We start from the raw sequence: 55,235 nt of genomic DNA on the forward strand, positions 1-55,235 counted from the left end.
AGTGGTACAGGTTGGCAATAATGCGGATTGCTTCTTCATCGGCTTCCACTTCGGCAAGAGGTAAAGGTTGTTGTTTTGGTTTATTCCAATAATCAAACAACGCTTGATAACATTCTCTTTTGTAGGTGATCAATGTTTCTCGGATTTCAGGTTTCACCCGTTTTACATCAATGCCAAATAGCCAGCCGTTGAGGTATTGGATTGGGAGGCAGAGCATTTCACGCTTTTTGCCGTCTTCAGCAACTATGGTTATGATAACCATAGTTGAATTTAGTATTTCATCTCTTTTCAATCTTTGAGCCTGAGCAGTCCAATCTAAACCTATGTTCTCACAGATCGGTTTCATTGCTGTATAGTGTGTGCCATTTTGTTCAAAAGTAACTAAAGATTGATTATGGAATTGAATTGTTTGAAGTTGAGTGTTCATATAAGAACTCCTTTGAAAGTTTTTCGAAGTTTAAGATTAACCCTGTTATAGGGTTGCCAAGAGGTTCGAAAACCGCCAAAGGAACGGTCGGGATTATTCCCCTTTCGGGTGTTTTATTCTCCGCCCTCTCGGCATAGAGTGATATGTGCGTTCAATTCGTTATGAGAAAAAAGGAGAAACACAAATTTTACGCATAAAAAAAAACCGCTATGCTATCGGGTGCGGATTACCGCCTTTGGTTGCAGGTTTCGACGCCTATGTGGATAATATAAAATAAAGCCCTATTTATTGCAATAGGGCCTATACTTTTTTCTATTTTTTCCTAGAAAAATTATTGTCATCTTGACAATATTCCAAACAATCTTTGATTAAACCGCTAATTCTTAATATATTCTCAGGTCTATCAATGATAATGTTAGATCCACTAATTTCTAATCCTGCTCGCTGAATCTCAGCTTTATGGATCTCGGCGAGCTCCAAAGGAACCGTAATACTTGGTCGTTGTTTATTATCGAAGTAACGTAAGATCCATCTGTTTGTTTTTCCCTTATACAATACCGTAAAATATGATTCAGTATCTTTGGCATCAATTTCTGCATCTTCGCCTAAAATTAAAACAACATAATCAAACAGCAAACGTTCTGTATATGTTGTTACAATTTTACTGTTCTCCGGATCAATTAGTGGTGCTTTTTCATCAATTTCTTGTTCCGGCTCTACGGCTTCTTCCAAAGGCTGGTTTCGTCTTGATAAACCTGATACGACCATCGCACTTACTGATTTTTCTACTGCCTGCTTAACAATTGACGTAATAGAATCAAGAAATCTCTGATTCAGTTGTCTGCCAATATTTGAACGGCTGGCAACATAACGAACAAATTCACTATCAACATCTTTTAAGCTTTCTGTAATTGTTTTCGTAAAAGCCGAAAGATAAACACTTTCTTCTGCTAGTGTTCTCAAGGCTTCTGGCTGAAATCTATCGTGACAGAACTGGCTTAATTGAGTTATTTTGGAATCATCCACATTCTCAAAATTGATCCGTAAAAACGGCGTATCGTCCATTATGTTTTTTTCTTTTAGATCAGTAAAGAAACGCCATTCTCTCCCATTTGTAACGGCTGCTACAGTAACCTCAGGCGTTGCATTAAAATATCTTGATAACTGTGGAACGTGATTCGTCAAATTCTCATTGTACGATTTTGCCTCAATAAACATCACCGGGACATCGTGGCAGAATAATGCGTAGTCCACTCTTTCACCATTTTTTGCCCCAACAAAATCAGCAGTGTATTCAGCTCTAACTCTAGTTGGATCATATGGGCTAAATCCTAATATATCTAATAAAGGTAATATTAATGCCTGCTTTGTTGTTTCTTCTGTTGTGCAATGTATTCCAACATTAATGACGTGTTGTATATGTGATAAAACGCGATCTTTAAATAAATTCTGGCTCATATTAACTCCTAAGCTAAAAAATAGGTGTTAATCATAGCAAAATCAAAGCCGTTTTAAAGTGATAGAGATCACATAGAGGTAGCATAATCTACCTCTGTGCCAAAAACATCTCGCTACCATCATCAAAATCTTGGCTATTTTCCACCGCACTTTGTTCCGCAAAAAACGGCATAAACTCGGTGAGTTTTGGGCTGTCTTTTTTGGGGTCGCTATTAATCGCTGCTAGCAAGTAGGCAATTTGTGCGGTGCGATAATCTTCACGCCATAACCCGAAAGGTTGTTCTTGGTAGAATTGTTCATATTCTTGCAAGTGGCGCTCTGGCATTGCTTCGATTTCTGATAGCGTTTTACCCAACGCAAGGGATAAGGTTAATTGGAACTTGCGTCGGGCGGTGAGTTTTTTGGGGTATCGGCATTTTCGGCTTGATTAAAGGCGGTGAGTACGCTGTCATCAAGGGTTAAAATGGCTTCTAAATCTTCGATATTGTCAGGATCAAACAAGTTATTACCTTTTTCATCGCATAATTTGATAGCAAGATTGCGTGCAAGACGGTATTTATCGGCAATCGGCTCAAGTTGCTTAGCTAGTGCGTCTTCATCATTCAAATTAAGCTCTATACCTTGCGCGGTGGCTTGGGCTTTCAGCCAATTTTGATATTCAAACACTTCACGGTTTACATCACCTACAGTAAAAGAACGGATATAGTAGGTATTGCCGTTGAGTTCAAAGGGTTTTAGTGTTGGTTTAATCGCAAGTAAGGTTGCTTTAGTGCCTTTGTTCATTGTTGATTTCCTTAAAATGTTTATAAAAAACACCGCACTTTTTATCGTGCGGTGAGTTGATTATGCGACTGGTAATAAATAATCCCGTTTGGATTGTTTAATGGTTACACCTGATTCAAACTTGCCTTTGACTTCACCGCTAATGTTGGTGCTGGTTTGAATAAAGCCTGTGCCATATAACGAGCCTTGATTGTTTTTGAACACAATCAAATAGGGGAACGTTTCTTTGCCGTAGAACTTCTTGCGTAAATCCGCTTGCATTGCGGTAGCGGGTGCCCAGAAGAAAGTCAGTTTTACGTTACCAAACTCAATATCGCCCGGTTCGGTTTCAGTGCCTTCGCTGCACATTGTGGTCACATCTTCTTCTGTCAGGGTGTCGCCGTCTTTTTCAATGTTTTTGATGGCGCAGAAGTTGGAAGACCAACGCACTTTTTCCAATTGTGCTTGCGCAAAATTGGTCGGTTTATCCTGTGTTGACCAATCAACCTCATCCGCTAAGGTGATCACATCAGTTTGTACCGACTTCACCGGATAATAACCGTCTAATGCGCCTAATCCGCTGATTTTGATACAATCTCCGGCTTTCACACCGTGTCCGGTAGCGGTAATGGTGGCATTGGGGCTAATACTACAAGCAGTAATCGCCTTTTTCGTTTCTAAGCCAATGCCGATATAAAATTTTGTGCCTTGGAAAGGCGTGGTTTGTGTGGCCATAGTTATTCTCCATAAGCTATTTGATACATCACTACACGGCGGTGTAGTTTTGTATCGGGTTCATAATCACTAAAATCCGAAATGCGTTCGGCAAAATCAAATTCATCTTCTATCGCTTCAAACAATGCTTCGCGCAAGTTAAAGATGTCATCAACTTGATTGCTGTAAATGTCGATTTGCACTTGGTAATCATCTAAATCCCCATCTTCTAGGGCTGAATTTGGGGTGATGGTGGGGAATTGATACACAATGACGGGATAGGTCGTATTGGTATCAGGGAGCACTTCATAAAAACAACGCCCTGCAACCAAAGGCGACAGGGCGTTAAATAAGTCGTGTTGGATCATTTGTTTCCTTCCCTTAAGATTTCCTCTCGTAAGGTAGTAATAATGGCATTAGCAGCTTGGTCTTTCGTTTGTTCAAACGCTGTTCGCAAGAAAGGGCGTGCCGGCATTTTTGATGTGCCGAACTCAACAAATCGCCAATAATACGGATCGTTAGGGTTATACGCCCCGCCTTTCTGTGCTTTGGACTTAAACTTTTCGATTTGTTTACCCGAAAGCTTTTTTACACCAATATAGGTGTTAGTTTTGCCATTTCGACCGACTTTGGTCTTGGATTGAATGGCTTTTTTTAATGTACCTGCACGTCGGTGCGGAACTTTCTCTTTCAAGGTTGGGGCGTTATTGCGTGCTTTATCGCGTACAATCGCCCCACCTTTGCGCATTGCTTTAACGGCAATACGGTTGGCTGCTTTTCGTCCGAGTTCTTTCATTGCTGCCGACAACGCCCTTAATCCTTCCACTTTGACCGTGCTAGCCATTGACTTTTTCCTTACATAACAGTTGCAATGCGGCGTTTCGTCCTTGGTAATTCAGCACTTCAACAATCTCAAAATGCCGTTCGCCAAAAACCACCCGCATTGTAGGCGTAATGCCTGCCCGATAACGTAACCAAATTTGCACGGTAACTTCCGACTGCACCTGTTGCGCGGAAAAATATTCTTTCCCCGTTAAAGGTTTGACTTCCGCCCAACAGCTGACAACGTCTTGCCATTCGGTAACCAATGCGCCGTAGTCGTTTTGGGTGTTGATTTGCTGCTGTATCTTGATTCGATGACGCAGTTTGCCAATTTGCATTTACACCCCCATTAATCGGTAAGGTTGGATTAGCCGCCAAACACCTTGCTCAATTTCTTTAGAAGTTATACCTACTACAACGCTTTCTCTGTGTTCATACCAGTGGGCAATGGTCATTAGCATTGCCTGTTTAATTGCCGCATTTGCCACAAGCCCCATTGATTCCTCTTCTGGCACACTATCTAGATAGAGCTTGCGCCCAAGTTGGCTTTCAAGGTAGGTTTGCGCAGCGGTTTCATACTGAGTTAAGAGCGTGTCTTCTTCATTATGATCAATACGGCAATGTTGTTTGATAAGCTCAAGCGAGATAAGCATTGGTAAAAATCTCCAAGAAAAAGCACCGCACTTGAGTTGTGCGGTGTTAAGGGTTATTTCGTTTTAGGCGCAAGTGTACCTTTAATAAAGGCCTCTGGACGATATACCGCGAGGGCTAAGCGTTCTTCTGCCAAGATGGTCACTAAGTTGCGCACAAAGTCATCTTCATTTTCCGTTGCAATAGCGATGGCTGAAGCCTGACGGTCAAACACCTGCGCGCCAAGACTAAATGCCCCAGTCAAGAAAGTGCCTGCGTTCATTGCTTGGGTTTGCACCACTGGTAAGCCCCATAAGGTTGGCTGTGCAGTGCCTTGCGGATTGCCGATAATGTTACGTCCCATACCGTCTTTTTCCAACTCAATTTTTGTCCAATCGATAGGGTTAAGCACATAGCCTGTGGCTGGATATTCTGCAATTAAGGCTTGCAATTGCGCTAATCGCAGTTGATCAATGATGGTGTAGGTCGCCAATTTTGCAGGATCTGCAAAGGCGGTGGCTTGCGGTAAAATCCCGTGTAAGGCACCACTTGATCCATCTCCGTTTAAGAGCTGACGATCTTCAAACAGTTTCAAACCGTAAATTAAGCGTCCGTTGATGTAGCTTTGTAACATTGGCGCATCATCTAAAATTTGGCGAGAGGCTTTCATATAATGCGCGATGGTTTTTACACCAAGCGTTACTTCGTCAAATTTAATATCGGATTGGGCTTTTTTATCTCCCTCATTCACTTGATACGCCGCGCTGTTTGTAAATCCTGTTTCACGAATGTATGTGATGGAATTACTTTGTGTGGTGCCTTTGGCGAGCAAGTCGCGAATGGTGAGTGCCTGATCTGGCGGCGTTAAAATTCCCGGTAATTTATGCTCAGGAATTAATGCACCTGCCGCCCCCGCTGTATTAGTCGTGGCACTGGTAATGGTGGCTTTTACGGATAAATGGGCGGAGTTGCCTTTGCGTGGATCTTGCGTAAATTTTTGGAAGCTCTCTGATTCCATTAGCTGTTCCACTAAGGATTTTTCAGCGGGTTCATTAGCTCCACCACGACGCGCGGCTTTTTGCTCTAACTCATCTAAACGGCTTTTCGCTTCATTCATTGAGATTAAGGCTTCGTCCACTTGCGCTTTTAAGCCCTCTAAGCCTTTTTCGTTGTTCGCCATTTTACCTTGTAGTTCTTCCCCCAACCCTTTTACTTGGTCGGTGGCTTTTTTAAACTCGCTGGCGAGCTGTTCAAGATTTTTTTCTGTTTCTGACATAATTAGTGTTCTCCTGTAATGGATTTGATTATATTTAATGCGTTGCTAAGTGATTTTTCTTCAGGCTCGCCCTGAATGAGTTTTTTCAAGCCGTAGCTAGCAACGGTTACAGCTTGTTTTTGTGAAAACCCCAAATCCCTTAGGGCTTTCTCAAATTCAGCAAGAGTAGGCAATCTGCCTTTTTCTAACACAGATTTCACTTTTTCCACGCGACTTGCTTCATTAGCGGGAAAAGTAACTACCGAGATTTCTCTTAATTCAATGGCAAGTAATTCTGTGGAGTCCTCTTTTTCATCATAGGTCCACTTATTTACTCGATAGCCAATAGAGAGCCCATCAATAGCACCCGCCATCATTAAAGCGTGGACTTCCTTGGCTTTTGCCACGTCGTTAATCAGTAATCGCCCTTCGCCGTATAAGCCCTTCTCATCTTCCTTAAGCTGTGTCCATACGCCGATAGGCTGATTGCGGTCGTGGTTCCATAATACCGGCGGCATTTTGCCTTGCTCTTTCCACATCTTGATGGAGTCTAAAAATGCCCCTTTGCGTACGATCTCATCGTAGGCATCTTTCACATCAAACACGTTACAATAGCCCGAAAAAAAACCATCTTCTTTGATGGCTTCGGCTTTAAATAAGAGATCTTTAGTTCGGCTTGTCATTGGCTATGTCCTTTCCGATTTTATCAATCGCGGTCAAATTAAGTTGTACAGTCAGTTGATCTGCACCGTCCACAGCAGGGAGATTTTCTAATGCCCGCACTTCATTTCGAGTCATTACGCCATTTTGCAAAAGTGCGGTGTAAAAACTCGCTCTTCCTGCGCTATCTGCACGCAATAGCCCTTCCACACTAAAAATAGGGTAAATTTTTGACCGCTCTTCAGGTTTTAGCAATTTGCGTGTAATGGTTTGTTCAATCCGTTTTAACATTGGATTGAGTGAGTAGGTCAGGAAATTTTGCGTAATTTGTTCCGCACTTGATGCCCAAGAGGACGATTTATCCGTGCTATAAATTAATTGAGGCGGTACGCCAAAGGCTCGGCAAATTTCTTCAATTCCAAAATAGCGACTTTCTAATAATTGGGCGTCTTGTGGGTTGATCCAACTGCCTGACATATTGGCTGGTTCCATTCCTGCTTCAAGCACCATCCACTTGCCAGCGTTTTCAGGCTTGCCAAATTCGCTTAATCCCTCTCGCACGCGCCTGCGTTGCTCATCGGATAAAATCCGCTCACCGGTTTTCAAAAAACCGCCCGCCTTTAAATTATTATTAAAGGCTTTGGCCGCAGCATTATTCGCAGCAGTTTGCAAGCCCATTACTTGTGCTTGGTAGCGAATGGGGGATAATCCAATTAAACCATCAAGGGTAAAGCCCCTAAAATGCAAAATATCCCATTCGGCGTAATTACCGCCGTCCACGTTATTTTTGGTGTAAAGGTAGCGGATTTCGCCGTTATCACTGCGTTGCACCTGCATATACTGTGGATCAAGAATATCCAATGCAACCACACGCCCACCAATCCGATTTATGCGGCAATAGACGTTGCCCCATAAATCAAGGTTAGCAATCACCGCTTCCCAAAACTCACTGGCACACATATCTGCATTTGGCGTGTCGTGAATGATTTTGTAAAGGGGGTGATCGCGAGCGATTTGCCGTTGTTCATTTTTGAGGTGGAAAGGCAGTGAAGCAATGGTTTGACTGCGTAACCGCACACAAGCCCAAACCGCACTTAATTTTAAGGCGGTTTCTCCGTTTACCGTTTCCCCTGAACCACTTGCCTCACTCACAAAGGGTTCTACAACACTGCCTTTATCAAGGCGTTTTCCGCCTGAAAACCAGCGTTGGTAAAAACGGCTCCACCAGTTTTTATCATTTAGTGTACTCATCCGATAATCATATCCTGTAAAAATGCATCAATATTTAATGGCGTTTCCGCACTTTCTGCTATGCCAAGTGCCATCGCAAGTGCGACCATTCCATCAATTCGTCCTGTTGCTTTATGTTTTTCAAATTTTCGGTTGCCGGCGGGGTCTTTGGTGATGACTGCGTTTGCCGCACACATCGTTAAAACGGGGTGCATACCGTGGCGCAGTTGTCCATTAAGCAATTGGCTTTCTAAGGTGTCAATTGCCGGCGACATATCTTTAAATCCTTGACCAAAAGGCACTAATGGCAACGTAATGCCCTGTGCGTCCATTTCTTTTTTGAAAATGTCCATTCGCCATCGGTCAAACGCAATTGAGGCAATATCAAAATCACTTAAGATTTCAGCAATATCCCGCACAACGTGAGCATAGTCCACGGTGGCACCAGGTGTGGTGCGAATAAAACCTTGTTTAGCCCAAGCATCATAAGGGCTTCGGTCGCGCTTTGCGCGGTCAATCAAACCCTGTTCCGGCGTCCAGAAATAACTATAAACATTGGTTTTGCCATTTGGCTCTTTGGCAACCAGTACCAGCGACGTTAAGTCTGTTCGTGCAGATAAATCTAAACCGCCATACACACTTAATCCCATAGGGGGCTGTGCGACTTCGCCATTAGCTTTCCAGACATCTTGCGTAACAAACGTGGATACCGTGCTGACCCGCTGATTGAGGTTTAAATTGCGGAACGTATTTTCAAAGCTTGGCATTCGATTCGCTTTATCTGCCAATTTTTTGATGTCTTCCTCACTGCGGAACACACCTAACGCAGGATTGGCTTGTTTCCACGCTTTCGGATCAGTAATTTTTAAGTCTTTATCCGCGCTGTAAACGTGGCAAACCGTATGTGGATCGCCGCTGTTGATTGCGTCATCAATCCAAATGGAAAGCAAATCTGCGTCATTTGCGGCTTGCGTGCTGATGGTGAGCAATAATGGGCTTTTATGTGCGCCTTGTGCGGTAGTAATCGCATCAACAAAAGCCGATTGGCTCCCTTGCACTTGTCCAACTTCATCTAAAATCGCCAGCACTGGCGATAAACCTTGTGCGGTTTTACCGTCTGCGGCTAAGGCTTTGTATTCAACATTCATTGGTCGCCCAATCAGCCGTTTACCACTTGGCTTAATATCAACAAGGGTAGTCAGTTTAGGGTTAAGCTGGATCATTTTTACCGCAAGGTTAAACACGAGAGCAGCTTGTTCACGACTCAGTGCACCACTGACAATCTGGCTATTTAAGATGGCAACAGGGCCCACTAAATGCGCCAATAATAAACACGCGATAAGTGCCGTTTTTCCATTTTTACGCCCAATCGACAAAATACCGTGTGTGGTCCCCTGTGGATTGTCATAAACGTCAAAAATAAAGCGTTTTTGGAAATCCTCTAATTTAATCGGGCTTCCTACTAACGCCCCCTCAGGTACAAAACAATATTTTTCAATAAAAGCGATGACTTTTTCTGCCGTCGTCATTAGTTAAACACCCTTGCAATTAAGCCGTCATCGTCATCAAGAGCTTTTTTCGCTTCCTGATAAAGCTGATTGATCTTCACTTGATCACGACTTTCTCCATTTGTCGCACGACTGTGAATTTGCAAACTTCGGCACATTTGGATTTCACGCTTGTACAGGTCTTCGATCACATAGTGCAGCGGGTGCATTTTCATTGTGCCGGTGTCTGTTTTTACCCAGCGGCGCGCTTGTGTTGCCAATTCGTGTTCGTAGTCATCAATTTCTGCATAGAGTTTTGCGAGTTTTACCGCCCGTTCTTGGTCGATCGGCGTCCAACTGTCTAAGGCACGGCTATTGATAATACTGTTCCAATAGCGCGTTTCTAATTTGGTTAATTTTTTTGGTGGTGATAGCTTGGTTTGTGCCGCTTTGGTGGCTAACACTTTTGCAGTGGCGCTATCACTACGCAATTTGCGTCCACTCATAAAAGGCCTCCTAAAGTGCTAAAAAAAGGGTAGAAAAACTGTAATAGCGATCACGCAGAGTTCCCCCAGCGGTAGCCCAAGGCGTTTGCCTGAACTTTTTACCCGCCCTCTCCCTTATTGAATGGGTGGTCTGGGTCGATAGGAAATCCACTTGTATCGCAGCCGATATGATTAAGTTTTTTAATTTCAGCTTTTTGTTTTGCGCTGTCGTGATGTAACTTACAAAGCGATTGCAAATTATCAGGGTCGAAGAATAAATCTAAGTTGCCCTTATGAGGTGTTATATGGTCAACCACCGTAGCGGGAGTAAGTTTACCCGCTTGAGAACAGAAAACGCATAAGGGTTGTTTTGCTAATTGGTCTAAACGTAGTTGTTTCCACGCCTTACGATGATAAAGATGATGCCATCTGGCTCTACTCATTTATGTAACTCCACTTGCCATTCTCTAATCTTATCAATACGATTAAGGCACATATCACGCTCGCGTTTGAGTATCACTGCATACTGTGCGACATCACCATAGCTTTGCCCTTTGAAATGCGTTTTATCAAGATAAGTTAAATACGCAGGCGGAACAGGCGAACAAGCACATTGAACAGGCTCACTGCTGCAAGAACTCAATAACAGACTGAGGAGCGTTGTGCCGATAACAATCACTGTTTTTTTCGACTGTCGATATATTTTTAATAATCTCATCTGATTGACTCCTTGCCTCTGACTCTTGCTTACTCAATTCCAATGCTAATTGTTGATTGATTAGTGCATCCGTTTTTAACCGCTCAATCGTGCTGCTTTGCATTGCGATCGTGTTTGATTGCTTAGCCATCTCCACTTTTAATGATTTGATATGCTGATGCTGATAGATCACACTAACAAGTAACAACGCCATAATCGCTATCACATATAGCCCTTTATTTGTTGTGAACATCTCTCACCTGTCCGGATATGCCTGACGACTTAACTGAAAGTGAGGTCCATCATAAAATGAACGCCAATCACCGCCCCACTCAACCTCAATATGCAAACGTTTACCGATTGCTTTCACCAATTCCGCCAGCACTTTAAATTTTGCTTTATTATTCCAGTCAATAACCGTTTTACCGTTCTCGACTGTAACCGGTGCTAAATCAACGGCGTGGCCAGTTAAATGACGACTATTCATCGTCTTACTTGCACCGCTTTTCACCAACGCAGCTTGTCGTGCTTTACTGCGCTTACCTTCCACCACCATAAAATCAAACGTTGATTCCGCAATAGCAGTCCGCACCACCTTAACCAAATCAGGATGCACACCAACCAAACGCATTTCACTAGTAGTAGAAAATTTAAATCTGCTCATCTTTATTCACTCGCTTTTTAATTGCTTGCATCAAATACTCACGGATTTTCTCCGCACCAATAAAACCAAACATTCCCCCGACAAAAGAGGCTAAACTCTCCGGAAAACCAAAATGATCAAGCAATGACATACAAGACAACGTCAATGCACCACAAATCGCACCATCCAACATCCGCTGCCGATAACTGGTCTTTTGCCGTAAAAATGCCGCGCGTAACAACGACATAAAAAAAGCCATCACAGCTCCTGCGATGGCATTGTAGTTTTGCTGAATGTATGCCCAAACAATGAGCCATACATTCGGATCTTTTTCAGGCATTTTCATTCCCCCACCTCCATTTCAGAGGTAATAAAAAACCCCAGACATTGCTGCCTAGGGTGATGAATTTCTTACTTGGTGAACATCACTTACACAACGCCCACCGTTACACAAAATAATAGGACAATGACCCAAACTTGTCAATAACAAACTTTGATATTTTTACAACTTTTAGCCACATTTTTTAGAATAATAAAACCTTTTAACAACAATTCGTGAATAATCGCTGTTGCCAAATCTAACCTACGCTTCACATAACGCTTCACCGTTTTTAAACTCGGCTTTCTCACAGAAGACTTATGTGCATACGCTCTCATCAAACGAGGCTCGATTTCATCAAACAATAACACCGACAAACGATTAACAGATAACCGATCGACATAATAGCCATAAATAATGAAATGCAATTCTTTATCCTGCGTAGTAAAAAACTCATCAATCATTTGGCTAATCATCAAACCCTCTTCATCAGTACAAATCGGCTCTGACGGATCTGCAGGAGTTACGCTATCCATTAATCTACCAATGATATTAACTTGTCTTTTATCTAATCTTCCTGAGCGAATCCAAGCCCCCCATTTACAGAGCCACTCTTTTACCCATTTTTCTTGCTCATTAGTTAGCTGTAAATCACTCAAATACTTCATTACCTTAATTCCTTTAATTTAACCACTACCATACCGCCTTTTACTACACCGACGCTCTTTACTCGATAATCTTTTATGACTCTATTACTATCCCCCTCAATAATTCCTGATGCTGTAAGTGCGTCAAATAAGGCTTTTTGCAAATTATCTGGATCACGTTCTCGATTGTCTGGGTAATACACATCTATTTGCATTTGTACTGTGCCTTGCAATGGATCAAACTGATTACAGATATTCAAAACTTTTTCTCTAAATTCTTTCCCCGTTTTCGATATATAGTGCCGCCCTTGTCTTGTATGGCGCCAATAGTGGTTTACGCTTGGTGGGTATGGCAAGCAGAGTTCTACCCAGTCACTCATAGCTTACCCTCCGATTTCAAAATAGCCTGCGTCCTAATCACCCCTTCGGCGTGAGCTAAACGCACAAACTCATAATCCATTTTTCTTGTTCTGCGATCGATTTCATCGTGGCAACTACTGCAAGCCCACGCTCCAAACATATCATCAGGCTTCATTCCAACACCGTTAATACCCACCATTCTAAAGTGGGCTAACACAACTGTTTCAGGATTATGATTACAGATTCCAGGTAATCTCACCTGACATTCACGTCCTTTTGCTTCTTTCCTTAAATTTGCCATTATCATTCCTCAAAATATAATCACACCAACACACACCCAAAACATTAAGCAACCCAACATTGATAAGATAAATCCCCAGTTCATTATTTATTACCCCAAAAATCCGATAAGTTGATTAATCTTGTTATCTAGTTGGATCTCACTTTCATACACATTGCATAAGGTTTCATTCCAAATAACGCCATAAACCCCTTTGTACACTTCATTAAATTTCTCTTGTGGCATATTCTCAAATGCAATCGACCAACGTTCTTTTATAGTGCCACCATCTTGCGTTGGCTTAATGTCATAAAAGCCAGCTTCTTTCATAACATGATTTAAGTAGGCTTCTAACGTTTTCATACCCTCGTAATCTAGTCTTGATTCTCGATTTATCCTGATTCTTTCTAAAATGCCATCCGCAATAGGTTTAGTTACGTTTAAATATAAATTTTCATCATTAGCTGCTAGAGCTATCTCGTGAGCGACTTTCTTTGCTATCCACACTTCTGCTTGAGTAAGTACGTTAAACTTAGGCTGCCAGTACTCAAACCCAGCATCTAATAACGCAAAAAACTTCTTGTGGTGCTGGTAATTGCGGTTATTCGCAATTGGTGTAATTTTTACTGCACTACCGATTGGCAAGCCTTTTAGTAAATTGCGGTCATAATCTGTTTCGGCTACAACCGCGCCATTAGCGTATTTAACAGCGTAAATTACTGTCTTTTTTCTTTGCTTGCTTGCCATTCAAGCCCCTCAAACTCATTAATATGTATATGGCGAATAACTTGCCCCATTGCCTTATGTCTAGGATCGAATATAGCCAAATGATTCCCTCGACAAACATCAGTCCACTTATCTGTTTCTGGATTTAAAAACTTAATTCGGCCACCAACGATAAATCGAATCTCAGTTGCTTTTTCTGCAACCAGTGAAAACCATTTAGTACTAATATCAACAGGCAAAAGCATCACTACTAAGCAATCGTGATTTTCGTATAACTCAACCGCACGTTTTACAAAACTAAGTGGATCACTGAATGGAGGGTTGATCCAAATGCGTTCGTTTATTAATGGATATGTCAGAAAATCCATCTCTGGTGTAATGTAACGCCCACATTTTGCGTTGTGAGTCAATGCTGCCCCGTCAATCGTAAAATTAAATTCTGCATTTATTTGGTTAAATACAGATAATGGTGTTGGGTATGTGTCTTTATCAAAACTCATTTATTACTCCTCTTCAGGCTCAACACCCAAATCTTTCAAACCAAAGTAGCCGCATGATTTTGTTCGGTTAACCCGGGCATACGCCCCCCATTTTTCAGACTCTTCCCATTTCCCTTCACAGCGAAATCTATCGTCAGACCATTCACCAATAAATGCACTCACCGGCTCACCATCCCATAAATCCGTTAATTCCCCACCGCAGTTTGGGCAAACTAATTTGATGTTATTTTTATCAACACTCATTACTAACCTCTCGCTACTAACGCTTTCAAATTGGCCCAGCCTTGTTTAACTTTTTCAGGATCCAGATATTCGACTTTCTCAGGTAACGAGCGAGTTGGCTTTGGTAACACCTCCCCTTTTTCTAAGCGTTTTGCCATCTTGTCTAACGCCTCTTTCATCGCTTTAAGCTCTTCCGCCTCACTGTAAGATTTTTGGATTGACTTGTTCGCAATCTCAGTAATCAGCCAATATTCCGCATCTGATATAAACTCAAAGCGATCAATTTCCGCAAACCCGCCAAACGCTCGGAATTTATTTAAGCGATATTGCAACTCCTCCACGGTCGGCAGCCCCAATGCGGCATAATCGTCCGTTTTACACCACGCAATAAATTGCCCTGCGCTAGGAAAAAACGGACTTCCCGACCGTTCCGCCTGCGCAATACCGCACTTAAATTGAGCAGCGGTCGTCACGCCGTTGTTGACCAACGCCTCAAGCCAAAGCCGTTTTGCTTCCTGATAGCCTTCCTCACCATCAAATGCCGCCTGCCACGCCGGGAATATCGCTTTTAATCGGGCAAATAAGCGATCGACAAATTTTGCCACCTGCGGCGGAATTTCTTGCTTGCCTGGCGTTGCTTGATAAGTCGGCTCCTTGCCGACCAAATCCGCCAATTGTGTATTTGCAAAATGACGCATTAAACCCCCCTAACCTCAATCGTTTTGCCACGCCACCAGCTATCGTCATTGTCATCAAATTTTGATTTTTTAGACCGGTTTTGTGGCGTTTCTTGCCAATCCCAATTGGCTTTAAAGCCACGCCAGCCACGCTCAATCATAACTTCCGCCACCTCCGCAAGCGGTAAGCAAGCCAAGTCTGCTTGTTTTTGTAGGCGTTCTAGTGCGGTTTTAGTAATTGGTGCATTTTTCGATTTACGGTGAGTAATAAAATCTTCTGCTAGTTGCCCGGTAATCCCAAATTCAGCTAAAAGCTCAAGTACAGGCGACTTTTTTTGCGTAGTTTTTTTAATATCTTGTGTAGTATTCTTTTGTGTATTCTTTTGGTTATTGCTCTGCTCATTTTGAACAGACACATCTGTCCATTTTGAACAGTCAGACTGCTCATTTTGAACAGATGGATTGTTATTTTTAACAGTCGATATATCCAAATTGGCAAGACGGTCATAATCAATGGTGTACCACTTTGTTTTATCCATTTTCATCTTGTTGAACTTGTCAGTTGCAATCAATAATCCTCGTGTTTTAACACTCTCTATCGTGCGTCTAATCGTTGATATTGACCAATAACAAAAAATCTCTTGCCATTGTTCATAGGTATTAAATATCCAAGACTTTCCTTCAATATGGTTTTTGCTGTAATTCAACAAATAATGTAGTTGTTGTAAGAAAATCGCTTCATTTAAACCAATTGTTTTTGCTAAAGCAGGTAAGACTTGATGAGGTTGATCATCAATCAATAATTTTCCAATACTCATAACATCAACTCCGTTGCATATTGTTCGGCAATAAAACGCATACCCTCAGCGGTAACTCGAGTTTGCGTATAGTTATGTCCGTGTTCAGCCGTTCCCGTTTTCACCGTAAACAACGGCTTCGCTTTCTCACTGGCAAACGGCAACAACTTGCCTGATTGACGAAACAACAACCGATCTTCGATCAAACGTTCGATCATCGCTTTCTCCGGCATCTTTAAAATTTTCGCGGTTTCACGCAGCGATTTACTGGTGCCAACGTCAACATAATGATCGACAAATGCGGCTTTTGGTTTCAGTTCTTTATTTTCTAAAGCTAATGTTTGATTTTGCTCCGCTAAATCTGCGGCTAAGCGCAAGGCTTCGGGTAATGTTTGGGGGATTTGTGTTTTGATAGGTTGAAATTCACCTTTAAGTACTTTATCGAAAATCTCATAAACTTTTACTTCAAATTCAGGATTAATCCACGCCGCATATTTGTACACTAATTTTTCACATGCATAACAGCCTTGATTTATTCCACCATTGTTTATTTCTAAAGCAGAATGCAAATCTGCATTGTGCTTATCTAATATAGCGACAAACTCTTTTGTCCCTTTTAAGCGCAAAAATTGGCTTGGTGCGTGGATAGGATTTCCACCACTCGCACGATGTAAATCATTTAGACAATATCGTCCTTGACCGTCTTGTCTAATTTCTGTATTATCAATTTTAATTAATTGGTTCATTTAACCTCCTAAACCACCGTTGCCGCGGTGGTTTTTTATTACATACAAAACACTAATCCCATAAATCTGGTCGCATTTCAGATTTAGATACTTCCCCATTTGTAGCTACCTCGATTTTTTTTGCTAAATACGGTGGTATCTTTGTTCTCCCCATCTCGCAGTTTCTTAAAAAACACATAGATACTCCCACCTGTTTTGCAAAATTTGCTTTAAAACCACGTTGTCTATTTGATAAATATCCTGTCAGTTTCATAAACTTTAGTTTAGTTAAAAATAAAATTAAGTTTATTTATAGATAAACAATAAGTCAATCATTAATTTTTTGCTTATTTACTAAATACTAAATAAAATGGTGAAAAATTAACTAAGGAGGAATCTATGAAAAAAATAGATCTAACTAGTATTCGTAGGGAAAATTTGAAAAGATTCTACTCAGATAAGAAGTACCCTGATAAAGATAAAAGTCTAATATCTCAGCAAATAAATGGTTCAGCTAAATCTTTTGGGGAAAGATTGGCTAGAAGATTAGAAAAAGATTATGGCATGGGTGAATTTTACTTAGATACTCCCGTTAGCGTAGATAGTAACAATAATATCGTTTCCAATATCAAAGAAATTGGGGCATTTGAATTATGGGATAGACATACTCCTCTCTCAAATGATGAGATAGAAGTTCCTTTTTTCAAAGAAATTAGACTCTCTGCTGGGAATGGATTTGCTGATGACATAATGGACTATAACAATTTTAAACTTAGATTTTCTAAAGCCACTTTAAAAAGACAAGGCGTATCATATGAAAATGCTGTTTGCGTTACAGCGGATGGTAACTCTATGGAGCCAGTTATTCCAGACGGAACAACAGTTGGGATCGATCTCGGTAATAAAACTATCAGAGATGGAAAGATATATGCGATAAATCACGGTGGATTATTAAGAATAAAAATTCTCTACAATATGCCAAATAATCAGGTGAAAATAAGAAGCTATAACTCTGAAGAGCACCCAGATGAAGTCGCAAACTTAGAAGATCTTACAGTTTTAGGCAAAGTTTTCTGGTACTCGGTTTTGTTGTAACAACCCAGAAGATGGGTTTTATTGAGTGAATTTAATATGGTAATTTGAAATAAGATAATATCACTTATTTCATGAAGAAACTTTCACGCGTTGTATCTCATGTAAGTAAGTGGCAGAATACAGAGGAAATTATGTTAAAACTCAAAATATTGCGATCTATCGTTATTAAGAGAACGCTACGTAATCTGATTTCCAAACAGAAAAGACGCCGAATGAATGGTGGAAAAATAAAATATAAATCTATCAAAAAAAAGAAATTATTTCGGCGTCTATGTGCGGAGGTTTATGCTCCTAGTAAAATTGTACTAGCAAGAGAAATTTCTCACATTTTTGTTTCTTTTAAAAAAGAAATTGAAAAAAAAGCAAAATTAGCTTCACAAAACCACCAAATATTAAAATTAAACTTTAGAGAAACTTCTGTTATTGATGCTCCAGCTTGTGCTGTCTTAATTGCCACTCTAGATACTATTAGGAATCAATATCCTGAGTTAAAATTTAGTGTTATTCGTCCAAAACCTAAACCAGCAGATAGAAGAAAACGTGGTCCATATGATGTAGATGGTGTATTTTGTCATATTGGTTTATATAAAATGCTTGGCTTTAACTATACATCAAGTTCTTCTCAAAAAAATGTAAAGTGCTGGCATTTTATTCAAAGTGATAATACTGATGGCTCAATCACGGCGCCCTTACTCAATGAGCTTAAAGCAATGGGAGTAAATACCAAAGGAATGTATAGCAGTTATATTGAAGCCATTGCAAACGCTGTCGAGCATGCATATGCAGAAAATATTCAAACTCATAGATATTTCCCAATTAAGCGATGGTGGATGTTACTTGCCATATTAGACAATGAACTTTCTCTTTTTGTTTGTGATTTAGGGCATGGCATACCGAATACATTAGAAAAAACTCAAAAAGCTAGTACGCTAAAAAAAATTTGGGAAAGATTAAAACAACAGCTAGGCAAACCTACGACAGATGCCATATATATTAAAGCTTCAACATTGATTAAAGAAACTCGAACAGGGCTGGGATATCGTGGTAAAGGTGGTGGAGATATTAGGTCAATTATTGATAAGACACCAAATAGCAGTTTAATTATTCGTTCAAATCGTGGAATGTATGTGTATAATGGTCGAAATAAAGCAGATTTAGTCAAAGAGTCTCCTTACTCTATTGATGGAACGATTGTTCAATGGAACCTGCCACTTGATACAAATTAAAGGTAAATAAAATGCAACATATTTATGTGAAAGACTTTAGCCTTTTTCCAGGTCCCCGTCATATTAAAGATGGAAAAGCTAGTGGAGAAGAATTTAGAAATACTATACTTATCCCTGCAACTAAAAAAGATCCAGAGATAACATTGCACCTAGATGGTGTTGTAGGGTATGGTTCATCTTTTCTAGAGGAAGCATTTGGTGGGGCAATTCGTTTAGGAGTATCTCCTAATATTATTAGTAATATTATTTTTATTTCTGAAGAGGATCCTGACCTAATTGAAGAAATTAGAGAATATATAAACGCAGCCATTTCGGAGTTACAATAATGCAAAGTTCAGAGGTTATTTCAATAGTCGCTCTACTAGTTTCAATTATAGCAATTCCAATTGGTTATTTTCTAGGAGCAAGAAATGCAAGGCATAATGCACATAACGAAGCTATTGATTCTTTACAAGAACTATGCAATAAAATTTTTGAAGATGCTCTACGTGTTCATAAACAAGCAGCTTCATTAAATGAGGGTGATTTTCATTTAATGATAGCATACCATAAAAGGCTACAAGGTAAATGTACTGAAATTATGGAATTAGCTCAAAATGATTTTTATCCAAACATAGAAATTAGAGAGGTTAAAAAAGTTACAACAAACCAACTCTTCTCAGATGATCTAACAGTAAGAAATATCGCTATTCGCAGCTTAATTTATAAGTTACATGCTGTACATTCTAAATATCACAAAAAATTTATCTAACTACTACATTATAACAATACTTTTATCTCTCATAACTTTATATTTCATCTAGATAACTTAAAATTTCATTTCACTAAATTTGTTCACTAAACAAGCTCTTTTATCCTTTTCTACCTCTCAATAATATTAATTTGATCAAAAATTAATCAATTAAACATCTTTCCTAAAATTTTTTTCTTTATTTATTAATATTTTAATAAACACACCACAAAAAAGTTTATTAAAAAATAAATAAACGTATTGATCTAAAGTTTATTTTTTAATAAACTAAACCCATCAAAACGAGATACACAATATCTCAAGCTCTTTAACAGAATGGTGTGGCAATGGCGGTAAGTGATCAACTGCGTTAAGTTGAGTAACCCCCGAGCAGAAAACTGTGTTTCTCGTCCTAAGAGAGGTGGACGGAAAATCAAGGGCAGCACTGCTTACTAGCTTGAGTGCGAAATGCACGGTCGAAAGATTGCTACAACGGTTGGGGAAACAGGCGAACAAGCCCGCGAACCGTTTATTTAATGCCTACTTAGCTATTTTTATTTTAATGATGATTAGTGATTTTTGTGTAATTTAGGCGGCTAAGTAGGCATTAAGGTATTCATTTGCGAAAGTGAATACCATTTGATTATAGGTTGAACCGTCCTAAAGGTGCTGTTTCAGGCAACAGCGTAGCAAAAGCTTGATTAATCTTAATTTAGTCAGATTAAGAGGATTTTTAGGTAGAAAGGGTAGCTTGCTACAAAGTCCTTTCGTGAATTAGTGTTTGGATGAGGCGAATGACAAGCCGCCTATGCTTGTAGCTGTTGCAAGGTTAAATAAAAACGGCAATCTAATGCCTGTTTAGCCAATGATTATGTTGGATTTTGAGAAAATTTTTAGTGATAGGCGGCTAAGCAGACATTAGGAAACGCATTTAAGGCAACCATCCTCAATGTGTTTGCCCAACCTCGCCTTGAGTGCGTTTCTTATCCATATAACGACATTACCTTTGCCCTCCACCCACGAGGGCTTTTTTTAAAGCTAATTCTATGAGTGAGCTTTAAAAAGAAAAGAGAAAGGAGAAACACATGGGCCACGACACATTTGAAGAAGAGTTACCGATCAATCGAGAAGATCAAGAGTATGAACCTGACAACGGCTTCGATCCACGTGAATGTGATCGAGCTGCTGAAATCTGGGAAAGACAGTTTTTAGATAATTTTTATTACAAAGCCTAGATTGTTCTAGGCTTTTATTTTAGGAGCGAAAAGATGATTTCTTCAAATATAATTTACGCAAACAAAGTAAACTGTGAAGGTATTAAACGGCAACATATTGCCCGTTTTGATACGCCACATCAGGCAACATCTCAGCGACAACCATTTTCACAAGATGTTCATCACGAATATTCATCAAAACATGGGCAAGCTCTTCCAACGCACAAGCTTTTTGAAGCGGAGAAGGCAACGACAACATCACATTCAAATCAAGAAAAACAAAGTTCTCAATCGCTACATGTAGAACAGGTTCAAATATCTGTACCGATAAGGTTGCATTTTGTAGTTGAAGTTCAAACGGTCGTGAAGAAATAATCACATTCACCGTTTTATTCAGATGAACAAATTGAGAAATCGTCTGAATAGACTGTGCAATGTTATCCAGCAGATGTGTATATTTTTTCTGAATTTCTGCCATTTCGATTTTAAAGAATGGAGAAATTTCAGCGGGTATTTGTTGATAAATATAAGCAGAATCTAACATTTTTTAATCTCCTATGTTGGCTGTGTGGCAACGCCAATATACCACGTTGGCGAGCGTGGAGAAATAAATCGCCAAACACAAAAGGAAACAAAAAATGAAATTCACACTAGAGCCGATTTACCTTATTACCGCATTAATCATCGCCGTTGTCTTAGGCATTAGTTGCCAACCGCAACCCGTCAAAGCACTGGAAAAAGACACGGATTATTACGACCACACGCTCAACATTGAAACTGCCTTAAGCGAGGAACAGCAACAATGGCAACAATGGGCAAAAGAAGAATGGGAAAAGGAACACGGCAATTTACAAACACCGCTCACACCGGCACACGAAGCGGAGATTAGAGCGCAATTAGCGGAGGGGGTGAGATGATGGATATTTTTGAACAGCTTAATCAACAAGCGAAACAGCTTAACCGCCAACGGCTTGAAATATTATTCCATCAACTCACGTTAGCTTTGCATCAGTATAAAACGGTTCCACAGTGGAATAACTACTTTACTGAGCTTTTAGCTTATTACGAATATAACGACATTGTCAACGCAATACACCACTTACCGCTTGATGAACAAGAGCGAGAGGGATTGTTACATCTACTAGAGATTAATCAATTCCACCTCGTGCAAGAAAACGAAATCGCAGACCACAGAACATTAAACCAATTCAAATAAGAGGATAATAATATGGCACTTAAAATCATTTCATCAAAACAATCTATCGAAGTAAAAAACATCACTATCTGTATCTATGCTCCCCCAGCTTATGGAAAAACATCAACCGCATTTACAGCAAAAAATCCACTGCTGCTAGACTTCGATAATGGAGCATATCGTTCTCAATTCCGTAAAGATACGGTACAGATTGAATCTTGGCAAGATATTACAGGCTTAACAGAAGAGGATTTAAAGCCTTACGATACCATTATTATTGATACCGTAGGTCGTGCGTTAGATATGATTACGGTTGATATTCTAAGAAGTAATCAAAAAGGAACAACTAGAAATGGTGGAACTGAATTAAGTCAACAAGGCTATGGCACACTTAAAAATAGGTTTATTTCGTGGTTAAAACTTCTCCGCTCTTTCGGTAAAGATGTCGTTTTACTTTCACATATGACTGAGGAAAGAAAAAATGATGAGTTTGTAGAACGTTTGGATATTCAAGGCGGAGCGAAAAACGAAGTTTATAAAGTGGCAGATTTAATGGGAAGATTAGTCTTAAATGGCAATCAAAAAGTTCTCGATTTTAACCCTAGCTCAACAGGCTTTGGTAAGAACCCAATAGGCTTACCTGTGATTGCTGTACCTAACTTTAAAGTTGAGCCTTTGTTCTTAGCGAATATTATCGAGCAAGTGAAAGCAGAATTAAATAAACAATCTGATGAAGCTATCAAGGAACAACAAGAACTTGATGAGGTGCACGCTAAATTCAGCGTTTTGTTAAATCCTGAAGAGTTTAACGAAATGATAGATCCAGATATGCCAACTTTACATAAGCAGCTATTAATGGATTATGCGAAAAAACAAGGAATTACTTTCAATAAAGAAAGCAAACAATTTGAAAAGGTCGCCGCATGATAAGAATCTCCGCAACAACATTAGAAGCCTACCGAAGATGGCTTGATAACGAAGATGCAACCATAGAAGATATGGTTGCTTATCTTGATAGAAAAATAGAACCTACTAAAGCAATGATGGCTGGCACTGCTTTTCATAAACTGCTTGAAACAAAACAAGGCGATCTCACAGTAGAAACAGTTGATGGTTTTACTTTTGATTTTAGTGAAATTGATAGTGATGTTTATATTCCAAAAATCAAAGAGTTTAAATTCACGGTTATGAGAAGAATTCTTGATGAAGATGTGACATTTGTTGGTGTTGTTGATGCGATGGATAGCAACACTGTTTTCGATCACAAGCTAACCTCATCAATAGATGTCGAAAAGAATTATGAGCCATCAATGCAATGGCGAGCGTATCTATCTTGGCTTAATTTAGATCATTTTACTTACAATCTTTTTAGACAGTATAACCCTGCTGCTACTCCTGATACCTTTTTAATTAAAGAAGCTGTTACCGTATCATTTCACAGGTATGAGGGTATGGATGAAGATATTGATAATATGGCAAAAAGTTTAATAATTTTTATTAAGGAGTACGCTCCACACCTAATTAATAGGGGGTAAATAATGGCAGGCATAAACAAAGCCATCATCATCGGCAATTTAGGGCAAGCTCCCGAAATCCGCACAATGCAAAACGGCGACCTTGTCGCCAATATCAGCGTAGCCACTAGCGACCGCTGGCAGGATAAACAGACCAACGAATGGAAAGAACAGACCGAATGGCACAGAATTGTACTTTATCGGCGGTTAGCGGAAATTGCCGAGCAATACCTTAAAAAAGGCTCAAAAGTCTATATTGAGGGCAAGCTCAAAACCCGAAAATGGCAAGACAAAAATGGGCAAGAACGCTACATCACAGAAATTCAAGGCGACAGTTTGCAAATGTTAGATAGCCGTCAAGAGGGGCAAGCCGCACAGGCTAACGCACCGACACAACAAGCACAAGCGAATGCTTACGCTCAAGCAAAAAACGGCACTTACACCCCACCGCCACCAGCTGATTTTGATGATGAGATGCCTTTTTAATGGAGGAAAAAATGAACACAGACCTACTCAACGAACGGGCCAAAACGCACGGCGACTTTATCAGCGGTGCAGAAACCTTTTATCACCTGATGAAACCGATTATTGAAAGCCAGCTTTTTGAACGCAACAAAGTCAAAGCCTATGCCGCCACAATGATTGCTGCCAAACTCACCCGAATTTGCAACGGTGATGAAACCTTCCCCGACCACTGGGACGACATTATCGGCTACGCTCAATTAGCAACCGGCAAGCAATTTGAACCACAGCAAGTGGTAAGTGTGCCGGTTGTGGATTATATAGAAAAGCCTAACCCAAACAGTTAGGCTTTTCCGAACAGTTGAGAAGTTATGAATGGGCTTGTTTAAGTAACAAAATTGCTTGTTCTAATATCTTTCCTTTTGAAATACCAAGCTCAACAGCAAGCCTATCTATTTCATCTGAAACAGATTGTGGAATTTTAAAAGACTTCGTTACAATGCCCCGCTTTGCCTCGCTACGAGCATTTATTTCGGTTCTTGACAATGCCATAATTATTCCCTATGATTTGAAGAACTGGGGGACTGGTACTCCCCCAGTAAGTTATCAGATTAATAAACTGGCAAAGACCAGAGTAATAAAACGATAACTAGGATAATACGGATTAACATATTATTATCCTCTTCGTTATCGTGAGGATTAAGCCTCACACTCACTTTCAAGCTATCCCTTGAAAGTGAGATTATTATAATGTATGTTTACATACAAGACAAGTAATATTTTAAGAAAGCCTGCAATGTTTATTGTGGGCTTTTTATTTGACACCGCCCAAACTTCGGATTAAGATAACCGCACAACAAAACATTCGGCGGTATCCGCACCCGATAGCATAGCGGTTTTTTATGCTCAAAATTCAAAAGGTACAGATCTGTACCTTTCAAAGATCGGGTCGAGAGAACCTAATACAATACCGAAAGGAAATAAGTTCCGCCGCCCGAATGCGGTTGTTGAAGCCCGATCACCCTACAAAAGTGATCTGATATACACAAAACATTCGGAGCATAAAAATGTCAAACTTACAAATCTTAAACAATTCTATCCGCACTTTAGATAATCTTTATTCTTTAAATGATCTGCACAAAGCAAGTGGCGAATTACCTAAACATCGACCAAGCCTATTTATTCGTAATGAACAAACTAAAGAGCTTATTGCTGAGATAAATTGTTCAAATAACGAGCTAAGCACAAATTCGATCTTAGCTTATAAATCACTCAAAGGCGGATTAAATGCTGGTGTATGGGCTTGCGAAGAACTCGTCCTATCCTATGCAATGTGGATAAGCCCAAAATTTCACTTAATCGTATTGAGAGCCTTTCTTGCAATGCACAAAGGTGAAGTAAAACAGCAGCAACAAAGCCTCCCCCTTGCTGAAGCCGAAGCAGACGAAGAAGCCATCCGCATTATTGCTAACCTGTACCACTCACTTAATGGTGCGTATGAAATGGGCGAAAAAATACGCAAGGAATACCCACATCTTGGCAGAGATATAGACAAATTTATCGGAGGGCATTACCTCTATAACCTCAATATGCCAACCGAAAACGCTTTAACCAAAGCGAGAAAATATGTTCAAGCCAAAAGCGAACGCATTATGTTCATTAAAGGAATGTTAAGCCTGCTTGACGAACGACCACAACCAAAACGATTAGCTAACTTCTAAAAATTCAATAAAAACCGACCGCACTTTATTTTTAAAGCGTGGCGGTTTTGCTCAACCTAAATTCAGTAAATTGATTAAAGTTTAGTCATTGATTTGACAAAATTATCAAATCAAAAGGTGAAATTATGTTCAGAATTTTAATGATTATCGGCTTGTTGTGGTGTGCGTATGAACTCGATTTAGGTTCAGACTGCGACGGGCATTATTGTGGAACAACTACGGATTTAATCACAAAAAACTAGGAGAAAAGAAAATGTTTTGGTTTAAAAATGCAATGATTTACCGCTTAACAAAAGCGATGGATTTTTCCAACCTCTCAAGCCAACTTGAGGCGTGTGAATTTACGCCTTGCGGTAGTAGTGAGGCAAGTAAATTTGGCTGGATTGCACCACTTAGCACGAGCGAACAACTCTGCTTTGAGGCTAACGGACAAATTTTACTTGTCGCCCAGCGAGAAGAAAAAATCTTGCCGAATCAGGTTGTAACAAAAGAGCTGGAACGGAGGGTCAATGAACTTGAGAAGAAAGAAGAACGCAAACTAAGAAAATTAGAACGGTTATCTATTAAAGATGACGTTGTTGCCACTTTACTACCACAGGCTTTTACGCGTAGCACACAGACCGCACTTTGGATTGATACGCAAAACCGGTTGATTTATGTGGACGCAGGCTCAGCAAAACGGGCAGAAGATGCGTTAGCGTTATTGCGAAAATCCCTAGGCTCTTTGCCTGTTATTCCGCTTGCCTTTGCAAATGAGCCATCGCTCGTGATGACAGGCTGGATAAGCAACGCCCCCGATTGGCTGAGCGTGCTTGAAGAAGCTGAATTAGTTGGTTTTACTGAAGGTGGTGTAGCTAAATTTAAACAGCAAGATTTAGGTAGCGATGAAATAATCGAGTTACTCAAGGTGGGAAAAGTGGTAACGAAAATCGCTTTAGATTGGGAAGACAATTTAAGTTTCGTTCTCTGCGAAGACGGCACGCTCAAACGCCTTAAATTTGCTGATGAAATCAAAGAGAAAAATGATGACATTGCCAAAGAAGATATTGCTCAACGCTTTGATGCTGACTTTTTGTTAATGACGACAACGCTCTCAGAATTAACTAAGAGATTGCTCAATGAATTTGGTGGAGAAAAGGAAAGCGTATGAACAAAAATATTAAAAGCCGAAATTAATGCTTATGCCAAACAAATTGCTGTATTAGAAGACGCAATCAGCAAGCAAACTAAACGAATGCTCGGCTTGCAAACAATTATCGAAAATCAAAAAATCGATATTCTTAAATTAAGAAAACAAGCACAAAAACGACCGCACTTTAATAAACATAAAAGAGGTAAAAGATGAACACACAGAACATTAACAAGGAAACAAATGAATTGTATTCAGAAATGTTATATTAGGGAGTAAATTATGGATAGATATAACAAAGTAAAAATTCACGAAGAAATGAATAAAGTTGCTAAGCAATTAGGAGATAATCCATTTATCGCGAAACAACTTATTTCATATGAAAATAATACCATAATTGTATTCTTTGAAGATGAGGACAATGAAGATGAAACCATTTGATTTATATAAAGCCCTAGCAGGTGATCCTGTTAAATTGAGAAATGGAAAAAAAGCACTTGTAGTAAATAAAGTCCCTACTTATATTGATGCAAATAATCCTTTAATAGGATATGTAGTAAATAAAGAACATGACAAAATTGAACCAATTACTTGGACATCAGAGGGGAGTTTTCATTCTCAATCAATTATTGATGCTTTTGACATCATAGGTATGTGGGAAGATCCAAGAATTATAAATGGGATTGAAGTTCCTCGAGCCGTAACCTTAGATACAGTAGAAAACGCTCAGCTATATTATTTTATTAGTCTTATTTCAAAAGAATTAGTATCTCAAATGGGTGTAGATACTTTTAACGAGCATTGCCGAGAGGCGATTAAACGAGGGTTAGTTTTTAAAACAAAAGAAGATGCTCAAAAAATGGCGAAAGCCCTATTAAACTATAAAGAGGGTAAGAAAATTGAGTGGTTTAATGCAAATGAAAAACAACCTGAACTTGATTCTAAAATTTTATACTATTCTATAGAAAATGGGATAGGTATTGGCATAGTTAAAGAAATTAACTATGACTTTATCGATAACGACGACAAACCGTACAAATTACTTCTCATCTATGATGTAAACGATGAGACAGAATTTATTACTTCTGCTGAATATTGGATACCAGTACCTCAGCCACCACAAGCCTAACCTAACCAGTTAGGCTTTTTTTTGGAATAAATTATGCAAAAACTGGTGTATTTGATGAAAATGGTAAAATTAAAAAAGGGAAAGATTACTTCAAGCCTGATTTGGAGAAGTTTATTTAATAATAGATTTTCATTTATAGCCGCTTTTTAGCGGCTTTTTTATGGTAACAATATGGAAGCATTAAGCATTAAACAGGTAGCCAATATTCTAAACTTATCATATAGAACTGTTTTTAATCACCGACATAAATGGGGCTTTTATAAAATGGAAGGATCTCGTTTGTGGAGAATGGATAAAACAGATCTTGATTTGTTAAAAAAACGATCTAATAATAGCAGAGGGCTTGCTCTGTCTGTCGGAGAGGAAAAATTATGCCGATCAGAAAAAGAGGAAACGTCTATTACATTGACATCTACACCCCTAGTGGTGAGAGAGTTAGACGAACTATTAAAACAACTGTAAAAAAAGAAGCTCAACAATACCACGATCAACTAAAATCACAATTGTGGAAAATTGATAAGCTAGACCAAAAACCTGAATATCTCTTTGAAAACGCATTAGTTCTTTTTCTAAAAGACGCGGAAGGAAAAGAAGATACTGCCACTAAAAAACGACACGCAATTTATTATCGAAATATCTTTGCTGGTCGAAAACTTAGTTCTTTAACAAGTGATGAAATACTTGATGCAATCCCTGAAAATCATATGACGAAAGGAACCCCGCTAACAAATTCTACAAAAAATAAATATAGAACATCTATAATGCGTATATTAAAGTTGGCATATCAGTCAGGGTACATTGATAAAATGCCGTATATCCCGAAGAAAAAAGAACCACCTATTAGAGTTCGCTGGATCACCAAAGAACAAGCTAAACAACTTATTGATAAAATCAGCACAGATTGGATGAAGACGATTTGTTCTTTTGCCTTATTAACTGGGGCAAGACGAACTGAAATACTATCTATGACTTGGGATAAAATAGATTTCACTCGTAAAGTGGCGATTGTTTCTAATGATATCGCAAAATCCGAAAAAGCCAGATCGCTATTGCTTAATGATGATGCGATTAAATTGTTACAAAAACAGAAAGGGAAAAATCCAAAATACGTTTTTGTTGGAGATAAAGGACAACCACTAAAAGACATCAATAGAAAAACATTTAACAAAGCAACTGAAAAATGTTTCTTGATTGATTTCCATTTTCACGATTTAAGGCATACTTGGGCAAGTTGGCACGTCCAATCAGGTACTCCATTATTTACCTTAAAGGAATTAGGTGGCTGGGAAACATTGGAAATGGTAAAAAAATATGCACACCTTAATGCCGATCACTTACTCTCACACGCTAACTCAGTAAAATTCTAGTCACAAATTAGTCACAACGTTTTTTTGATATATAGAAATAGTTAGTTAAGATTGAGTGTATGTGATTGATAAATATTAACTTTTAATGGCACGCCCTATTGGATTCGAACCAATGACCTACGGCTTAGAAGGCCGTTGCTCTATCCAGCTGAGCTAAGGGCGCATAGGATAAAAAAGAGGAAATAAAAGATAAAAAAATGGTCGGCGAGATAGGATTTGAACCTACGACCCACTGGTCCCAAACCAGTTGCGCTACCAAACTGCGCTACTCGCCGACGTGTGAGGTGCATTATAATTTTTATTTCTGTTGCGTCAATCATTTTTTTTAAATTTAAAAATAAACGCTTAAAATTAATCCATACTCTTATCAAACAAGCTTTTTTTTGCGAAAATTAGCGTTCATGCAAACACATTATGGAGAAAACAATGTCCGCTCAAATCATTTCCGGTAAGGATTTAGCAAAATCTATTAAGAGTGACCTTCATCAAAAAATTCAAACTATCATTGATCAAGGGCTGCGTTCACCAGGACTAGCAGTAATTTTAGTAGGAGAAAATCCCGCATCACAAATTTATGTCGATAATAAGAAAAAAAGTTGTCTAGAAGTGGGAATTCAATCAAAATCATATAATTTATCAGACAATATTTCTGAACAGGAACTGCTCTCATTAATTGATGAATTGAATCAGGACGATACTATTGACGGCATTTTAGTTCAATTACCTTTGCCAAAACATATCAGTAGCGTAAAAGTTATCGAACGTATTTCTCCATCAAAAGATGTGGACGGTTTTCATCCTTATAATGTAGGGCGTTTATGCCAACGCATTCCAACATTACGTGCTTGCACACCTTACGGCATTATGAAACTGCTCGAAACCACCGGTGTTGATCTACACGGACAACACGCTGTTATTGTTGGTGCCTCCAATATTGTCGGTCGCCCAATGGCAATGGAATTACTGCTTGCAGGTGCAACTGTGACCGTAACGCACCGCTTTACGAAAAACTTGCAGGAATTGGTTGCTCAAGCGGATATTTTGATTGTTGCTGTCGGTAAACCACATTTAATACCAGGCGAATGGGTAAAGCCCGGAGCAATAGTAATTGATGTCGGTATTAACCGAGTTGCCGATAAGAAAGTTATCGGTGATATCGGATTTGAAGCTGCACAACAACGAGCAAGTTTTATTACACCGGTTCCGGGCGGAGTCGGTCCTATGACAGTTGCAATGTTGATGGTCAATACTTTTTCAGCTTACAAAAACCATCTGAATATTGCCAATTAAACTCATAATTTAAACAATTCTCCACATTCACACAATTAAGCTCTGTAGATTACAGGGCTTAATTCTTAATAAAATAAATCTAACTTTTTTAGGCTGAGTAAATCGATGCAAGGCTTAATTATTGCATATTGGGCAAGTTTTTACCCTTTAGCTCACAGAACAGCATATAAAAGTACAGCTTTTTTTTATTTCTCGATATAGTTCACAAATTTGAAGCAAAATTTACTCATTATATATAATAAATTTGCTAGCATAATGTGTAGCAACTCAGTAAAATGCGAGCTTTTTAAAATTATGACACCTTGAAGCACCAATTTAATTGCTATGCCACAATGTGTAATAACGAGGCAATTTATGACCACTGAAAAAACCAATTTACTTAATCTAACCCGTCAAGAAATGCGTCATTTTTTGTCGGATTTAGGCGAAAAACCTTTCCGTGCGGATCAAATTATGAAATGGATCTATCACTATGGTGAAGATAATTTCGATAATATGACTAATATTAACAAAGTTTTGCGTGAAAAATTAAAGCAAGTTGCAGAAATTAAAGCGCCTGAAATTGCAATTGAGCAACGTTCTTCCGATGGTACTATAAAATGGGCTATGCAGGTTGGTGATCAACAAATCGAGAGTGTTTATATTCCGGAAGCAGATCGTGCCACACTTTGCGTATCTTCCCAAGTTGGTTGTGCTTTGGCTTGTACATTCTGTTCAACAGCGCAACAAGGTTTTAATCGTAATTTGACCGTTTCTGAAATTATTGGTCAGGTTTGGCGCGCTTCCAAAGTGATTGGTGCTTTCGGTGAAACAAAAGTTAGACCGATTACTAATGTGGTAATGATGGGGATGGGCGAACCCTTGTTAAACGTAAGCAATGTAGTACCAGCAATGGAGATTATGTTAGATGATTTTGGTTATGGTTTATCCAAGCGCCGAGTGACTTTATCAACCTCCGGTGTTGTACCAGCACTTGATAAACTGGGTGAAATGATCGATGTTGCTTTAGCAATTTCATTACATGCGCCCAATGATGAGTTGCGCAATGAGATTGTGCCTTTAAATAAAAAATATAATATTGAAATGTTAATTGATTCCGTAAATCGTTATCTAAAAATTTCCAATGCAAACCACGGTAAGGTAACTATTGAATATGTTATGCTCGATCACGTTAATGATGAAGTCGAACACGCACATCAATTAGCTCAAGTATTAAAGCATACGCCTTGTAAAATCAATCTTATTCCTTGGAATCCGTTCCCAGAAGCACCTTATAACAAGAGTTCTAATACGCGTATCGATCGCTTCCAAAAAACATTAATGGAATATGGATTTACCGTTATTGTACGAAAAACTCGTGGCGATGATATTGATGCGGCTTGTGGACAACTTGCCGGAGATGTAATTGATCGTACAAAACGTACTGCACAAAAACGAGCTTTTGGTAAAAATATTGAAATAACGCAATCTTAATGCTAGTAAGTGAGGAAATTATGAAAAATATAATGATGAAACTGAAATTTTTTATTCTACTTTCCTCACTATTTTCACTTTTTGCTTGTAGTCATTCTACTATAAATAAATCTCCTACTTTTAATAATGCCGCTGCGGCAAAAACTCGTGTTGAATTAGGGTTAGCTTATTTATCACACGGCAATCCTACATTAGCAAAAGCTAATTTAGATAAAGCACTACAACATACTCCAAATGATTACTTGCCTTATCTTGGTTTAGCCTATTTTTATCAACATACCCAACAACTCGAACTTGCTGGAGAATATTATCAAAAAGCACTCACTCTTTCTCCTAAGAATGGCGATGTATTGAATAACTATGCTACTTACCTCTGCTCTCAACGACAATTTAATGCGGCATTTAATTTTTTTGAACAAGCATTAAAAAGTAAATCTTATTATCATTTTGCTGATACTTATGAAAATATTGCTATTTGTGCCGTTTTAGCTAACGATCAAAACAAAATTGAACAAGCTTTAACCCAATTGGAGAAATATTCTGTAGATAAAGCGAAAAATTTACGGCAACGTTTACATAAATAACGGCAAAATCACCTTGATTGAGATTATTCTTATTTTTCTCTTGCCTGCCAATCTGTATAATAGCTAAATAATTTTTCTTTATAGCCACCAGCGTATTCTTACAATCCGCTACAGCTATTCATCACAATAAGTAATAAACGATTATGGATCAGGAACAACTTGCAACTAATGTCGATTTAGGACAACAACTGCGTAATGCTCGTGAACAACTTGGATTAACTATTGAACAGGTTGCCGAACAGATAAACTTACGACCGGTAATATTAAAACAATTCGAAGAAAACCAATTTGTTTTAAAAGATATTCCAGCAACTTTCGCTCGTGGTTACTTACGTAATTACTTAAAATTCCTACATTTACCAGCAACTTTATTAACCGATAATATTGCCTTTGGTACGGAAGTAAAAAATGACTTAAATAAAAATCATCGTACCAAAAACTCTGTTAATCGCTATGTTTCTCATCACCGTTGGTTACGACCTTTAAGTTGTATTGTATTAATTATCATCATCGGTATGACTGTTTTATGGTGGTGGCAGGATCACCAACGCTCTGCTAGCGAACGCAATAATTTTGTTGAAGAGCATTCCATAGCGGAACAAAACACAACTGAGAGCGCTCCAGTAGGCACTGATTCAATAAGTGAAAACGGTAACAATACAGAAACAACAGTAACCGATAATAACGAAAATATTGAAACAACAAGCACTACTAATCTTCAAACTGAAGCTAACGAGACTACAGCAGTAGTTAATAATAAAGAAACAACCGTAGTAACTAATAGCTCTACTAACAATAGTAGTGAAAATAAAAACAGTGAAGCTTATCCAAATACATCAACCGAAGCTTTAGCTACAGAAATGAATAAAATTGATGGCAATAACAGTACTACAGAAAACTTAACAACCACCAATCCTGCTGCAGAAGATGTTATTCCAAATAATTTAAAAATTGAAATTACCGGTGAAAGTTGTTGGCTTAGTGTAAAAGATGCTAATCGCAAAACATTAGCAGAACGAGAATACAGACGCGGCGAAATTTTAGATTTGACTGGTGATGCGCCTTATTCATTAATTATTGGTGCACCACAAAATGTAAAAATCAGTTACCAAGGTCAAGATGTGCCATTAAAAATTGATGGTCGTGTAGCAAAATTAACGCTACCGGCTCAACAGTAATTATCATTAATTTTAAAGAAAAATATGTTAAAACAATCTCCTATTCAACGTAGAAAATCTACTCGTATTTATGTTGGCAATGTGCCCATCGGTGATGGAGCACCTATTGCTGTTCAATCAATGACGAATACAAGAACCACCGATATTGAAGCAACTGTTGCTCAAATCAAAGCATTGGAGCGTGTCGGTGCTGATATTGTACGTGTTTCCGTGCCAACAATGGACGCAGCAGAAGCATTTAAACTGATTAAACAACAGGTTAAAGTGCCGTTAGTTGCCGATATTCATTTTGATTACCGTATCGCATTAAAAGTTGCTGAATACGGCGTTGACTGTTTAAGAATCAATCCGGGTAATATCGGTAGAGAAGATCGTATCCGTGCTGTAGTCGATTGTGCCAGAGATAAAAATATTCCAATTCGGATCGGCGTTAATGCTGGTTCATTAGAAAAGGATCTGCAAGAAAAATATGGTGAACCAACACCACAAGCTTTATTAGAGTCAGCATTGCGACACGTTGATATTCTTGATCGCTTGAATTTCGATCAGTTTAAAGTCAGTGTTAAAGCCTCTGATGTTTTCTTAGCAGTAGATGCTTATCGATTATTGGCTAAACAAATTAAACAGCCACTTCATCTCGGCATTACCGAAGCAGGTGGCGCCCGCTCCGGTTCTGTGAAAAGTGCTATTGGACTAGGTATGTTGCTTGCTGAAGGTATAGGTGATACCTTACGTGTTTCCTTAGCAGCCGATCCGATAGAAGAGATCAAGGTCGGTTTCGATATTTTAAAATCATTGCGTATCCGTTCTCGTGGCATTAATTTTATCGCTTGCCCAACCTGCTCTCGTCAGGAGTTTGATGTTATCGCAACCGTTAATGCCTTAGAACAACGTTTAGAAGATATTATTACACCAATGGATGTTTCCATTATCGGTTGTGTGGTAAACGGTCCGGGAGAGGCTTTGGTTTCCGATCTTGGTGTCGCCGGTGGCAATAAAAAAAGTGGTTTTTATATCGCCGGACAACGTCAAAAAGAGCGTTTTGATAATGATCATCTTATCGATCAGCTCGAAACTCAGATTCGTGCACGAATAAGTGCGTTAGATCCAAATAATCAAATTAAAGTAGAACAAGTTTAATCATAAAAATAGGAATTTAATGTGGCAAAAACTATTCAAGCTATTCGAGGAATGAACGACTATCTGCCTAGCGATACACCGTTATGGCAATGGGTAGAAAATAAAATCAAGCAGCGTTTAAGCAGTTACGGTTACTCAGAAATCCGGATGCCGATTGTTGAATCAACTCCGCTTTTTGCTCGTGCTATCGGTGAAGTAACTGATGTTGTTGAAAAAGAGATGTTCACGTTTAATGATCGTGATGATGAAAGTTTAACATTGCGTCCGGAAGGAACTGCCGGTTGTGTACGTGCCGGAATCGAACACGGTTTGCTTTATAATCAAGAACAGCGTTTATGGTATATTGGTCCTATGTTCCGTTACGAACGTCCGCAAAAAGGTCGTTATCGCCAATTTCATCAATGCGGGGTTGAAGTTTTCGGTATCGCAAATCCATTAATTGATGCAGAATTAATTATTATGACCGCAAAATTATGGCAAGATTTAGGTATTGCCGATCACGTACAATTGCAACTTAACTCTATCGGTTCATTAGAAGCACGCAAAAACTATCGTGCCGCATTGGTTAATTATTTGCAAAATTATGTAGAGCAGTTAGATGAAGACAGTAAACGTCGTTTAACCACTAATCCATTGCGAATTTTGGATAGTAAAGATGAGGAGGTGCAGCAAATTTTAAATAATGCACCGAAATTGCACGATTATTTAGATGAAGATTCTCGTCAACATTTTGCAACACTTTGTTCAATTTTAGAACAATATGGTATTCGCTATGAGATTAATCAGAAATTAGTACGTGGTTTAGATTACTACAACAAAACTGTTTTTGAATGGGTAACCACTGCTTTAGGCGCACAAGGTACTGTTTGCGGAGGCGGACGCTATGATGGTTTAGTAGAACAACTTGGTGGCCACGCTACACCAGCAGTCGGTTTTGCTATGGGCTTGGAACGTTTAGTGTTGCTGATTCAGGAAGTTGTTAAAAATCCACCGATTAACCCTAATGTTGATATTTATGTTATTCATCAGGGAGATAATACAACTCTACCTGCCCTACAATTAGCTACCCAACTTCGTTCAGCGTTACCACAAATTAAAGTAATGTTACATTGCAGTGGAGGTAACTTTAAAAAACAATTTAAACGTGCAGACAAGCTCGGCGCAAAATTTGCATTAATTCTCGGTGAAGATGAAGTAGCACGACAACAGGTTGTGATTAAAGATCTATTAAGTGGAGAACAGCAAATTACATTAGCAAATACCGATGCTATCGGCTATTTAACCCCATTTTACACATCTCGCTAAGGAGGCAACATAATGGCTTATACAACCAGTGATGAACAACTGCAAATTGAAGAAATCAAACAGTGGTGGAAAGAGAACGGCAAAGTCATTATTGCCGCTATTATTTTAGCTATTATCGGTGTATTCGGATGGCGTTATTGGCAGGGTTACCAGCAGAGTAAAATTCATCAATCTTCTGCGGAATTTTCTCAAATAATGAAGGCTACCGAACAATCTGATACTGTGAAGGCAAATGCCCAATTAACTCAATTTGTTGAAGCTAATCCAAGCAGCACTTACTCCGCCTTTTTATTATTAGAACAGGCAAAAAAACAGATTGACGTCAATCAATGGCAACAAGCTGCCGATACGCTACAAAAAGCACTTAACAATGCAAAGGATAGCGCATTGATTTCATTAATCGCACTGCGTTTAGCAAGTGTACAAACACAGTTGAAACAGTTTGAACCGGCATTGGCAACATTAGGCAAAGTAACGGATCAAGCGTGGCAAGGAAGAAAAGCGATGCTTTCAGGTGAAATTTATAATGCAATGGGTAATAAAGCGGAAGCGAAAAAATCGTTTGAAGCGGCATTAACCACTGCCAACCCACTTGAAGCACAATGGTTACAAATCCAAATCAATAATTTGTAATATCCCTTTCCCCCGACACACTATCGGGGGATTTTTATATCTGAAAAATCACATATTATCAAAATAAAAAATTGCTAATAACATTACAACGCTATTATCAGTAATACCAGTAACCATTCTATCGAATATAACAGGTTAAATTTGCTGTAAACACAAATAGTGCATTTATTTCGCTACACACTCTTGTAATAAGACATTATCTTGGGAAGCCGTTTTACCTAATTGCAACCAAGAATTAACTTTGCTCTGCTGCCAATTTTGAGTATTCAACGCTTCAACACTTAACATATAATATTGATTAGCAAAAACAAAATGATCACCTTGGCTTAGCTGTTTATCCCATTTTAATAATTCCATTTTACCTTGCCAAAAAACGTTTATCTGATCTTGTTGATAACTGATTTTAAGATCTTTACCGTTATCACAACGATAAACTATATCATTGATTCCTTTGATATTTTTCTGTTCTACATTAATAATCTTCAGTTTCACATTATAAACACGTTTCACATTCGGCTGTTTACGAGCATCATTACGAGTTTGATATACAGTCAATGTATATTTACCTGAATACGGCAACACTTGATAAATAGCTGATAAATTAGCTGTCGCTTTAGCGTGGTTAAGTGAAAATTGAATTTGTCGGTCATTATCGATTGTTTCTAAAGTAAGAAGCTGACCTTGTTTTGCATAAAAGCTATAGCGATCTACATCATAGCCTTTAATTGTACCTTTTAATTCGGCGAAATTTTCCCCTTTAGCAAATTGTACGGAAAAATCATTAGTATTTACGGCAGCACCATCATTACTGTTATTAGTAGATTGTGCCGCATTTACACTGCAAGCCTGTGCCAAACCAAGCACGAATAGCACTGTTACTAATTTTAATTTCATATTTGAACTCCCTTTATTTGAAAATTAATAAAAAAGGATAGTGTTTTTTAAATCACTATCCTTTCTAAACCTAAAATAAACGAAATCTGTTTATTAAAGTGCTGATTTTGCTTTTTCAACTAAAGCTGCGAAAGCTACTTTATCGAATACTGCGATATCAGCAAGAATTTTACGATCGATTTCCACAGAAGCTTTTTTCAAACCGTTAATAAAACGACTGTATGACAAACCGTTTTGACGAGCTGCCGCATTGATACGAGCAATCCATAATTGACGGAATTGACGTTTACGCTGACGGCGGTCACGGTAAGCATATTGACCAGCTTTAATTACTGCTTGGAAAGCAACACGATATACACGAGAACGTGCACCATAATAACCTTTAGCCGCCTTAAGAATTTTCTTATGACGAGCTCTTGCAATTACACCACGTTTTACACGGGCCATAGGAATCTCCTTTGTCTATTTGTACTTAAAAAATAACGAAACGTTCGCTAACCTGTGGGTTATGCGTATGGTAAACAAGCTACGACTAAAACTTGGTCTGCTTTCGCAACCATTGATTTATGACGTAAATGGCGTTTACGTTTAGTTGATTTCTTAGTCAAAATATGACGAAGATGAGATTGTTTACGTTTAAAACCGCCAGTTCCAGTTTTTTTGAAACGTTTAGCAGCACCACGTACTGTTTTAATTTTAGGCATTGTTTAATAACTCCGCATTGTTTACGATTAATCACTAATAATCAGGCGAATAAAAAGCAAAGACGCAAAACACCTTTACTTCTCACTACTTGAACTGCACTGACTATTTCTTTTTCGGGGCAAGCACCATCACCATTTGACGACCTTCAATCTTAGATGGTTCAGATTCAACTACAGCTAATTCTGCCAAATCTGCTTTGATACGATCCAACATTTCGATGCCAATCTGCTGATGTGCCAATTCACGACCACGAAAACGTAGTGTGATTTTAGTTTTATCCCCATCTTCCAAAAAGCGAATCAGGCTGCGTAGTTTTACCTGATAATCGCCTTCGTCAGTTCCAGGACGGAACTTAACTTCTTTTACCTGAACAACTTTCTGTTTCTTTTTCTGCTCTTTTGCAGTTTTGCTCTTTTCATAAAGGAATTTACCGTAATTCATAATACGGCAAACCGGAGGTTCAGCATTAGGACTGATTTCGACAAGATCCAAATCGGCCTGCTCAGCCAACTCTAATGCCTGTTGGATAGATACAATCCCCGCTTGCTCACCATCTTGGTCGATCAAACGGACTTCCTTCACACGAATTTCTTCATTAATACGATTCGGACGATTAGCTGCTGGTGCTTTTTTTACGGTTTTAATAATCTTATTCCTCTATTAAGTTAACTTATCCATCTGCAAAATACAGAAACTTAGGTTGTTCATCAATTTATTGACAAAAAACGGTGCTGATTCTATAAAATTTCCGCTGTAGTTGCAATAAGCAAGCTCAATTTTCTCACTTTCGTTTATAAGCCTAGAGCATAACGCAAAGCCTGACGCTTAATAAAACCAGCTCGCTCAGAAACCAATAATGCAATATTACGTGCTACCTTAACCGGCAGTAATGGAGAACGAAATGTTTTATAAAAAACATCCATTGTTGATTGCATTAACAGATTATCTTTATAACGTTGCTGTTGATAGCGTTGCAAAAAGTTATCTTTCGTTAAACCGACATCCTGTTTTAGTACCCACTCAACATTTTCCAATAATGCTTTCACATCCTTAAAACCAAGATTTACTCCCTGTCCAGCTAAAGGATGAATACTGTGTGCCGCATCACCGACTAAAATCACACCATTTTTATAATACTGCTGTGCATGACGGCGAGTTAAGGCGAATGAACCCCACTTTTTAACCGTAATTTTGCCTAATCTTGCTGGAAAATATTGCTCAACTTCTGCTGTTAATTTTTCTGCTGATAATTTTTTCAAAAAATCAATCCTTTCAGGCATATCATACCAAACCAAACAGACCTGTTTACCCAATAATGGCAATAAAGCGCGAGGACCACTTGGATAGAATTGTTGCCACGTCATTGACTGCTGTTCGGCTTCCGTATCCGCTAACATTAACATACAATCCTGTTGATAACGCCAACCTGTAACGCCAATACCAGCAATTGTACGCCATTGAGAGGTTGCTCCATCAGCAGCGATAATATATGGACTACAAATCCGTTCTCCATTGTCTAAAATAAGATGCCATATATTCTGCTGATACTGTTGTACACTGACCTCACAATTCACGGCAAAATCAACATTCGGTAATTGTTGGAACTGTTGCCACAATCCCTCTTGAATCAAGAGATTTTCCACCATAAAGCCAAGTTGCGGTAAATCAACCTCTTTAGCACTAAACGTGGTAGAAAAACCTTCTATCTCCCAAGTACTTAATTCGCTATAAGGGCAAACTCGACGATCTGCGATATATTGCCACGCATTTAAATTCTCCAATAATTTAACTGATCCTTGACTAATAGCGGAAATACGTAAATCATATTCACAATCAGTGGAAAAATGAGGTAAAGGTAAACGTTCTAGCACGAATATTTTCAACCCTAATCTAGCTAGTCCAGCAGCACAAGCAGCACCGACCATTCCTCCGCCAATAATAATAAAATCATAATGTTTTGCCTGTTCACACATTTTTGTACCCTTTTCTTCTTTTTTCCCTTATTTTACTCACAAAAGCTGAAGTTGCCTAAAAGAAAATCATTAACATACCCCAATGAAGTGCTAGAGATTATGCAGATAAATCGGTAGAATAGCCGCCAACTTTTATGCCGCTATATTCAGATAGCACTATTTTATCGCGGATAAGTCAGTATCACACTTATCCAATTTAAATCATCCATTAACTTTCAATTGAAATAGAATGACACAAAAACTACACATTAAAACTTGGGGCTGCCAAATGAATGAGTATGACTCAGCTAAAATGGCAGACTTATTAAACAATACTCACGGTTTAGAGTTGACAGAAAATGCGGAAGAAGCAGATATTTTGTTATTAAATACCTGTTCAATCCGTGAAAAGGCACAAGAAAAAGTATTCCACCAATTAGGACGTTGGAAAGATTTGAAAAAACAAAATCCTAATCTGATTATCGGTGTTGGCGGTTGTGTCGCCTCACAGGAAGGTGAACATATTCGTGATCGTGCTCCTTATGTTGATATTATTTTCGGCCCACAAACTTTGCATCGCCTACCGGAAATGGTTAATCAAATTCGTGGAGGTAAAAGCTCTGTGGTCGATGTCAGTTTCCCAGAAATTGAAAAATTTGATCGCTTACCAGAGCCTAGAGCCGAAGGTCCAACAGCATTTGTTTCCATTATGGAAGGTTGTAATAAATATTGTTCATTCTGCGTTGTACCTTATACACGTGGCGAAGAAGTAAGCCGCCCTGTCGATGATGTGTTATTTGAAATTGCACAATTGGCAGAACAGGGGGTTCGAGAAGTCAATTTGTTAGGTCAAAATGTAAATGCTTACCGAGGTCCGACCCACGATGGTGAGATTTGCTCATTTGCCGAATTATTACGTTTAGTTGCTGCAATTGATGGTATTGATCGTTTACGTTTTACTACTTCTCATCCGATAGAATTTACTGATGATATTATTGATGTCTATCGCGATACTCCGGAACTAGTTAGCTTCCTACATTTACCAGTGCAAAGCGGTTCCGACCGTGTTTTATCTATGATGAAACGTAATCACACCGCATTGGAATATAAAGCGATTATCCGTAAACTACGTGAAGCTCGTCCTGATATTCAAATCAGTTCCGATTTTATTGTTGGCTTCCCTGGAGAAACCGCACAAGATTTTGAACAAACCATGAATTTAATTGCGCAAGTCAATTTTGATATGAGTTTCAGTTTTATCTACTCTGCCCGTCCCGGCACCCCGGCAGCAGATATGCCGGATGATGTTAGCGAAGAGGAAAAAAAACAACGTTTATATCTGTTACAAGAACGCATTAATCAACAAGCATCACAATTCAGCCGCCGTATGTTAGGCACTGAACAACGTATTTTGGTGGAAGGTCCGTCCAAAAAAGACATTATGGAGTTAACAGGTCGTACCGAAAATAATCGTATTGTTAATTTTGTCGGCTCACCAGATATGATTGGCAAATTCGTTGATGTAAAAATCACTGATGTTTATACCAATTCTTTACGTGGTGAAGTAGTACGCACTGAAAATGATATGGATCTTCGAGTACAACACTCTCCACAAGCAGTAATACAACGTACACGCAAAGAGGATGAACTCGGTGTTGGGCATTATCAAGCCAATTAATCGTTTTTTGGTAAGGAATAATAACGAATTTTTCACAGATTCGCTGTTTTATTAAAAACACCGAAACGATTAAAACTCTACTATTCACAGCGGTAGGATGTATTTTTCGGAAGAGTAATAGCCCTTCCAAATCAAGACAATTCATAGTTCAATGCTTTATCTGTTGTTCTGTGAATTGAAACATGCTATTTTTAGGCACTGTTTTGCCAAAACCGGCATAAAACACTCAACTTTTATTTTGTTATTAAGGAAAAAACAATATGGGTATTATCTCTACAGCATACGCAGCCGATGCTGCTGCACAACAGGGTGGCGGCTTGCAAATGATCTTTTTATTAGTCATTTTTGGTCTTATTTTCTACTTTATGATTTTCCGTCCGCAATCTAAACGTAATAAACAACATCGTGAATTGATGTCTTCGCTAGCAAAAGGTGAAGAAGTGTTAACCAGTGGCGGTTTATTAGGAAAAATCACTAAAGTATCAGCTGAGAGCGACTATATTGTTATCGCCCTTAACGACACTAACGAAGTTACTATCAAAAAAGATTTTATTGTAGCCGTTCTGCCGAAAGGTTCTATCAAATCACTTTAATTTACCTTTTAGACAAGGTTAGAATACTCGCCGTTAAAGCGTAGTTTAGGTTACCGGGGCAATCAACAGCCGTTTGATTGCCCTGTGTGTTAAACAATTTACAAAGGTTTTTATTGTGTTAAATCGTTTCCCTTTATGGAAGAATCTGATGGTGATATTCGTTGTCGTCATTGGTATCTTATATGCACTTCCAAATCTTTACGGTGAAGACCCAGCCGTTCAAATTTCAGGAACTCGCGGTCAACTTGCTACCGAACAAACTTTATCCGATGTTCGTCAGGTTCTTGAACAAAATCAACTTCCTATTAAATCTATCGCCTTAGAAAATGGCTCTATTTTGGCAAAATTTACCAGTACTGATGAACAGCTTCTCGCTAAAGATAAAATTTTAGAAAAACTAGGTAACAACTATTCCGTTGCCTTAAATCTTGCTCCAGCAACCCCAGCTTGGCTGACCGATATCGGTGCTGGTCCAATGAAATTAGGATTAGATTTACGTGGTGGTGTACGTTTCTTAATGGAAGTCGACCTAAAATCAGTATTAGCTAAACAGCAGGAACAATTACAGGATTCTCTCCGTACTGAGTTGCGTAAGGAAAAATTTGTCTATAAAGCAATCCAATCCGGTGAAAATTACTCCACCGTTATCACACTTGCCGATAATATTTCACCAAGTGATGTGGTGCGTGTCTTAAAGCGTAAACACGCTAATTGGGACGTGGTCAGCGATGGGCAAAATGTTACATTAACCCTTTCAGAAAATGAACTAACTCGTTTAAGAAAGAGTGCTGTTGAACAAAATATCACTATTTTACGTAAACGTGTTAATGAACTTGGTGTTGCGGAACCAGTCGTACAGCAACAAGGTGCAGATCGTATCGTAGTTGAATTACCGGGTGTACAAGATACAGCTCGTGCTAAAGAAATTTTAGGTGCAACTGCTACATTGGAATTCCGTATGGTCAATCAAACCGCCAATCTTGCAGCTGCTGAAAATGGAATGGTGCCATCTGACTCTGAATTACAACACGACCGTAACGGCACGCCAGTCGTTGTTTATCGTAAAACTATTTTGGGTGGTGAGCATATTACTGATGCAAATTCTGGTAACGATGAATATGGTCGTCCTCAAGTTAATATCTCTTTAGATAGCGAAGGCGGAAATATGATGTCAGAAGCCACTAAAACCGCAATCGGCAAACCAATGGCAACTGTCTATAGCGAATATAAAGACAGTGGTAAAAAGGATGAAAACGGTAAGGCTATTTTAACTAAACACGAAGAGGTTATTAATGTTGCTACCATTCAATCTCGTTTAGGTAATACTTTCCGCATTACAGGTATTAACTCCCCTGCTGAAGCGCAAAACCTTTCTGTGTTATTACGTTCAGGTGCATTAATTGCCCCAATTCAAATTGTCGAAGAGCGGACTATCGGTCCTTCTCTTGGAGCACAAAATATCGAACAGGGTATGAAAGCAAGCTTTTGGGGATTACTCATTGTTGTACTCTTTATGGCGCTTTATTATCGTAAATTCGGTTTGATCGCCAATTTGGCATTGCTTGCTAACATCGTTATTCTTGTCGGTTTAATGTCATTAATACCTGGAGCAACTTTGTCTATGCCTGGTATTGCAGGGATTGTGCTTTCAGTCGGGATGTCTGTTGATGCCAACGTGTTGATTTTTGAGCGTATTAAAGAAGAGTTGCGTAACGGTCGCTCAGTACAACAGGCAATTAATGAAGGCTACAACGGTGCATTCTCCAGTATCTTCGATGCCAACTTGACTACTATTTTGACTGCCGTGATTCTTTATGCAGCAGGTAGTGGGCCAGTAAAAGGCTTTGCGATTACATTATCTCTTGGTGTTGCTATTTCGATGTTTACTGCTATTACCGGTACTCGTGCGGTGGTGAATTTCCTCTATGGTGGAAAACGAATTAGTAAATTATCGATCTAGGAGAAGAGTTACTTATGAAAAATACTATAGATAACCAAATTGAAGCTCTTAATGATATTAAGCTACCATATAAGCTAATCCATTTTATGCGCTATCGTATGGTAGGCTATGCCCTATCAATTATTGTGGTAGCAATTTCATTATTTTTTATTATTACTAAAGGTTTTAACTGGGGCTTAGATTTCACCGGTGGGACAGTGATTGATACTTCATTCTCACAACCTGCCGATTTGCCGAAGATCCGTTCTATTTTAGCTCAGAACGGCTTGGATAATGCTGTTGTACAAGCATCAGGTGGGGTGCGTGATGTGATGGTTCGTGTGCCTGCATCCGTAAATGATCCAAATATCGGTACGCATATCAAAACTATTTTGAGTAACAATATTGATAAAGAAGTGTCAATTCGCAGTATTGAGTTCGTTGGTCCAAATGTCGGTGAAGAACTAACCACTTCCGCAATTTACGCCACCTTAATCACTTTAGCAATGTTATTGTTATATGTCGGTTTGCGTTTTGAATGGCGTTTAGCTTTAGGTGCGATTCTCTCTTTAGCACACGATGTAATCGTTACTTTAGGTTTCTTCGCAATGTTACAAGTTGAGATAGATTTAACCTTTGTCGCAGCAATTCTTTCTGTTATTGGTTATTCCTTGAACGATAGTATCGTAGTATTTGACCGTGTACGAGAAAATTTCCGTAAAATTCGCCGTGCCTCTACTGTAGAAATTATAGATATTTCACTTAGTCAAACCTTATCAAGAACATTGATGACATCTATCACCACATTAATTGTAGTGATCTCCTTATTGTTATTCGGTGGTCCAACTATTCACAGTTTCTCTTTAGCATTATTAATTGGTATAGGTTTCGGTACTTATTCTTCAATTTATATTGCAGTTGCGCTTGCTTTAAACTTTGGCTTGAAACGTGAGCATATGTTACCACCTAAAGTGGAAAAAGAAGGAGCTGATCAAGAATCACTCTTACCATAATAAAAATTTCTTAACTTAATCTTTTACATCAGCCGTTTATTTTACGGCTGATGTTTTATTGAATATCCGCTATAATAACGCCATTCAAGTTGATAAAGGCTTTCTTAAAATGCGTCAAAAGAAGATAATGAAATCACTCGATGCTATCGATATGAAAATTCTTAATGAATTGCAGCATAACGGTAAAATTTCCAATATCGAACTTTCAAAACGGGTCGGTTTATCACCAACTCCTTGTCTAGAGCGAGTAAAACGATTAGAAAAACAAAATGTGATTATGGGTTATCGCGCTTTGCTCAACCCTGAATTATTGGATTCTCCTTTGTTAGTTATTGTAGAAATTACTTTGGTTCGCGGTAAACCGGATGTTTTTGAAGAGTTTAATCGAGCGGTGCAAGAGCTAGAAGAAATCCAAGAGTGTCATTTAGTTTCTGGTGATTTTGATTATTTACTGAAAACGCGTGTTGCAGATATGGCTGCATACCGAAAACTATTAGGCACGACTCTGTTGCGTTTACCGGGTGTAAACGATACTCGTACTTATGTTGTGATGGAAGAAGTAAAACAAACCAATTATTTATTGCTTAAATGAATTTATCCCTTTAGTTTAACAGCTAAGGGGATTTTTCCTTTCTTATTTTCTATTTCTTAAATAAGACTTTGGTGTTTATCACAGCCATTTTAATAAATTAGAGTAAAAAAAGAGGGATACTTCTTAGTTATCCCTCTATTCACATTTATTTAACCGTAAACAAAACAATATCAGGAAAAATAATCAATAATGCCAGTAATACAATTTGTAGAGCAATAAATGGTAATACAGATTTAAAAATATCAACAAGCTCAATGCCTTTCGGGGCGACGCTATGCAAATAAAATGCTGCTGGTCCAAATGGTGGGGATAAAAAAGAAACTTGCATATTTACACAGAATAATACGCCGAACCAAATAGGGTCATATCCAAGATTTTGTACAATAGGAACGAAAATAGGCATTGTCAACATTGCAATTCCAATCCAATCAAGGAAAAGACCTAATATAAATAGTATTATCATCATAATCAGTATAATACCAATAGGCGGTAATCCCGAACTTACAAGCATAGACTCTACAAAACGATTTCCTCCTACTAAATTATAAATACCAACCAAAATATAAGCACCAATACCTATCCACATTATCATTCCACAAGTCTGCATCGTGGTATAAGAAGCTTCCTTCATCACTTTAAAATTAAGCTCTTTTCTATATAAAGAAACTGCCATAACCGCAATCACACCAACAGCTGCCGCTTCAGTAACAGAAGCTATTCCACCATAAATACTTCCTAACACAATTAATGCAATCATTGCTGGTAATGCAATATTAATACGAGCCCTTTTTCTCTCTTCTTTTGAAATAGGAGCGTTACGTTCTTCTTCAGGAATAGCCGGTAATAATTTAGGATTTATACGCCCTCTAATCACAATATAAGAAATATACATAAAAGCTAACAAAAATGCAGGGATAAAACTTGCTGTAAATAAATCTCCAATCGAAACTGATGCAACTAAACCATAAATAATTAATACAATACTTGGTGGAACCATCGTTCCCAAAGCACCTGAAGAGACAACAGTACCAATTGCTAATTTCTTATCATATCCAAGTCTTAACATCTGGGGTAAAGCCAACAGTCCTAATAATACGGTTTCACCTCCAATAATTCCTGACATAGTCGCTAAAAAAACACCAATAAGAACAGTTTGTAGGGCAACGCCTGTTCTAAATTTTCTGGTAGTAAGCCACATTGCATTATAAAGATCCTTAGCTATTCCAGTTTTATCTAATAAGGAAGCCATTAACACAAACATAGGCACTGCAAGCAGAGAATAACTCGTCATAAAACCATAAACACGATTAACCACCATTGGCAATACATCTGGAGAGAACCATCCCACAGCAAGAAGAGTTGCAATCAATCCCGTTAGAAATGCTAATGGCACTCCTGTTACTAATAGAAAACACATTGCTAAAAATAAAATTAATGTAACAAGATCAATACCTAAGCTACTAAGACCAAACATAATAAATCTCCTCATCTATATCTATCAGTTAAACGTTGTTTTAACTTCCAAACAACCTGAATAAAAAACAGACAAAATAAAGCGAAAATAGCAACCTTTAATAGCCCAGGGATAGGTGGATTCCAAGCTGATCCTGATCGTTCTAACGTGACTTCACCATTTGGAGATAGTGCTGCACTACGAGCAACAAAATAACTAGAATAAGCCAATAACCCTAAAAAAATTAACGTTATAATACTGCTAAATATTTCTAATCGATTTCTCCACTTATCAGAAACGTAATTAAGTAGAATGGGAACTCGGATATGTTTATTTCTTCCATAAGAAAATAACCCAGCATACACCATTAAAAATCCTGCTAATGCAATACTAGTTTCATGAACCCAATCGGTTGGAGAATTAAATACATATCTGGAAATAATTTCATAAAATGAAATAACAACAATAATTAAATATCCCCACGATAACTTATGACCAATTGATTCAATGACTTTATCAAAAAACGTCAGTTTTTCCTCTATTTGAGGCTGCTTTATCTTATCCATACTCACCTCCTATTTAATAGAAATATAGCCAAGCTATTAACAATAATAAATCTTTATAGCTTGGCCTAATTCTGACTTATTGAATCATTCCTTTATCTTTTAAATATTTCATAACTACATCATAATATTTCTTAGACATAGGTGATTTATCTGCCCATTCAGGCCATAATTTAGTTGCAGTTTCACGAACTTTAGAGACTTCTTCCGGTGACCACGAAATAATAGTAATATCCGCTTTTTTATTTTTAATAGCTTCTTCATCCAATTTTTGATGCATAGCTAAAAAACCTTCCGCGTATTGTTTACTTGCTTTTGCCAATATATCTTTTAAATCCGGTGGCAAACCATCATAAATTTTTTTATTCAATGTAACCTGATTAACTGGCATTGAATGCCAACCTGGATAAATAGGATATTTAGCAATATCATTCATTCCATTAGCCTGATTACGTGCAAAAATAGAATAATCTGATGCATCAATCACACCTTTCTCTAAAGAAGTATAAACTTCAGATCCTGGCAAATTTACAGGTGCTGCTCCTAAATTTTTGAATAAAGCCTGCACTAACCCTTCCGGAGCTCGAACTTTTACCCCCTGTAATTCTTTAATATTATGAATAGGTTTCTTAGAAACTAACGACTCACCACCTACTGTACTTATTGCTAATAGTTGTACCCCATATTTATTTAGTAATTCATTAGCTACATTAAACCCACCACCGTTATACATAAAATCAATTAAATCTTTTGGATTACTCCAAGCACCAATTAGATTACCGTATAGAGCAAAAGCAGGATCTTTTCCTGAAAAATAAGATGGATCAGTAAAATCCCCTTGTAAGATATTCATACCAATAGAGTCTAATGTTTGGTTGTGTTCAACAACTGATCCTGCTCCCAAAACATTAATATGTATACGGCCATTAGATAATTGTTCCACATCCTTTGCCCACTGCTGTTGATATTTAAAAGCATCATCTCCAGGTTGATCAGACGATTGAAAGTTCCAATCATATTCCGCAGAAAATACAGTTGCAGAAAACGCTAATAAAGAACAAGCTAATACACTTTTGAGTAGTTTCATTTTGATGTTCCTCTTAATAGATTAATTAATCGTGTTTTCTTACCATTCGGCAAAAGAACCATCTTTATTTCGCCAGATAGGGTTATGCCAATGAACATCTTTGCCATTTTGAAGCTTCATAAAAGATTCATTTATATCAATACCTAATCCAGCTTCTGTTAATATTTCACAGTAACCATCTTTAAAGTCATAGACCTCCTTATTGTTCATATAATCTAAAACATCATTTTCTTGGTTATAATGAATACCAATACTCTGTTCTTGAATAACTGCATTTAAACAGACTGTATCAATGTGCAGTGAGGAAGCTAATGCAATAGGCCCTAGTGGGCAATGAGGGGCTATTGCTACATCATAAGCTTCTGCCATAGTAGCAATCTTCCTTAATTCAGAAATTCCTCCACAATGAGAAACATCCGGTTGTAAAATATCAACACCACCTCTTTGTAATAGATGTTTAAACTCCCATCGTGAAAACATTCTCTCGCCGGTTGCTATTGGAATAGCCCCATATCTAGCAATTTCATGTATTGCATCAAAATGTTCTGCTAACACAGGCTCTTCGACAAACATTGGATTAAATACAGCCAATTCTTTTAATAAGATTTTTGCCATTGCTTTATGTACTCGCCCATGAAAATCTATACCTATTCCAAAATCTTTACCGACAACATCTCTAATAGCCTGTACTCGTGCTAATACTGAATCTACTTTTGAATAATCATCAATAAAATTAAGCTCCTCAGTACCATTCATCTTAATAGCTGTAAATCCTGCTTCTTGACGCTCTTTTGCCATTCTTGCAACATCGTCTGGTCTATCTCCACCAATCCAAGAATAAACTCTTATACGATCTCGACATTTACCCCCCAATAATTGATAAACAGGCGTATTTAAAGCTTTACCCTTAATATCCCATAAAGCTTGATCGATGCCGGCTAATGCACTCATCATAATCGGTCCACCTCGATAAAAAGAAGATCGATAAAGCACATTCCAATGATCTTCAATATCTCTTGGATCTTTTCCGATTAAATATTCCATTAACTCATCGACACAGGTATGAACCGTATGAGTTCGCCCTTCTAAACAAGGCTCTCCCCAACCCACAATTCCTTCATCTGTAATAATTTTTAAAAATCCCCATCTTGGCGGAACAATAAAAGTTTCATAACCAATAATTTTCATTTTCTACTCCAAATTAAATTTGCAACTCACTCCAAACTTGTTTAAATTTTTTGGCATTTTCTATAAATTCATCTATCGGCATTCCTGCACGATAAAGTGCATTACCTAACCCAAAACCTTTAGCTCCAAGTGTTATATAACTTTGCATTTGTTCTTTATCCGCCTTAATTCCTCCAACTGGAAAACAACTAACATTTTTAGGTAAAACACTTAACATCGCTTGAAACCCTTTTGTACCAACCAATTCAGCTGGAAAAATTTTGAGCATTGTTGCGCCTGAATTAATAGCTAAAAATGCCTCAGTAGGCGTCATAATGCCAACAAAAATACTACATCCAGAAGCCTTAGCTAATTTAATGACTTCAGGATCTACATTAGGCGTTACTATCAACTTTACACCTATCTCTAATACTTGATTTAATAAAGAAACATTTGTTACCGTTCCTGCACCAATACAACACTGATCTGAAAATTTCTGTTGTAATAACTTAATCGTTTTTAACGCATTTGGACTATTCAAAGGTACTTCAATAAAGTAATAACCAAGCTCAATTAGATGAGACACATATTTTTCTGCCTCTTCCATTCTTATTCCTCTTAAAATAGCCACAAGAGGACATTTATCAGATAGATTGTTTATACTCATATTTATTCCTTAATCGCTTACCATAGATTCTATGCCTGCTAAAAAACAATGTTCGCCATCAACCACTTGATGCCGATAACCCAAGTATTTCAAAGCATTGGTATAACGTTTCACAATATTTTCACTACCGACAACATAATGATTTAAATCTTTCGGTAATAATCGAATTTCATTACCGATGATGATGCCAGATAAATAACTTCTTACTTGGTTCGATGATATTTGCTGATTTAGAAATAGTGTTCTGGTTGAAAAAAGTGCATTGGAAAGAGGTATTTCATTACCAATTTCTACCCCTTTAAGAAAAGCAGACTCATCATTATAAAAACTAGGCATTCCTTTAGTTAAGATGCTGTACTGATCAAGTAATGAAAATAATTCTCCGGTCATTAACGTACAAAAATCCACTAATTTTCCAAACTGGATAGATGCATGCTTACTATGTGTGCCGGGTAAAATTACAGATAAATCGTCACCTTTTACCATTTTATATAAACCCAGTAATTGAGTTTCCTCTCCCCGCATTACATCAAAAACGCCATATTTATTTATCATAGCTATCCCAGGCACAATAAAAGCTGGAATACCATTAGATAAAGTAAACGAATATAACGATTTTTTAATATCTTCTAAATTTACCGATCCATATAGATATGGAACTTCAATCCATCCATTTTTTGACCCTATCATTCCTGACATACCAACAAATTTCTTATCCAAGTCATACAAGAAACAATGCTGTTTAAAAAGATCTAGAATAACATCTTCAAACTTATCGCCCTCAATAAACTTCACCCCTTTATTATTGTTTTCCAACATCTTATTATCTTTATTCATACTAAGATAATATGCTCTAAAATTTGTTGTTCCCCAATCAATCGCAATCATAACCCACCAAATAACATTTTCTTGTATTACAAGATAATAATCAAAAAATAAACATTTTTCTGTGATAAAGATCCCATTTTTGATCAATAATTTTCTCTTTTTTTTCATTACAATTTTTGATGAAAAGGTATAATTAACTAACGTGGATTAACATTAAAGAATTGAGAGTGAAAACATATGTTGAAATCAGACCATATAATGAAGAATATAATTCTTAAAATATTCAATGGAGATTTTAAAGAGGGAGAGTTACTCCCAGGAGAAATTGAAATTGCAACTGAATTCAACGTTTCCCGCACATCTGTCAGAACAGCATTACAAACCATTGCTAATAAAGGAGTAATTTCAATCATTCCTAAAAAAGGAAGTATTATAAATAAAATAGAATACTGGAATTGGCTTGATCCGGAAATTTTGACATTTTTTTCATTAGAAGATATTAGCCCTGTTTTATTACAACATTTATTAATTACTCGATTAATTTTTGAACCTAATATCTGTGCTATCTCTGCACTTACTTCAACAGCAGAAGATCTAGTGAAGATTGAACAAGGATATCTATTTATGAAACAGAGTATCCAAGAAAATAATCGCGAACTTTTTATAAAAGGAGATAAAATTTTTCATTCTTCTATCGTCAATTCTTGTAGGAACCCCTTTCTATCCTCATTAGATGCAATGCTATCAACAGCAATGTCGATATCATACAATCAAACTTTAGAACAAAAACTAACAGACTCATCTATCGCGGTACAACTGCATGGGGAGTTATTTGAAGCAATTCGTAAAAGAGAGGCTCATACGGCACGAGAACTGGCTAAAGAATTAATTACTAACGCAATAACTAAGATCTTATCAGATAAAGAACTATTACATTTAATAAATAACTTACGTTAACGATACACTAATCCTGTTTGTCTAACCCCCCTTGAGTTGCTATCATAGCAGCTCAATTTTAGTATTCGTATTTTATTGAAAACAATGATTAATAAACTCAAAAATATCAAACTGAATCAGCTTCCTTTATCCCATTTTAAACAGGTAGAAATTAAGAAAGAGTATTTACGCTCCAATCTTTACCTTTTTAACCTTGGGCTTATTTTATTAACGTTTTTTGGGTTATATTTACTTGTGGCGTGGGCATCTTATCATCCAATGGATAATGCGTGGACTGTCGCCAGTAACCAGACGGCAGTCTATAACAAGGCAGGTGCTTTCGGTGCTTGGATAATTGATGTTCTATTTGCCTTATTTGGTCGGATTGCCAATATTTTGCCTTTTGTCTGTTTTTTAGTCCCTATTTTTCTATTACGTTATCATCCGATTACAGAAATGAAATGGCGTACTTTTTTCCTTCATTTCATCGGTTTTTTACTTTTTTTATGCAGCATCTCAACTTTAGCGGCACTCTATTTACCTAATAGCAGCAACCATTTAGCCGGTGGCGTCATCGGCACCGTTATTGTTCAGTTTATTGCTAAAACAACCGGCACACTACTGCTTTCACTTATTGCATTATTGACCACTGCTTTAGGGTTTGTACTTTCTGCCGGCAATGATTTTATTAAAGTATTGCTACGTTTTTACCACTGGTTGATGGCAACAGATGAACAACAAAAAATTGAAGATAACGCTGATACAACCTCAACAGAAAAATCATTAGCGGATTATGAACAGATTGTTTTGCCGATCGCTAATGCTAACCGTACAGAACAACAAGCCAATGAAGAAACGTCATCACCTTATTTCCAACCTCAAGACGAACAACAGTTAGTTAATCCAACTATTTTCGGTTTAACTCCGCAACAAGATGAGCCAACAACAGAAATTGAAACAGCAACTTCTTTTGCACAACAAGAGTGGCAAAATAGCGCGCCACATACATTAGAAACAGCACAAGCACAAGCACAAGCACAAGCACAAGCACAAGCACAAGCACAAGCACAAGCACAAGCACAAGCACAAGAAGATAGCATTGCCAATTTTGATTTTCCAATGATGGATATTGAAGAACAGCCGGAATTGCCGAAAGTTTCCATTTCAATACCTTCACCTTCACCAACATCTGTTGTTACAGCGAATGACACTAGGTTAACAGAGGCGAAAACCGCTGTTTCTGCGCCAAAACAGGAAATTTCATTGTCGCCTAATAATACGATGAATGTTGATGCGATCGCGCCTGCTCAAGACGAAGACGATTATGAGGACGATGATGAAGAACTTACACATTTACGTGAACAATTTTTAGCGCAACAACAAATGAAAGAGCAACAATATGCCCATTCTAAAGCAGAAGCTAAGCCCTCAACGACAACACCGAATTATAAGCCTTATAACGGCACATTAATTCATCCGTTGCTTCAACCAGATCCGATTTCAACCGTTAAACCGACAACCCCATTGCCAAGCTTAGACTTATTAAATCCTGGGCAACCATTAAAAACAGAAGTTACCCAAGCAGAAATTCAAGAAACATCTAGACGCATTGAACAGCAACTACGTAATTTTGGTGTAAAAGCTGCTGTGCGTAATGTAACTATCGGACCGGTCGTTACTCGTTATGAAATTGAATTACAACCAGGAACTAAAGCATCAAAAGTGACTAGTATAGATACCGACTTAGCGCGTGCATTAATGTTCCGTTCGATTCGTATTGCAGAAGTCATTCCCGGCAAACCTTATATCGGTATTGAAACTCCAAATATGCACCGCCAAAATGTATTACTGCGCGATGTGTTGAGCAGTGCTGAGTTCCAACAAGCAAAATCGCCTCTATCAATGGTGCTTGGTAAAGATATCAGCGGCAAAGCGGTCGTAGTAGATTTGGCTAAAATGCCACATTTATTGGTAGCAGGAGCAACCGGTTCAGGCAAATCCGTTGGTGTAAATGCAATGATTTTAAGTTTATTATTCAAAGTCCAACCGGAAGAGGTGAAATTTATTATGATCGATCCGAAACAGGTTGAGCTCTCTATGTACAACGATATTCCACATTTGCTTACCAATGTGGTGACTGATATGAACAAAGCGGCAAATGCATTGCGTTGGTGTGTTGATGAAATGGAACGTCGCTACCAATTGCTTACCGCGCTGCACGTCCGCAATATTGAAGGATTTAATCATAAAATTGATCAAG

72 protein-coding genes and 2 tRNA genes (1 of these 74 running past the window's edge) are annotated in these 55,235 nt (G+C 38.2%); 30 read left to right on the forward strand and 44 right to left on the reverse strand.

Annotated elements, in window-relative coordinates; genetic code table 11:
- From JP36_RS07310 to JP36_RS07445, 29 genes are all read right to left on the reverse strand, one after another.
- Positions 1–427: phage antirepressor N-terminal domain-containing protein (locus JP36_RS07310; protein ID WP_209434483.1), on the reverse strand; the 427-nt coding region annotated here is incomplete at its 3' end.
- A gap of 312 nt (positions 428–739) precedes the next feature.
- Entirely contained in the window at positions 740–1,885 is a 1,146-nt protein-coding gene (locus tag JP36_RS07315) for a type I restriction endonuclease (protein WP_039135654.1), read from the reverse strand.
- An 88-nt stretch (positions 1,886–1,973) separates the two neighbouring features.
- Complete coding sequence (locus JP36_RS07320) at positions 1,974–2,210, reverse strand: phage tail assembly protein T (protein ID WP_039080997.1); 237 nt, start codon at positions 2,208–2,210, stop codon at positions 1,974–1,976.
- Positions 2,211–2,254: 44 nt separating this feature from the next.
- Positions 2,255–2,668, reverse strand: a complete 414-nt coding sequence (locus tag JP36_RS07325; protein ID WP_039173511.1) for a hypothetical protein — start codon at positions 2,666–2,668, stop codon at positions 2,255–2,257.
- 60 nt (positions 2,669–2,728) lie between these two features.
- Positions 2,729–3,382 carry a hypothetical protein gene (locus JP36_RS07330; protein WP_039173512.1) on the reverse strand — a complete coding sequence of 218 codons (654 nt, stop codon included), beginning with the start codon at positions 3,380–3,382 and terminating at the stop codon, positions 2,729–2,731.
- 2 nt (positions 3,383–3,384) lie between these two features.
- The gene (locus JP36_RS07335; RefSeq protein WP_039173513.1) at positions 3,385–3,729 is read right to left on the reverse strand and encodes a DUF3168 domain-containing protein; all 345 of its coding nucleotides are present in this window, start codon (positions 3,727–3,729) and stop codon (positions 3,385–3,387) included.
- Complete coding sequence (locus tag JP36_RS07340) at positions 3,726–4,205, reverse strand: HK97-gp10 family putative phage morphogenesis protein (protein WP_039173522.1); 480 nt, start codon at positions 4,203–4,205, stop codon at positions 3,726–3,728. The genes JP36_RS07335 and JP36_RS07340 overlap by 4 nt, the downstream gene beginning before the upstream one ends.
- Positions 4,198–4,521: a phage head closure protein gene (locus tag JP36_RS07345; RefSeq protein WP_039173526.1), complete on the reverse strand. Its 324-nt coding sequence runs from the start codon at positions 4,519–4,521 to the stop codon at positions 4,198–4,200. The genes JP36_RS07340 and JP36_RS07345 overlap by 8 nt, the downstream gene beginning before the upstream one ends.
- Positions 4,522–4,836, reverse strand: coding sequence for a head-tail connector protein (locus tag JP36_RS07350; RefSeq protein ID WP_039173528.1), 315 nt, complete (start codon positions 4,834–4,836; stop codon positions 4,522–4,524).
- Positions 4,837–4,889: 53 nt separating this feature from the next.
- Positions 4,890–6,089 (reverse strand): phage major capsid protein, encoded by a 1,200-nt coding sequence (locus JP36_RS07355; RefSeq protein WP_039173530.1) that lies wholly within the window; start codon positions 6,087–6,089, stop codon positions 4,890–4,892.
- Between the two features lie 2 nt (positions 6,090–6,091).
- Complete coding sequence (locus tag JP36_RS07360; RefSeq protein ID WP_039173534.1) at positions 6,092–6,751, reverse strand: HK97 family phage prohead protease; 660 nt, start codon at positions 6,749–6,751, stop codon at positions 6,092–6,094.
- The gene (locus tag JP36_RS07365) at positions 6,735–7,979 is read right to left on the reverse strand and encodes a phage portal protein (RefSeq protein ID WP_039173537.1); all 1,245 of its coding nucleotides are present in this window, start codon (positions 7,977–7,979) and stop codon (positions 6,735–6,737) included. The genes JP36_RS07360 and JP36_RS07365 overlap by 17 nt, the downstream gene beginning before the upstream one ends.
- Positions 7,976–9,487 carry a terminase large subunit gene (locus JP36_RS07370; protein ID WP_039173541.1) on the reverse strand — a complete coding sequence of 504 codons (1,512 nt, stop codon included), beginning with the start codon at positions 9,485–9,487 and terminating at the stop codon, positions 7,976–7,978. The genes JP36_RS07365 and JP36_RS07370 overlap by 4 nt, the downstream gene beginning before the upstream one ends.
- On the reverse strand, positions 9,487–9,951 hold the full coding sequence (locus JP36_RS07375) for a hypothetical protein (RefSeq protein ID WP_039173544.1): 465 nt from the start codon (positions 9,949–9,951) through the stop codon (positions 9,487–9,489). Before JP36_RS07375 ends, JP36_RS07370 begins: the two co-directional genes overlap by 1 nt.
- 98 nt (positions 9,952–10,049) lie before the next feature.
- Complete coding sequence (locus JP36_RS07380; protein WP_039173548.1) at positions 10,050–10,373, reverse strand: HNH endonuclease; 324 nt, start codon at positions 10,371–10,373, stop codon at positions 10,050–10,052.
- Positions 10,370–10,648 (reverse strand): hypothetical protein, encoded by a 279-nt coding sequence (locus JP36_RS11340; RefSeq protein WP_234702169.1) that lies wholly within the window; start codon positions 10,646–10,648, stop codon positions 10,370–10,372. The genes JP36_RS07380 and JP36_RS11340 overlap by 4 nt, the downstream gene beginning before the upstream one ends.
- The gene (locus JP36_RS11980) at positions 10,554–10,880 is read right to left on the reverse strand and encodes a DUF2570 family protein (protein WP_039173552.1); all 327 of its coding nucleotides are present in this window, start codon (positions 10,878–10,880) and stop codon (positions 10,554–10,556) included. Before JP36_RS11980 ends, JP36_RS11340 begins: the two co-directional genes overlap by 95 nt.
- A gap of 3 nt (positions 10,881–10,883) precedes the next feature.
- The gene (locus JP36_RS07390; protein ID WP_039090672.1) at positions 10,884–11,291 is read right to left on the reverse strand and encodes a M15 family metallopeptidase; all 408 of its coding nucleotides are present in this window, start codon (positions 11,289–11,291) and stop codon (positions 10,884–10,886) included.
- Positions 11,278–11,616, reverse strand: a complete 339-nt coding sequence (locus JP36_RS07395; RefSeq protein ID WP_039173555.1) for a phage holin, lambda family — start codon at positions 11,614–11,616, stop codon at positions 11,278–11,280. The genes JP36_RS07390 and JP36_RS07395 overlap by 14 nt, the downstream gene beginning before the upstream one ends.
- A 134-nt stretch (positions 11,617–11,750) precedes the next feature.
- On the reverse strand, positions 11,751–12,257 hold the full coding sequence (locus tag JP36_RS07400; RefSeq protein ID WP_039173558.1) for an antiterminator Q family protein: 507 nt from the start codon (positions 12,255–12,257) through the stop codon (positions 11,751–11,753).
- Entirely contained in the window at positions 12,257–12,616 is a 360-nt protein-coding gene (locus tag JP36_RS07405) for a RusA family crossover junction endodeoxyribonuclease (protein WP_039083461.1), read from the reverse strand. The genes JP36_RS07400 and JP36_RS07405 overlap by 1 nt, the downstream gene beginning before the upstream one ends.
- The gene (locus JP36_RS07410; protein ID WP_413540310.1) at positions 12,613–12,903 is read right to left on the reverse strand and encodes a DUF1364 domain-containing protein; all 291 of its coding nucleotides are present in this window, start codon (positions 12,901–12,903) and stop codon (positions 12,613–12,615) included. Before JP36_RS07410 ends, JP36_RS07405 begins: the two co-directional genes overlap by 4 nt.
- An 84-nt stretch (positions 12,904–12,987) precedes the next feature.
- A complete protein-coding gene (locus JP36_RS07415) occupies positions 12,988–13,623 on the reverse strand; it encodes a DUF1367 family protein (protein ID WP_039173563.1) in 636 nt (211 codons plus the stop codon).
- On the reverse strand, positions 13,593–14,102 hold the full coding sequence (locus JP36_RS07420; protein WP_039173567.1) for a DNA N-6-adenine-methyltransferase: 510 nt from the start codon (positions 14,100–14,102) through the stop codon (positions 13,593–13,595). The genes JP36_RS07415 and JP36_RS07420 overlap by 31 nt, the downstream gene beginning before the upstream one ends.
- 3 nt (positions 14,103–14,105) lie before the next feature.
- Positions 14,106–14,345: a hypothetical protein gene (locus tag JP36_RS07425; RefSeq protein WP_039173570.1), complete on the reverse strand. Its 240-nt coding sequence runs from the start codon at positions 14,343–14,345 to the stop codon at positions 14,106–14,108.
- Between the two features lie 2 nt (positions 14,346–14,347).
- Complete coding sequence (locus tag JP36_RS07430) at positions 14,348–15,022, reverse strand: replication protein P (RefSeq protein ID WP_039173573.1); 675 nt, start codon at positions 15,020–15,022, stop codon at positions 14,348–14,350.
- Positions 15,022–15,819 carry a hypothetical protein gene (locus tag JP36_RS11175; RefSeq protein ID WP_052119462.1) on the reverse strand — a complete coding sequence of 266 codons (798 nt, stop codon included), beginning with the start codon at positions 15,817–15,819 and terminating at the stop codon, positions 15,022–15,024. Before JP36_RS11175 ends, JP36_RS07430 begins: the two co-directional genes overlap by 1 nt.
- Positions 15,816–16,544: a KilA-N domain-containing protein gene (locus tag JP36_RS07440; RefSeq protein ID WP_039173576.1), complete on the reverse strand. Its 729-nt coding sequence runs from the start codon at positions 16,542–16,544 to the stop codon at positions 15,816–15,818. The genes JP36_RS11175 and JP36_RS07440 overlap by 4 nt, the downstream gene beginning before the upstream one ends.
- A gap of 52 nt (positions 16,545–16,596) precedes the next feature.
- Complete coding sequence (locus JP36_RS07445; RefSeq protein WP_039173578.1) at positions 16,597–16,797, reverse strand: YdaS family helix-turn-helix protein; 201 nt, start codon at positions 16,795–16,797, stop codon at positions 16,597–16,599.
- A gap of 125 nt (positions 16,798–16,922) precedes the next feature.
- On the opposite strand from JP36_RS07445, the gene JP36_RS07450 reads away from it, so the two are divergent.
- The 5 genes from JP36_RS07450 (at position 16,923) to JP36_RS11515 (ending at position 20,809) form a co-directional block, all read left to right on the forward strand.
- Positions 16,923–17,618 (forward strand): S24 family peptidase, encoded by a 696-nt coding sequence (locus tag JP36_RS07450; RefSeq protein ID WP_039173581.1) that lies wholly within the window; start codon positions 16,923–16,925, stop codon positions 17,616–17,618.
- A gap of 131 nt (positions 17,619–17,749) precedes the next feature.
- Positions 17,750–18,844: a hypothetical protein gene (locus JP36_RS07455; RefSeq protein ID WP_039173583.1), complete on the forward strand. Its 1,095-nt coding sequence runs from the start codon at positions 17,750–17,752 to the stop codon at positions 18,842–18,844.
- An 11-nt stretch (positions 18,845–18,855) separates the two neighbouring features.
- Positions 18,856–19,170, forward strand: coding sequence for an STAS-like domain-containing protein (locus JP36_RS07460; RefSeq protein ID WP_039173585.1), 315 nt, complete (start codon positions 18,856–18,858; stop codon positions 19,168–19,170).
- Complete coding sequence (locus JP36_RS07465; RefSeq protein WP_039173588.1) at positions 19,170–19,595, forward strand: hypothetical protein; 426 nt, start codon at positions 19,170–19,172, stop codon at positions 19,593–19,595. The genes JP36_RS07460 and JP36_RS07465 overlap by 1 nt, the downstream gene beginning before the upstream one ends.
- A 1,064-nt stretch (positions 19,596–20,659) precedes the next feature.
- Entirely contained in the window at positions 20,660–20,809 is a 150-nt protein-coding gene (locus tag JP36_RS11515) for a hypothetical protein (RefSeq protein WP_156106930.1), read from the forward strand.
- 82 nt (positions 20,810–20,891) lie between these two features.
- Here JP36_RS11515 and JP36_RS07475 read toward each other — a convergent pair whose 3' ends face one another.
- The gene (locus tag JP36_RS07475; RefSeq protein WP_039173592.1) at positions 20,892–21,332 is read right to left on the reverse strand and encodes a hypothetical protein; all 441 of its coding nucleotides are present in this window, start codon (positions 21,330–21,332) and stop codon (positions 20,892–20,894) included.
- 94 nt (positions 21,333–21,426) lie between these two features.
- On the opposite strand from JP36_RS07475, the gene JP36_RS07480 reads away from it, so the two are divergent.
- Genes JP36_RS07480 through JP36_RS07505 form a run of 6 tightly spaced genes read left to right on the forward strand, consistent with a single transcriptional unit; the run spans position 21,427 to position 24,306 of the window.
- Positions 21,427–21,705, forward strand: a complete 279-nt coding sequence (locus tag JP36_RS07480) for a hypothetical protein (RefSeq protein WP_052119463.1) — start codon at positions 21,427–21,429, stop codon at positions 21,703–21,705.
- Positions 21,702–22,004, forward strand: a complete 303-nt coding sequence (locus tag JP36_RS07485; RefSeq protein ID WP_039173595.1) for a hypothetical protein — start codon at positions 21,702–21,704, stop codon at positions 22,002–22,004. Before JP36_RS07480 ends, JP36_RS07485 begins: the two co-directional genes overlap by 4 nt.
- A 12-nt stretch (positions 22,005–22,016) precedes the next feature.
- On the forward strand, positions 22,017–22,910 hold the full coding sequence (locus tag JP36_RS07490; RefSeq protein WP_039173596.1) for an ATP-binding protein: 894 nt from the start codon (positions 22,017–22,019) through the stop codon (positions 22,908–22,910).
- Complete coding sequence (locus JP36_RS07495; RefSeq protein ID WP_039137001.1) at positions 22,907–23,518, forward strand: hypothetical protein; 612 nt, start codon at positions 22,907–22,909, stop codon at positions 23,516–23,518. The genes JP36_RS07490 and JP36_RS07495 overlap by 4 nt, the downstream gene beginning before the upstream one ends.
- A 3-nt stretch (positions 23,519–23,521) precedes the next feature.
- Positions 23,522–23,983 (forward strand): single-stranded DNA-binding protein, encoded by a 462-nt coding sequence (ssb, locus tag JP36_RS07500; RefSeq protein WP_039173597.1) that lies wholly within the window; start codon positions 23,522–23,524, stop codon positions 23,981–23,983.
- A gap of 11 nt (positions 23,984–23,994) precedes the next feature.
- Positions 23,995–24,306 (forward strand): hypothetical protein, encoded by a 312-nt coding sequence (locus JP36_RS07505; protein ID WP_039136997.1) that lies wholly within the window; start codon positions 23,995–23,997, stop codon positions 24,304–24,306.
- 22 nt (positions 24,307–24,328) lie between these two features.
- Here the strand turns inward: JP36_RS07505 and JP36_RS07510 are convergent, their stop codons facing one another.
- Positions 24,329–24,511 carry a ribbon-helix-helix protein, CopG family gene (locus tag JP36_RS07510; protein ID WP_035688065.1) on the reverse strand — a complete coding sequence of 61 codons (183 nt, stop codon included), beginning with the start codon at positions 24,509–24,511 and terminating at the stop codon, positions 24,329–24,331.
- 515 nt (positions 24,512–25,026) lie between these two features.
- Between JP36_RS07510 and JP36_RS11180 the strand changes: the two genes are divergently transcribed.
- From JP36_RS11180 to JP36_RS07530, 5 genes are all read left to right on the forward strand, one after another.
- Positions 25,027–25,680: a KilA-N domain-containing protein gene (locus tag JP36_RS11180; protein ID WP_052119464.1), complete on the forward strand. Its 654-nt coding sequence runs from the start codon at positions 25,027–25,029 to the stop codon at positions 25,678–25,680.
- 253 nt (positions 25,681–25,933) lie between these two features.
- Positions 25,934–26,830 carry a recombination-associated protein RdgC gene (gene rdgC, locus JP36_RS07520; RefSeq protein WP_039173598.1) on the forward strand — a complete coding sequence of 299 codons (897 nt, stop codon included), beginning with the start codon at positions 25,934–25,936 and terminating at the stop codon, positions 26,828–26,830.
- Between the two features lie 261 nt (positions 26,831–27,091).
- Entirely contained in the window at positions 27,092–27,250 is a 159-nt protein-coding gene (locus tag JP36_RS11520; protein WP_156106931.1) for a hypothetical protein, read from the forward strand.
- The gene (locus tag JP36_RS11185; protein WP_052119465.1) at positions 27,237–27,938 is read left to right on the forward strand and encodes a hypothetical protein; all 702 of its coding nucleotides are present in this window, start codon (positions 27,237–27,239) and stop codon (positions 27,936–27,938) included. The genes JP36_RS11520 and JP36_RS11185 overlap by 14 nt, the downstream gene beginning before the upstream one ends.
- Positions 27,939–28,309: 371 nt before the next feature.
- Positions 28,310–29,305: a tyrosine-type recombinase/integrase gene (locus JP36_RS07530; RefSeq protein WP_039136989.1), complete on the forward strand. Its 996-nt coding sequence runs from the start codon at positions 28,310–28,312 to the stop codon at positions 29,303–29,305.
- Positions 29,306–29,391: 86 nt separating this feature from the next.
- On the opposite strand, the gene JP36_RS07535 is transcribed toward JP36_RS07530, so the two are convergent.
- Together JP36_RS07535 and JP36_RS07540 are read right to left on the reverse strand one after the other, a co-directional pair.
- Positions 29,392–29,468, reverse strand: a tRNA-Arg gene (locus tag JP36_RS07535).
- A gap of 35 nt (positions 29,469–29,503) precedes the next feature.
- Positions 29,504–29,580: transfer RNA gene (locus JP36_RS07540), tRNA-Pro, on the reverse strand.
- A gap of 151 nt (positions 29,581–29,731) precedes the next feature.
- On the opposite strand from JP36_RS07540, the gene folD reads away from it, so the two are divergent.
- The 7 genes from folD to JP36_RS07575 all read left to right on the forward strand — a co-directional run bounded on the left by folD (position 29,732) and on the right by JP36_RS07575 (position 36,908).
- Positions 29,732–30,595 (forward strand): bifunctional methylenetetrahydrofolate dehydrogenase/methenyltetrahydrofolate cyclohydrolase FolD, encoded by an 864-nt coding sequence (gene folD / locus JP36_RS07545; protein ID WP_039173599.1) that lies wholly within the window; start codon positions 29,732–29,734, stop codon positions 30,593–30,595.
- 354 nt (positions 30,596–30,949) lie between these two features.
- A complete protein-coding gene (locus tag JP36_RS07550) occupies positions 30,950–32,068 on the forward strand; it encodes a bifunctional tRNA (adenosine(37)-C2)-methyltransferase TrmG/ribosomal RNA large subunit methyltransferase RlmN (protein ID WP_039173601.1) in 1,119 nt (372 codons plus the stop codon).
- 20 nt (positions 32,069–32,088) lie between these two features.
- Positions 32,089–32,652, forward strand: a complete 564-nt coding sequence (gene pilW / locus JP36_RS07555; RefSeq protein ID WP_039173603.1) for a type IV pilus biogenesis/stability protein PilW — start codon at positions 32,089–32,091, stop codon at positions 32,650–32,652.
- A gap of 143 nt (positions 32,653–32,795) precedes the next feature.
- The gene (locus tag JP36_RS07560) at positions 32,796–33,830 is read left to right on the forward strand and encodes a RodZ domain-containing protein (RefSeq protein WP_039173605.1); all 1,035 of its coding nucleotides are present in this window, start codon (positions 32,796–32,798) and stop codon (positions 33,828–33,830) included.
- 24 nt (positions 33,831–33,854) lie between these two features.
- On the forward strand, positions 33,855–34,970 hold the full coding sequence (gene ispG / locus JP36_RS07565) for a flavodoxin-dependent (E)-4-hydroxy-3-methylbut-2-enyl-diphosphate synthase (RefSeq protein ID WP_039173606.1): 1,116 nt from the start codon (positions 33,855–33,857) through the stop codon (positions 34,968–34,970).
- Between the two features lie 21 nt (positions 34,971–34,991).
- Positions 34,992–36,275 carry a histidine--tRNA ligase gene (gene hisS / locus JP36_RS07570; RefSeq protein WP_039173607.1) on the forward strand — a complete coding sequence of 428 codons (1,284 nt, stop codon included), beginning with the start codon at positions 34,992–34,994 and terminating at the stop codon, positions 36,273–36,275.
- Positions 36,276–36,287: 12 nt separating this feature from the next.
- Complete coding sequence (locus JP36_RS07575) at positions 36,288–36,908, forward strand: YfgM family protein (RefSeq protein WP_039173609.1); 621 nt, start codon at positions 36,288–36,290, stop codon at positions 36,906–36,908.
- Positions 36,909–37,073: 165 nt separating this feature from the next.
- Here JP36_RS07575 and JP36_RS07580 read toward each other — a convergent pair whose 3' ends face one another.
- The 5 genes from JP36_RS07580 to JP36_RS07600 form a co-directional block, all read right to left on the reverse strand.
- Entirely contained in the window at positions 37,074–37,802 is a 729-nt protein-coding gene (locus JP36_RS07580; protein ID WP_039173610.1) for a DUF7606 domain-containing protein, read from the reverse strand.
- A gap of 93 nt (positions 37,803–37,895) precedes the next feature.
- On the reverse strand, positions 37,896–38,249 hold the full coding sequence (rplT, locus tag JP36_RS07585) for a 50S ribosomal protein L20 (RefSeq protein ID WP_013745267.1): 354 nt from the start codon (positions 38,247–38,249) through the stop codon (positions 37,896–37,898).
- A 59-nt stretch (positions 38,250–38,308) separates the two neighbouring features.
- Positions 38,309–38,506, reverse strand: a complete 198-nt coding sequence (gene rpmI / locus JP36_RS07590; RefSeq protein WP_013745268.1) for a 50S ribosomal protein L35 — start codon at positions 38,504–38,506, stop codon at positions 38,309–38,311.
- A 103-nt stretch (positions 38,507–38,609) separates the two neighbouring features.
- Positions 38,610–39,152, reverse strand: coding sequence for a translation initiation factor IF-3 (infC, locus tag JP36_RS07595; RefSeq protein WP_080638295.1), 543 nt, complete (start codon positions 39,150–39,152; stop codon positions 38,610–38,612).
- A 146-nt stretch (positions 39,153–39,298) separates the two neighbouring features.
- Positions 39,299–40,480, reverse strand: coding sequence for an FAD-dependent monooxygenase (locus JP36_RS07600; RefSeq protein ID WP_039173612.1), 1,182 nt, complete (start codon positions 40,478–40,480; stop codon positions 39,299–39,301).
- Between the two features lie 229 nt (positions 40,481–40,709).
- On the opposite strand from JP36_RS07600, the gene miaB reads away from it, so the two are divergent.
- The 5 genes from miaB (at position 40,710) to lrp (ending at position 46,274) form a co-directional block, all read left to right on the forward strand.
- A complete protein-coding gene (gene miaB / locus JP36_RS07605) occupies positions 40,710–42,137 on the forward strand; it encodes a tRNA (N6-isopentenyl adenosine(37)-C2)-methylthiotransferase MiaB (protein ID WP_039173613.1) in 1,428 nt (475 codons plus the stop codon).
- Between the two features lie 260 nt (positions 42,138–42,397).
- Positions 42,398–42,730, forward strand: a complete 333-nt coding sequence (yajC, locus tag JP36_RS07610; protein WP_013745272.1) for a preprotein translocase subunit YajC — start codon at positions 42,398–42,400, stop codon at positions 42,728–42,730.
- Between the two features lie 115 nt (positions 42,731–42,845).
- Positions 42,846–44,690 (forward strand): protein translocase subunit SecD, encoded by a 1,845-nt coding sequence (gene secD, locus JP36_RS07615; protein WP_081964354.1) that lies wholly within the window; start codon positions 42,846–42,848, stop codon positions 44,688–44,690.
- A gap of 14 nt (positions 44,691–44,704) precedes the next feature.
- Positions 44,705–45,682 (forward strand): protein translocase subunit SecF, encoded by a 978-nt coding sequence (secF, locus tag JP36_RS07620; RefSeq protein ID WP_039173615.1) that lies wholly within the window; start codon positions 44,705–44,707, stop codon positions 45,680–45,682.
- A gap of 109 nt (positions 45,683–45,791) precedes the next feature.
- Positions 45,792–46,274: a leucine-responsive transcriptional regulator Lrp gene (lrp, locus tag JP36_RS07625; RefSeq protein WP_039173617.1), complete on the forward strand. Its 483-nt coding sequence runs from the start codon at positions 45,792–45,794 to the stop codon at positions 46,272–46,274.
- 145 nt (positions 46,275–46,419) lie between these two features.
- Here lrp and JP36_RS07630 read toward each other — a convergent pair whose 3' ends face one another.
- The 6 genes from JP36_RS07630 to JP36_RS07655 all read right to left on the reverse strand — a co-directional run bounded on the left by JP36_RS07630 (position 46,420) and on the right by JP36_RS07655 (position 52,207).
- On the reverse strand, positions 46,420–47,748 hold the full coding sequence (locus tag JP36_RS07630; RefSeq protein ID WP_039173619.1) for a TRAP transporter large permease: 1,329 nt from the start codon (positions 47,746–47,748) through the stop codon (positions 46,420–46,422).
- A gap of 11 nt (positions 47,749–47,759) precedes the next feature.
- Positions 47,760–48,293, reverse strand: coding sequence for a TRAP transporter small permease subunit (locus tag JP36_RS07635; protein WP_052119467.1), 534 nt, complete (start codon positions 48,291–48,293; stop codon positions 47,760–47,762).
- 76 nt (positions 48,294–48,369) lie between these two features.
- Positions 48,370–49,377: a TRAP transporter substrate-binding protein gene (locus JP36_RS07640; RefSeq protein WP_039173620.1), complete on the reverse strand. Its 1,008-nt coding sequence runs from the start codon at positions 49,375–49,377 to the stop codon at positions 48,370–48,372.
- 39 nt (positions 49,378–49,416) lie between these two features.
- Positions 49,417–50,565, reverse strand: coding sequence for a galactonate dehydratase (gene dgoD, locus JP36_RS07645; RefSeq protein ID WP_039173622.1), 1,149 nt, complete (start codon positions 50,563–50,565; stop codon positions 49,417–49,419).
- 13 nt (positions 50,566–50,578) lie between these two features.
- A complete protein-coding gene (locus tag JP36_RS07650; protein WP_039173623.1) occupies positions 50,579–51,211 on the reverse strand; it encodes a 2-dehydro-3-deoxy-6-phosphogalactonate aldolase in 633 nt (210 codons plus the stop codon).
- Between the two features lie 9 nt (positions 51,212–51,220).
- Complete coding sequence (locus JP36_RS07655; RefSeq protein ID WP_081964355.1) at positions 51,221–52,207, reverse strand: 2-dehydro-3-deoxygalactonokinase; 987 nt, start codon at positions 52,205–52,207, stop codon at positions 51,221–51,223.
- 69 nt (positions 52,208–52,276) lie between these two features.
- On the opposite strand from JP36_RS07655, the gene JP36_RS07660 reads away from it, so the two are divergent.
- Entirely contained in the window at positions 52,277–52,996 is a 720-nt protein-coding gene (locus JP36_RS07660) for a FadR/GntR family transcriptional regulator (protein WP_081964356.1), read from the forward strand.
- An 84-nt stretch (positions 52,997–53,080) separates the two neighbouring features.
- Positions 53,081–55,235 carry the 5' portion of a DNA translocase FtsK gene (locus JP36_RS11910; protein ID WP_081964357.1) on the forward strand. It continues 728 nt past the right edge of the window, so 2,155 of the gene's 2,883 nt are visible here — the first part of the coding sequence; the start codon lies at positions 53,081–53,083; its stop codon lies off the right edge, out of view.

Source organism: Gallibacterium genomosp. 1 (genome assembly GCF_000771875.1).
Lineage (GTDB): Bacteria > Pseudomonadota > Gammaproteobacteria > Enterobacterales > Pasteurellaceae > Gallibacterium.

Excerpts from the sequence above, each read along its gene's own strand:
- JP36_RS07315 (WP_039135654.1), bottom strand. The coding sequence starts at position 1,885 with ATGAGCCAGAATTTATTTAAAGATCGCGTTTTATCACATATACAACAC.
- JP36_RS07320 (WP_039080997.1), bottom strand. The coding sequence starts at position 2,210 with ATGCCAGAGCGCCACTTGCAAGAATATGAACAATTCTACCAAGAACAA.
- JP36_RS07325 (WP_039173511.1), bottom strand. The coding sequence starts at position 2,668 with ATGAACAAAGGCACTAAAGCAACCTTACTTGCGATTAAACCAACACTA.
- JP36_RS07330 (WP_039173512.1), bottom strand. The coding sequence starts at position 3,382 with ATGGCCACACAAACCACGCCTTTCCAAGGCACAAAATTTTATATCGGC.
- JP36_RS07335 (WP_039173513.1), bottom strand. The coding sequence starts at position 3,729 with ATGATCCAACACGACTTATTTAACGCCCTGTCGCCTTTGGTTGCAGGG.
- JP36_RS07340 (WP_039173522.1), bottom strand. The coding sequence starts at position 4,205 with ATGGCTAGCACGGTCAAAGTGGAAGGATTAAGGGCGTTGTCGGCAGCA.
- JP36_RS07345 (WP_039173526.1), bottom strand. The coding sequence starts at position 4,521 with ATGCAAATTGGCAAACTGCGTCATCGAATCAAGATACAGCAGCAAATC.
- JP36_RS07350 (WP_039173528.1), bottom strand. The coding sequence starts at position 4,836 with ATGCTTATCTCGCTTGAGCTTATCAAACAACATTGCCGTATTGATCAT.
- JP36_RS07355 (WP_039173530.1), bottom strand. The coding sequence starts at position 6,089 with ATGTCAGAAACAGAAAAAAATCTTGAACAGCTCGCCAGCGAGTTTAAA.
- JP36_RS07360 (WP_039173534.1), bottom strand. The coding sequence starts at position 6,751 with ATGACAAGCCGAACTAAAGATCTCTTATTTAAAGCCGAAGCCATCAAA.
- JP36_RS07365 (WP_039173537.1), bottom strand. The coding sequence starts at position 7,979 with ATGAGTACACTAAATGATAAAAACTGGTGGAGCCGTTTTTACCAACGC.
- JP36_RS07370 (WP_039173541.1), bottom strand. The coding sequence starts at position 9,487 with ATGACGACGGCAGAAAAAGTCATCGCTTTTATTGAAAAATATTGTTTT.
- JP36_RS07375 (WP_039173544.1), bottom strand. The coding sequence starts at position 9,951 with ATGAGTGGACGCAAATTGCGTAGTGATAGCGCCACTGCAAAAGTGTTA.
- JP36_RS07380 (WP_039173548.1), bottom strand. The coding sequence starts at position 10,373 with ATGAGTAGAGCCAGATGGCATCATCTTTATCATCGTAAGGCGTGGAAA.
- JP36_RS11340 (WP_234702169.1), bottom strand. The coding sequence starts at position 10,648 with ATGAGATTATTAAAAATATATCGACAGTCGAAAAAAACAGTGATTGTT.
- JP36_RS11980 (WP_039173552.1), bottom strand. The coding sequence starts at position 10,880 with ATGTTCACAACAAATAAAGGGCTATATGTGATAGCGATTATGGCGTTG.
- JP36_RS07390 (WP_039090672.1), bottom strand. The coding sequence starts at position 11,291 with ATGAGCAGATTTAAATTTTCTACTACTAGTGAAATGCGTTTGGTTGGT.
- JP36_RS07395 (WP_039173555.1), bottom strand. The coding sequence starts at position 11,616 with ATGAAAATGCCTGAAAAAGATCCGAATGTATGGCTCATTGTTTGGGCA.
- JP36_RS07400 (WP_039173558.1), bottom strand. The coding sequence starts at position 12,257 with ATGAAGTATTTGAGTGATTTACAGCTAACTAATGAGCAAGAAAAATGG.
- JP36_RS07405 (WP_039083461.1), bottom strand. The coding sequence starts at position 12,616 with ATGAGTGACTGGGTAGAACTCTGCTTGCCATACCCACCAAGCGTAAAC.
- JP36_RS07410 (WP_413540310.1), bottom strand. The coding sequence starts at position 12,903 with ATGATAATGGCAAATTTAAGGAAAGAAGCAAAAGGACGTGAATGTCAG.
- JP36_RS07415 (WP_039173563.1), bottom strand. The coding sequence starts at position 13,623 with ATGGCAAGCAAGCAAAGAAAAAAGACAGTAATTTACGCTGTTAAATAC.
- JP36_RS07420 (WP_039173567.1), bottom strand. The coding sequence starts at position 14,102 with ATGAGTTTTGATAAAGACACATACCCAACACCATTATCTGTATTTAAC.
- JP36_RS07425 (WP_039173570.1), bottom strand. The coding sequence starts at position 14,345 with ATGAGTGTTGATAAAAATAACATCAAATTAGTTTGCCCAAACTGCGGT.
- JP36_RS07430 (WP_039173573.1), bottom strand. The coding sequence starts at position 15,022 with ATGCGTCATTTTGCAAATACACAATTGGCGGATTTGGTCGGCAAGGAG.
- JP36_RS11175 (WP_052119462.1), bottom strand. The coding sequence starts at position 15,819 with ATGAGTATTGGAAAATTATTGATTGATGATCAACCTCATCAAGTCTTA.
- JP36_RS07440 (WP_039173576.1), bottom strand. The coding sequence starts at position 16,544 with ATGAACCAATTAATTAAAATTGATAATACAGAAATTAGACAAGACGGT.
- JP36_RS07445 (WP_039173578.1), bottom strand. The coding sequence starts at position 16,797 with ATGAAACTGACAGGATATTTATCAAATAGACAACGTGGTTTTAAAGCA.
- JP36_RS07450 (WP_039173581.1), top strand. The coding sequence starts at position 16,923 with ATGAAAAAAATAGATCTAACTAGTATTCGTAGGGAAAATTTGAAAAGA.
- JP36_RS07455 (WP_039173583.1), top strand. The coding sequence starts at position 17,750 with ATGTTAAAACTCAAAATATTGCGATCTATCGTTATTAAGAGAACGCTA.
- JP36_RS07460 (WP_039173585.1), top strand. The coding sequence starts at position 18,856 with ATGCAACATATTTATGTGAAAGACTTTAGCCTTTTTCCAGGTCCCCGT.
- JP36_RS07465 (WP_039173588.1), top strand. The coding sequence starts at position 19,170 with ATGCAAAGTTCAGAGGTTATTTCAATAGTCGCTCTACTAGTTTCAATT.
- JP36_RS11515 (WP_156106930.1), top strand. The coding sequence starts at position 20,660 with ATGGGCCACGACACATTTGAAGAAGAGTTACCGATCAATCGAGAAGAT.
- JP36_RS07475 (WP_039173592.1), bottom strand. The coding sequence starts at position 21,332 with ATGTTAGATTCTGCTTATATTTATCAACAAATACCCGCTGAAATTTCT.
- JP36_RS07480 (WP_052119463.1), top strand. The coding sequence starts at position 21,427 with ATGAAATTCACACTAGAGCCGATTTACCTTATTACCGCATTAATCATC.
- JP36_RS07485 (WP_039173595.1), top strand. The coding sequence starts at position 21,702 with ATGATGGATATTTTTGAACAGCTTAATCAACAAGCGAAACAGCTTAAC.
- JP36_RS07490 (WP_039173596.1), top strand. The coding sequence starts at position 22,017 with ATGGCACTTAAAATCATTTCATCAAAACAATCTATCGAAGTAAAAAAC.
- JP36_RS07495 (WP_039137001.1), top strand. The coding sequence starts at position 22,907 with ATGATAAGAATCTCCGCAACAACATTAGAAGCCTACCGAAGATGGCTT.
- ssb (WP_039173597.1), top strand. The coding sequence starts at position 23,522 with ATGGCAGGCATAAACAAAGCCATCATCATCGGCAATTTAGGGCAAGCT.
- JP36_RS07505 (WP_039136997.1), top strand. The coding sequence starts at position 23,995 with ATGAACACAGACCTACTCAACGAACGGGCCAAAACGCACGGCGACTTT.
- JP36_RS07510 (WP_035688065.1), bottom strand. The coding sequence starts at position 24,511 with ATGGCATTGTCAAGAACCGAAATAAATGCTCGTAGCGAGGCAAAGCGG.
- JP36_RS11180 (WP_052119464.1), top strand. The coding sequence starts at position 25,027 with ATGTCAAACTTACAAATCTTAAACAATTCTATCCGCACTTTAGATAAT.
- rdgC (WP_039173598.1), top strand. The coding sequence starts at position 25,934 with ATGTTTTGGTTTAAAAATGCAATGATTTACCGCTTAACAAAAGCGATG.
- JP36_RS11520 (WP_156106931.1), top strand. The coding sequence starts at position 27,092 with ATGGATAGATATAACAAAGTAAAAATTCACGAAGAAATGAATAAAGTT.
- JP36_RS11185 (WP_052119465.1), top strand. The coding sequence starts at position 27,237 with ATGAAACCATTTGATTTATATAAAGCCCTAGCAGGTGATCCTGTTAAA.
- JP36_RS07530 (WP_039136989.1), top strand. The coding sequence starts at position 28,310 with ATGCCGATCAGAAAAAGAGGAAACGTCTATTACATTGACATCTACACC.
- folD (WP_039173599.1), top strand. The coding sequence starts at position 29,732 with ATGTCCGCTCAAATCATTTCCGGTAAGGATTTAGCAAAATCTATTAAG.
- JP36_RS07550 (WP_039173601.1), top strand. The coding sequence starts at position 30,950 with ATGACCACTGAAAAAACCAATTTACTTAATCTAACCCGTCAAGAAATG.
- pilW (WP_039173603.1), top strand. The coding sequence starts at position 32,089 with ATGAAAAATATAATGATGAAACTGAAATTTTTTATTCTACTTTCCTCA.
- JP36_RS07560 (WP_039173605.1), top strand. The coding sequence starts at position 32,796 with ATGGATCAGGAACAACTTGCAACTAATGTCGATTTAGGACAACAACTG.
- ispG (WP_039173606.1), top strand. The coding sequence starts at position 33,855 with ATGTTAAAACAATCTCCTATTCAACGTAGAAAATCTACTCGTATTTAT.
- JP36_RS07575 (WP_039173609.1), top strand. The coding sequence starts at position 36,288 with ATGGCTTATACAACCAGTGATGAACAACTGCAAATTGAAGAAATCAAA.
- JP36_RS07580 (WP_039173610.1), bottom strand. The coding sequence starts at position 37,802 with ATGAAATTAAAATTAGTAACAGTGCTATTCGTGCTTGGTTTGGCACAG.
- rplT (WP_013745267.1), bottom strand. The coding sequence starts at position 38,249 with ATGGCCCGTGTAAAACGTGGTGTAATTGCAAGAGCTCGTCATAAGAAA.
- rpmI (WP_013745268.1), bottom strand. The coding sequence starts at position 38,506 with ATGCCTAAAATTAAAACAGTACGTGGTGCTGCTAAACGTTTCAAAAAA.
- JP36_RS07600 (WP_039173612.1), bottom strand. The coding sequence starts at position 40,480 with ATGTGTGAACAGGCAAAACATTATGATTTTATTATTATTGGCGGAGGA.
- miaB (WP_039173613.1), top strand. The coding sequence starts at position 40,710 with ATGACACAAAAACTACACATTAAAACTTGGGGCTGCCAAATGAATGAG.
- yajC (WP_013745272.1), top strand. The coding sequence starts at position 42,398 with ATGGGTATTATCTCTACAGCATACGCAGCCGATGCTGCTGCACAACAG.
- secF (WP_039173615.1), top strand. The coding sequence starts at position 44,705 with ATGAAAAATACTATAGATAACCAAATTGAAGCTCTTAATGATATTAAG.
- lrp (WP_039173617.1), top strand. The coding sequence starts at position 45,792 with ATGCGTCAAAAGAAGATAATGAAATCACTCGATGCTATCGATATGAAA.
- JP36_RS07630 (WP_039173619.1), bottom strand. The coding sequence starts at position 47,748 with ATGTTTGGTCTTAGTAGCTTAGGTATTGATCTTGTTACATTAATTTTA.
- JP36_RS07635 (WP_052119467.1), bottom strand. The coding sequence starts at position 48,293 with ATGGATAAGATAAAGCAGCCTCAAATAGAGGAAAAACTGACGTTTTTT.
- JP36_RS07640 (WP_039173620.1), bottom strand. The coding sequence starts at position 49,377 with ATGAAACTACTCAAAAGTGTATTAGCTTGTTCTTTATTAGCGTTTTCT.
- dgoD (WP_039173622.1), bottom strand. The coding sequence starts at position 50,565 with ATGAAAATTATTGGTTATGAAACTTTTATTGTTCCGCCAAGATGGGGA.
- JP36_RS07650 (WP_039173623.1), bottom strand. The coding sequence starts at position 51,211 with ATGAGTATAAACAATCTATCTGATAAATGTCCTCTTGTGGCTATTTTA.
- JP36_RS07655 (WP_081964355.1), bottom strand. The coding sequence starts at position 52,207 with ATGAAAAAAAAGAGAAAATTATTGATCAAAAATGGGATCTTTATCACA.
- JP36_RS07660 (WP_081964356.1), top strand. The coding sequence starts at position 52,277 with ATGTTGAAATCAGACCATATAATGAAGAATATAATTCTTAAAATATTC.